Source organism: Streptomyces sp. NBC_00775 (assembly GCF_036347135.1).
Lineage (GTDB): Bacteria > Actinomycetota > Actinomycetes > Streptomycetales > Streptomycetaceae > Streptomyces > Streptomyces lutosisoli.
This window is the reverse complement of record NZ_CP108938.1, coordinates 1716191-1770920: the sequence shown is the minus strand read 5'-3', so window position 1 is coordinate 1770920 and position 54730 is coordinate 1716191. Positions and strand designations below refer to the sequence as shown.

Genomic DNA, 54730 nt, shown 5'->3' with positions numbered 1-54730 from the left:
CCCCTGGAGCGGTACGGCCTTCAGTGGCTGCACGCCGAGCTGCCCATGGCGCACCCGTTCCCCGACGGCACGGCGGCGGTGCTCTCGCGGTCGGTGGCGGAGACGGCGGCCTCGTTCGGCCCACGCGACGCCGGTGCGTACCGTCGACTGGTCGCGCCCTTCCTGCCCAAGTGGGACACGCTGGCCCACGATTTCATGTCGCTGCCGCTGACGGCGCTGCCCCGCGACCCGGTCACCCTCGCCCGCTTCGGCCTCGTCGGACTGCCGCCGTCGACGTGGCTGACGCGCCGCTTCCGCGACGAGCGCGCCAAGGCCCTGTTCGCCGGGCTCGTGGCGCACGTCATCGCCCCGCTCGACGGCATCGCCACCGGCGCCGTCGGCCTGGTCTTCGCCCTGGCCGCGCACGCCGGCGGTTGGCCGGTCGCGCGCGGCGGCTCCCAGTCCATCTCCGACGCGCTCACCGCGTACCTCAAGGATCTCGGCGGCACCGTCCACACCGACTACGAGGTCAAGCGCCTGGACGACCTGCCGCCCGCGCGCGCGTACGTCTTCGACACCTCACCCACCGCACTGGCCCGGATCGCGGGCTTCGGCCGGTACTACGAGCGCTACCGCTACGGGGCGAGCGTCTTCAAGATCGACTACGCGCTGGACGGCCCCGTGCCCTGGACCGCCAAGGAGGCCCGCACCGCCGGGACCGTGCAGGTCGGTGCCAGCAGCGCGGAGATCAGCACCGCGCTGCGGGCGGCCTCCCGCGAGGGCCGGGCGCCCGACGCGCCCTTCCTGATCACCGTGCAGCCCAGCGTCGTGGACCCCTCCCGGGCACCCGACGGCAAGCAGGTCTTCTGGGTGTACGGGCATGTTCCGAACGGCTGGACCGGGGATCTCACGGACGCCATCGAGCGGCAGCTGGAGCGCTTCGCGCCGGGCTTCCGCGACCGCGTACTGGCCCGCGCGACCGCCGGGCCGCCCCAGCTCGCCGCCCGCAACGCCAACTATGTGGGCGGTGACATCGCCTGCGGCGCCGCCTCCGGGCTTCAGCTCCTGCTGCGCCCCAAGCTGTCCCTGTCCCCGTACAGCACCCCGCACCCGGCCGTCTTCCTCTGCTCCTCGGCCACCCCGCCGGGGCCCGGCGTGCACGGCATGTCGGGGCACAACGCGGCGAAGGCCGTCTGGAGGAGGCTGAGGCAGCCATGACCGCGATCACGCTGGTCCAGGGCGACATCACCCGGCAGAGCGTCGACGCCATCGTCAACGCGGCGAACTCCTCGCTGCTCGGCGGCGGCGGAGTCGACGGAGCCATCCACCGCCGCGGCGGTCCCGCCATCCTCGCCGAGTGCCGGAAACTGCGCGCCTCCCAGTACGGCAAGGGCCTGCGCACCGGTCAGGCGGTCGCCACCACCGCGGGCGAGCTGGACGCGCGCTGGGTGATCCACACCGTCGGCCCGCGTTACTCCCACGAGGAGGACCGCTCGGAGCTGCTGGCCTCCTGCTACCGGGAGTCACTGCGGATCGCCGACGAGCTCGGCGCCCGTACCGTGGCGTTCCCCGCTGTCTCCGCAGGTATCTACGGGTGGCCGATGGAAGACGCGGCCCGTATCGCTGTGGAGACGGTGCGGGCGACAGAAACGTCGGTCGAGGAGGCCAGGTTCGTCCTCTTCGACGAGCGGGCGTACGAGGCGTTCGCCGCGCAGGTCGGCTGACCTCGACTGGCCGGTCTTGGCCGCTCTCTTGTGCCGTGATGCCTTGCCGAGCACTCTCTTCGCCTGCCACGAGGGCCGGTGCGTGCCAACGCCTTGTCCAGCAAGGGTGCGCCACTCCAGGCCTTGCGCGGGTCAGGGTGTCGCCCCTATAACCATCCTGCATGCTTCGGTGGGGATGGCCGGAAATGGCAGTTTGCCACCGACCAGGGGGGTCCCCAGCTCCGCCGGGATCAGCAGCAACACACACAGACCGACGGAGACATGAGGACATGACCGACGACGCCTTTCGCGATGCCATGACCCGCCTTGCTGTCGACCCGGCATTCAGGGCCCAACTCGACGGCGACACCGACGACATCTCACGAAGACTTGGCCTGACGCCCGAGCAGGTCGCCGAGCTCCGTCGGCTTCGTGTCGAATCCGGCACCGCCGAGGGGCCTGGCACGCTCGACGCGAGGCTGTCCAAGTCCTCCCTCTTCTTCGGCAGCGCGGCACACGCGCTGGCGCACCACGACGTGTCCGTCGACCACGCGCCCGTGGACCACGCGCCGGTCGAGCACGGGGCGCACGATGCCGGGGCCGGCGACGCCACGGCGCCGCACCTGGGTGAGGCCGACCCGGGCGACTATCGGGACGGAGCCGGCGCGCTTGACCGCGGTGCGTCCGACTCCGTCAGTCTGATCGGTGGTCAGCTCGACAACGCGGCCCTGGGCAGCGGAGATGCCCTGCTGGGTGACCCCGCCGGTGCGGGCGGTTCCGGCGACTTCGGCGACTTCGGGGGCTTCGGCGACGAAGGCGCGGGCGGCTTCAGCGGTGGTGAAGACGGCTTCGGCGCCGGGGGTGCGGACGGATTCGGCGGAAGTGAAGGCGGCCTGGGCGGCTTCGGTGGGGGCGAAGGCGGCTTCGGGAGTTTCGGGGGTTCCGGCGGCGGCTCCGAAGGTGGCTTCGGCGGCTTCGGCGACGGTGGGGGCGGCGGGTCGGAGGGGAACTTCGGCGGCGGCTTCGGGGGGCACGACGGGAGCGGGAGCGAGGGCGGCTTCGGCGGCGGTCACGGCGGAGGCGACGTCGGTGAGTTCGGCCACGGCGGCATCTATGAGCGCGGCGAAGGCGGAGACGGCGGTGGTGAGGGCGGCGGCGAAGGTGGTGGCGGCGAAGGAGGCGGCGGCGAGGGCGGCAGCGGTGGCGGCGGCGACCAGGAGAACACCGGCCGGCGACCCGGCGGTGGCGAAGGCGGCGGCGGAGGCGAGGGCGGAGGCGGCGGCGGAGGCGAGGGCGGAGGCGGTGGCGGCGGTGACGAGGGCTCCGGCCACGGACACGACGGCGGCTCCTCCGGCGGTGGTGGTGAAGGCGGCGGCGGTGGCGGCGACGGCGGTGGCGGCGAGGAGGGCTCCGGCCACGGACACGGCGACGGTCCTTCCGGCGGTGGTGGCGGTGGCGGTGGCGAAGGAGACGGCGGAGGCGGCGGCAGCCAGGAGAACACCGGCCGTCGGCCGGGCGGCGGTGGTGAGCCCGGCGGCGGTGGTGGTGAAGGAGACGGCGGCGGCAGCCAGGAGAACACCGGCCGGCGCCCCGGTGGAGGTGGCGAGCCCGGTGGTGGTGAAGGCGGCGGCCGCGGGGGCGTCCTCGGCGGTTCCGAGAGCATCCGCGGCGGCGTGACCGCCCCTGGTGCGGGCGGCATCAGTACGCATCTGTCGCCTTCCGGCCCCGGCACCGCCGCACCCGGCGGTGGCTTCTCCGACGGCACGTTCACCAGTGGTTCCGGAGCGGGCTGAGCCGGATGCTGTGCCATGTGTGTCGCGTTCACGTACGGCGCGACTTCCCTTACTGCCTGCACTGCGGCACGCTCCGCCGCGGTGCGGCGCCGACGTCGTTCGCCGCGCCCCAGCTGCGCGGCGTCGACGATCCCGCACTGCTCGTACCGCTGACCGGTCCGGTGACGACGCTGGGCCGGGACGCCGACAACGACGTCGTCCTCTCCGACGGCAGCGTGTCGCGCCGGCATGCCCGGATCGTCCGCACCGAGACAGGCTTCCGGATCGAGGACCTGGACTCGTTCAACGGCACGGCGGTCGGCGGAGTGGACCTGCACGGAGGGTCGGCGCACCTCGCCGACGGCGCCGACCTGTCCGTCGGTGATGTCCGCTTGGTGTTCGAGCAGCCCCGCGATGCCCGGGTCGGCTCACGCACCATGGTCGTCGGCACCCAGCTGACCCAACTGCCCACCGCCCTCCAGGAGGAGGTGCCGGAGGCGACCGGGCCCCTCACCGCGCGACCCCGCCGCCGCTCGGGGTGGGCGCTCAAGCAAGTACCCACCGACCGCGGTGAACCCGGCTGGGTGCTGAACAACACGCGGACAGGCGTGTATCTGCGGCTGGACGAGCGCGAGGTGTTCCTCTGGAACGCCGTCGACGGCGAGAACACCGTACGGGATCTGCTGTTCGCCTACGCGGACCGCTTCGGTGAGCTCGCGCTGCCGCGGATCGAGGCCGCGCTGGCGGCGTTCGCGGACGCGGGACTGCTGCGCGGCCTGCCCGGCCGCCCCGGGGAGGAACAGACCATGGGCTGGCGGCGGGCCGGGCGTGCGCTCTACCGGGCCCTGCTGAAACTGGAGGTGTCCGTACCGGGCCTCGACGGCGCCGTGACCCGCCTGTACAGCGCGTTCGGCTGGCGGTTCTTCACCAGGACCGGGGTGACGCTCGTCTGGCTGTCGGTCGTCGGCGGTCTCGTCGCGTTCTTCACGGCGCAGCGACGGCAGCACCTGCTGGACTTCGGCGGAGCCGGCGTCTGGGGCCCGGTGACGCTGGCCGCGGGGTATGTCTCGGCCCTGATGGTGCATGAGCTGACGCACGCGCTGGCCGTGAAGTCGTACGGCCGCAAGGTCCGGCGCGGCGGGTTCCTGCTCATGATGGGGATGCCCTTCGCGTTCGTGGACACGAGCGACATGTGGTTCGGCTCCCGCTGGTCGCGTGTCGTGGTGGCGCTGTCGGGACCGGTCTCGACAGCGGCGCTGGCCGGCTGGTGCGCGGTGGGCGCCGCCTACCTCCCGGCAGGTCCGGCCTCGGCCGTGCTGTTCCACCTGGCTTTCGGGCTGTACCTGAACACGCTCTACAACTTCAATCCCCTGATGCCGCTGGACGGTTATCAGGCGCTCACCGACGCGCTGCGGGTGCCACGGTTGCGCGAGGAGGCGAGTGCCTACTTCCGCAAGGGGCTCTGGCAGGACCTGCGGGCGGGCCGCCGGCCCGGACCGCGCCAGACGGGAATGGCCGCCTACGGTCTCGCGGTCGTCGCCGGGACGTACGGCTTCCTGGTCCTCGCCCTGCTCGCCTGGCGTTCCCGGATGGGGGACCTGTTGCACGGACGGGTGTCCGCGCCGTGGGATGCCGTGATCGTGGCGGTCGTGGTCGGCCTGGTGGCCTTCCCGGTGTGGGCCGCACCGGCGCGCTGGCTGATACGCCAGGTGAAGCGGCGGCGCGAGGCCGGCGGCGGTCCGGAGTCCGTGCCGGCCGGCGCGGCCGTGGAGGGGGCGGCATGACGGGAGGTGCGGACGGCGCCGCCGAGTGGGCCGTGCCCGGCTACCTTGCCGTACGGACGCTCGGCGAGGGCGCCGGCGGCCGCGTCGTACTGGCCCGGCACGCGGCGACGGGCGTACCCGTCGCCGTCAAGTACCTGAGTGACCGGCTCCGTGACGACCAGGAGTTCCTGGCCCGCTTCCGGGCCGAGGCGCGGCTGCTGGGCGATCTGCGGCACCCATGTGTCGTACGGCTGTACGAGTATGTCGAGGCGCGCCGGGGTGCCGCGATCGTGATGGAGGCGGTGAACGGAGTCAGCCTCCGTGAACTGCTGCGCGCGCGGGGGGCGACCGGTCCGGAGGCCGCCCTGGTCCTGCTCAAGGGTTCGCTGCTGGGGCTCGGTGCGGCCCATTCGGCGGGAGTGGTCCACCGCGACTACAAGCCGGAGAACGTCCTGGTGCGTGCCGACGGTTCGAGTGCGCTCGCCGACTTCGGGATTGCCGTACGGGCCGGCCGTGAGACGGAGGCCGCGGGCACACCCGCCTATATGGCGCCCGAGCAGTGGCGCGGTGAGCCCGCGGCACCGGCGGGCGACGTGTACGCCGCGGCGGCGGTGTTCTTCGAATGCCTGACCGGTCGGCGGCCGTTCGCCGGTGACGATGTGACGGCGCTGCGCCTGCAGCACCTGAGGGCACCCGTGGCGCTGGACGACGTACCCGATCCGGTCCGTGGCCTGCTGCGCAGGGGCATGGCCAAGGACCCGGCGGACCGGCCCGGAATCGAGGCGTTCCTCGCCGATCTCGAACGGGCCGCCACCGAGGGGTACGGCGTCGGCTGGGAGGAGCGCGGACGCCGTCGCCTCGCTGAACTCGCCGCCCTGGCAGCCCTGTTGTTCCCGTTCGCCATCACACCGGCCGTCTACGAGGCCTCGCGCGCGCTGACCGTACTGGGCCGGCTGAAGCGCGGCGGCTGGAAGGCGGCTGCCGGGGCCGCCGCACTGGCGGTGGTCGCCGGCGCGGTGACCTCCGCGACGGCCGGCCCGCACGACACGACGACGACCGCGGCCAGTTCCACCCCGACGGGATCCTCCGGTACGACCCCGTCCTCCCTCTCATCCCCCTCCGTCGCACCGTCCGCCTCGCCCGGGACGACCCCGTCCGCGGCCGGCGGATCACCGTCCGCTACCCCCTCGGTGGGCCCGTCGCCGGGGGAGACGTCGGACACCCCGTCGACGAGCGTCACACCGCCCGTCGTATCAACGTCCCCGACGACCGGAACCTCGGCCGTGCCGACCCCGGGAACGGTCACGGTCACCATCGGCTCCTGGAGCCGCGGGCAGAACCCCGGCACGCTGATCGCCGCCGTCACCGTCGAAACGACCGGCACCGGACCCCTGACGCTGACGGCGGACTTCTATGTCAACACGCCCGCCGATCCCTACGGTTCCCAGACCCGGACGCTGTCGGGCAGCACGCAGTACGCGGTGAGCTTCGAGGCCGACTTCTCGAACCACCCGTGCAGGGGCACGTGGATCGTCGCCCTCACGAGCAGTCCCCAGGCCGCGGACGGGACACAGACGGCTTCCGTGGACGCGCCGCCGTGCTGAACGGCGACGACGTCGAGGCGCCGGTGCCGTACATCGACGAGAGCACATCGACACATCGACACATCGAGGAGAGCGGATCGACATGACGACAGCCGCCGTGGTCGCCGGGCGTCCTCTTTCCGGCTGGTCACGTGACACCCGCTGGGGCACCTGGTACGCCCTGTGCCCGGAGTCCGCCGACGCACCGCCGCTCGGCGCGTTGCGGATCGAACGCGCGCTGCTGACGCCGCAGGGAGCACGCGAGCGGCTCGCGAGCGCGGTGCTCGCCGTGGGCAGGCTCCGGCTGCCCGGTGTGCCGGCCACGGTCGACCTCGTGGCGGAGGCCGGGGAGGTGTGGCTGATCACCGCGCGGCCGCCGGCTCCCACGCTCGCGGACCTTCTGGCCGCCGACGGCCCCCGACCGGACGCGGGCAGCGTGGCGAGCGTCCTCAACGAGACCGCCCAGACGCTGCTCGCCCTGCACGCGACCCGACTTGCCCACGGATCGCTCACCGTGGACAACGTCGTGCTCGCCCCGGACGGCACCGCCCTGCTCGCCGAGTCGGCGCTGGGCATCGCGCTGGGCGACGACATGCCCACGGCATCCGCCCAGCGCGCCGACATCGCCGCCTGGGCCGCCGTCGCCCGGACACTGGGCGACGCCTGGGCGGCGGCCGGCACTCCGGAGGCGGACCTGTTCGCCCGCTGCGCCGCCACCGCCGAGTCCGACGGCCTCGTCGCCGCCCGCGCGGTCCTCGTCGCCGGGCGCGAGGTCCTCCCCGCGGACTTCCTGCGGCGCACCGCGCTCCGCGCGGCGGCAGCCGCCGCGTCCGCGGACCTCACTCCGCCGGTGACGCGGGACGCGCCGCCCGCCGTGGGGGAGACGGCCGGCGAAGCACCCACCGCCCCGGACCCCGAGACCGCGGTCCCGGGGCGGGACGACCATGCCGGATTCCCCGCCGTGCCGGACACACAGCTCACGGTCCCGGGGCGGGCCGACCGTGTCTCACGCCCCGCCGCCCCGGACGAGCAGGCCACCGTCCTGGGCAGGCGAAACCGCACCCCCGACGCGATGCGCACACCGGCCACGGAAGGAGACGGGGACGGCGACATCCTGCTGCGCTTCGGCCCCGGCGTCCCTGCCGACGAGCAGGAGACCCTCCGTGCCCTGTGGCGGGCCGCCGCCCCGGCACCGGCCGGTGAGCGACGAAGACGACGCGCCTGGTTCGGGGCGACCGTGGTCCTGACAGCCCTCGCCGTCGTGGTCTGGCTGTTGCTGCTGCGCCCGACCGCCGGACCGACTGTCACGGCCGCCGAAGTCCAAGCGCCCACCCGGCAGTTGCACTGCGGCCAGACCGCCGACGTCACCGGCGTCATGACCACCGACGGCCGCGGAGGTCCGGTGACCTACCGCTGGCTGCGCAGCGACGGTCACGACTCCGGTGAGCTGATCCACACGGCCCGTCGTGGCGACCGGAGCCTCACCGTTCACCTGCGCTGGACCGTCCGCGGCTCCGGCCGCTTCCAGGGGACCGCCCGCCTCCAGGTCCTGCACCGGAGCGGCTCGGACAGCGGAAGCGCTCCGATCGAGGCGGAAGGCAGCTTCAGGTACTCCTGCCGGTGAGCCGTGGGTGACCTCTTCCATGACGGTGGGGACCGCGTGTCCCGCTAGCCGAGCTTCGAGACCTGGTAGTGGCTGATGTACCAGCCGTCCTCCAGGCGTGTCACCAGTACGCCGAGGCTGACGCCGAGGGTGGGCCGGTCGGTGAAGGCGAAGTCGACGTCCAGGTAGCCCAGTACGAGGTTGTCGGCGGGGCGCCTGGTCTCGAGAATCCGATACGTGGCCGTCATCCCGAGGGGCTGGGAGTCGTAGTAGGCGGCGATGCCCGGCCTTCCGACGCTGTAGGGGTGCAGTCCCTGGAAGATCGCGTCTTCGGTGAACTGGGCGGCGACCCGCTGCGGTTCGTGCCCGTCGACGGCGGCCTTCCACCGGTCGAGGACGTCGCGCAGGATCGCCTCACTGTCTGTCGCTCTGTTCATCGGGGTTCTCCTCTCGGCGTGTGTCTTCAGTGGCCGGCGCTCATGCCACCGTCGACGTGGAGGATCTCGCCGGTGACGAACGGGGCGTTCTCCAGGTAGATCACCGCGTCGATGATGTCGCTCGGCTCGCCCATCCGGCCGACCGGTTGCAGGGCGGCGAGGGCCTCATGGGTCTCCTCGGGGTGCATGGGCGTCTTGATGGTGCCGGGTGAGACGGCGTTGCTGCGGATGCCGCGCTTGGCGTACTCGATGGCGAGGGACTTGGTGGCGGACTGCAGTCCGCCCTTGGTCAACGAGGCAAGCACGGAGGGGACGTTGGAGTTGGCGTTGTCGACCAGGCTGGTGGTGACGTTGACGATATGGCCGTCACCATGGGCGAGCATGTGCTCGATGGCCAGCTGGGTGATGCGGAAGAAGCCGGCGAGGTTCACACCGGTCACGGCGGCGTAGTCGTCCTGGGTGTAGTCGGTGAAGGGCTTGGCGACGAAGACGCCCGCGTTGTTGACCAGGGTGTCGATACGGCCGAATCGCTCGATGCCGGCGGCGACGGCGCGTTCGGCGGTGGCGGGGTCGGCGATGTCACCCTGGACGGTCAGGATGCCCGCGTCGTCGGAGGGTTCGATCGTGCGCGAGATGGCGACGACGGCGTGGCCGAGCTTGCGGTAGGCGTCGACGAGACCGGCGCCGATGCCCTGCGAGGCGCCGGTGATGACGGCGACCTTCTGGTCCTGAGAGCTCATGATGATCTTCTCCGGGATGAACGAGAGGGAGTGGGAGCCTCCCGACCGGCTCTTCGATTACTAGCCGACCGGTCGACTAAATGGAACGTAAGTCGCCCGGCGAAACGAAGTCAAAGGTCGGAAGGGCCCAGCCCAGGACCGCTCTTCTCCCTGCTGGGAGGCGTGGCCTTCCAGCGCAGGTCAGCGGGACCGGTGCGGATCGCCCTCGGGCAGCCAGGCGTCCGGGGCGTGGATCCCGAGGTCGCCCACGCCGTCGCAGAGGGCGTCGATCACGGCGAGCACCGCGGGGCGGTCCTCGCCCTCGCGCCAGACCAGGGACCAGGTCCAGTAGATCTCCGGTGCGACGACCGGGCGTTGGACCAGGTCGTGCGGCAGGGGAGTGGTCTGGCCCTTGGGGGAGTTGACGACCGGACGGCCGCTGCGGCGGACGTGGTCGAAGAACGCGGGTCCGGTGATGCCACCGTCCGAGACGCGTACCGCGCGGGCCCCGGTGTCCTGGGCCAGCAGCTCCCCGTAGACGTTCCAGGACGACCAGGAGGTGGTGTCGTCGTCGAGGAGGACGACGGTGTCCCGGGCGGGCACGTCGCTCGTGTCGTCGCCGGTGGCAACGGCGTAGAGCCGGTCGGCGCCGATGAGCCGGGCGTGCAGGCCGCTTCGCTCCAGGTCCTCGGTCCGCACCCAGCACACCGCGAGGTCCAGGCCACCGGCGGCGACCCGGGCGGCCTGCGTGTGCGAGGGGGCGATCCAGGCGTCGACGTGGAGTTGGGCCACCGCGGCGGTGCGCGCGGTCAGATCCGGCGGGAGCCAGTTGACGTAGCCGAGCCGTACCGGTTCCGATCCGGACAGCCGACCGGCACGCCGCTGGAGGTCGTCCGCCCGTTCGAGCAGGGCGCGGGTGTGCGGGAGCAGGGCCGCACCGGCCGGGGTGAGGGAGACCGAACGGCGGTCGCGGTCGAACAGCCGTACACCGAAGTCGCGTTCCAGTGCCTTGATCTGCTGGGACAGGGAGGGGCCCGCGATGAGCAGGCGCTCCGCGGCCCGGCCGAAGTTCAGTTCCTCGGCGACCGCGACGAAGTACCGCAGTTGGCGCAGCTCCACGCCCGTCATGCTACGTCGGTGCGAGGCCACGCCTTCCAGCAGGGAGGAAGCCGGTCGTGGCGGCACACCAGGTGCGGGCCGACGATGAGTACAGGGAAGCCCGGCGGCCTGAGACGGTCGACGATCACCACCAGCGGCGCTCCGGTCCCCGCCGGACGCCCCATCGAGCGGAGCGGGACCATGCGAGAGTTCCTGGTCGAGATCACCACCACCGTCCCCGAGGGCACCAGCCAGGACGAGGTCGACCGGCGACGCGCCGCCGAAGCCGTCCGCGCCGGGGAACTGGCGGGCACCGGCAACCTGGCGCGGCTCTGGCGCCCGGTCGGTGAGCTGCGCAGCATCGGCATCTGGCGAGCCGCCGACGAGGACGAGCTCCACGAGAAGGTGCTCGGCACGCTCCCGCTGCGCCCGTGGATGACTCTCACCGTCACCGCACTGGAGTCCCACCCCAACGACCCGGGCCGAAGCGACGCCGCGCGGTGACGGAACGCCTTTCCGTTCCCCGTCCTCGCCGCGGGGGCCCACCTGCGGTTCCGCCGTTCTGCCGGGCTCCTGACCGCCGGATACCCCTCGCCCTGGTCCTCGGCTCCTGGCCGTCACGCCCCTGCCTCGGCACGGCTACCACCAGGCCCTGATCCTGGCCCCTGGCCGCCGTCGTGGTCCTCGCGGCCGCCACGGCCGCCGCCGTGCTGCGTATCGGGTTCCCGCGCGACATGGTGGTAGTACGCGACGTTGCCGAGCCGCGGTCGGCCGGCCGTTCGCGGTTCCGGTCCCCGGAGTGACGTGCCGCCGATGACCCCGGCTCGCCACCGACGCCTCAGACGTGGAGCCCGTCATGACCACAGCGCAGGACCTGCTGATCGTCACCATGGACGTCGAGTCCAGCCGTCCCGTCGATCAGGGCGACCTGTCGCTGGCCCTCGCGGGAGCCGAACTGGTCGACCTCCTCGACGCCCAGGCCCTCACCCTGGACGGCGACCTCATCGTGCCCGGCCCGCACTGGACCATGGGTGACCCCCTGTTGGGCGAGGCCGTGTCGTCGCTCACCCGGCAGGCGCCGTACGAGTCCGTCGAGGACTGGCTGTGGCGGCGGGGCCGCGGCCTTTCCGCGGCCTACGGCGCCGTCCTGCGGGCGGAAGGACACGTCACCCGGCGACGCCGCCGCTGGATTCCCGTCCGGACCGGCCCCACGGCTCTGGTCGACTCGCCGGCCCGTCGCCACGCCGCCGACCGCTGGACGTCAGGCGAGCCTGTCCTCGCAGGCTTCGCGGCCGCCGTGGGCATCCACCATGAGCCGACCGATCCGACCGATCCGACCGAAGAGCCCGCGAACCTTGCCGACGACGCGGTCGTGACCGTACTGGCCGCCGTCCACCACGCCGTGACGGAACTGGAAGGCGTACGGCAACGGCGAAGCGTCGAAGAGGCGGCCTTCGACAACATCTGGCGAGGCCAGTGAGGCGCATCGCGCCGCATCAGCCATGTCGACGCGATGCCTTCGCCCGCAGCGCCGGGCCACCGGGTGATCGTCCCGTGCCCGCGCGGTCATGGCACGACCCGGAGGAGTCAGGTGCCGGCCACGGCCTCCCGCGGCGCGCGAGCGCCGAGCAGGGCCAGGCAGTTCGCCCACAGGGGGCCGAGCCGATGGGTGCTGTTGTAGAGCTTGGCGAACAACACCTGGCCCTCCAGCTGGGCGACCACCGCCCGTGCGGCCTCCCGGGTGTCGGTCGCGGTGATCTCCTCGCGCTCAAGGGCCTCGGCGATGACCGAGTCGACCAGCTCGACCTGCGCGTCGAAGATCTCCTGAAGCCGTGCGCGGATGGCCTCGGTGTGGTTGCTCAACTCCAGGGTGAGGTTCCCGAACAGGCAGCCCGAGACGGTGCCGCAGCCCTGCTGTCCGGCGCGCTGGCCTGCCTCTGTCTCCTCGAACAGCAGGCGCAGCCGTTGCAGTGGTTCCTCGCCGCTGTTCAGGATGCGTGTCCAGGTGCGCTGCTGGCCGGCCCAGTGCTCGTCGATCACGGCCAGGGCGAGAGCTTCTTTGGAGGCGAAGAAGTAGTAGAAGCTGCCCTTGGGTACGCCCGCCGCCTTGCAGATCTCGGCCACGCCCAAGGCCGAGTAGCCGCGCAGCTCGATGAGCGATTGCGCGGCGCTGAGGATCTTCTCCCTGGCGTCGCTGGTCCGTCCCATGGGGCAAGTGTACGACCGGTCGTCTATCACCCATATGGGCTGATTGGCCCGCGTGTTCAGGATGCGTTCAGGGTGTGGCTGCCACGTTGATCATCATGCCGTCAAGGCATGTGCACCGTTGAGCCACCCCCCCCCACAGGAGAATTGAACATTGGACAAGCCGGAACTCGTGACCGATCCGAGTGCCACCGATCCGAGTGTCACCCCTCTGAGCGTCGCCGATCCCGGCACGTACGTGATGAAGAAGCTGCCGGAGGTGACCCTGGCCTTCTGGGTCATGAAGATCGCCGCGACGACACTCGGCGAGACGGCGGGCGACCTCTTCGCCCAGACCCTCAAGCTGGGCTACTTCCTCACCACCATCCTGCTGTTCCTGATCTTCGTGATCACGCTGGTCGTGCAGCTCAGGTCACGCCGGTACAACCCGTTCTTCTACTGGACCGTGATCCTGTCGACCAGCATGGCCGGCACCACGATGTCCGACTTCATGAACCGTGACGCCAGCGCCAAGTACCTCTCGGGCGGCGCCACTTCGCTCGGCTGGGGGCCGCAGGGCCTCGGGCTCGGATACCCCGCGGGTGCCGCGATCCTGATCTCGCTGCTGATCGTCATCTTCGCCGTCTGGAGGATGACCGGACAGACGTTCGTCATCCGCGACATCGTGACCTTCCGGGGCGAGGCCCTCTTCTGGGCGGCGATCCTCGTGTCGAACACACTCGGCACCTCCATGGGTGACTTCCTGTCCGACAGTTCCGGACTCGGCTACGCGGGCGGCGCGCTGCTGGTGGGCGGCGTACTCGCGGTGCTCCTCGCGCTGACACGTGTGCCGGTCGTGCCGAATGTCCTGCTGTTCTGGTTCGCCTTCGTGCTCACCCGCCCCCTCGGCGCCACGGCGGGTGACTTCCTGACCAAGCCCGTCGCCAAGGGCGGTCTCGACCTCGGCACGGCGGGCTCCTCGGCCGTGCTCTTCGCGATCCTCATCGGCCTCATGGGCTACGCCCACGTCAAGGAGCGGCGGTCGTAACGGGTGACTACCAGTCGGGCAGTGTCTCGGCCAGCAGTCGCAGCAGGTCGCCGGTGGCGTCGACCGCGCCGAGCGCGGGCAGCGCGCCCAGGGCGAGGACGGCCGCCCCGATGGGCCACAGGTCGGGCGGCGGGGCCGTCTGCAGCGCCGCGATCCGGCGGGTGACGGCATGTTCGGAGAAGTGCAGGGCGCAGCCCGTACGGGCGCGCTGGGAGATGAGGGCGGCGCGGGCGAGGGCGCGCGCGGTGGTGCGGCGGTCGCCGACGCTGCCCGCGGCCACCTCGTCGGCCCAGCGCTCCAGCAGGAACGTGACGGTGGTGCGCACCGGCACGAGCAGCGGGTTGGCCGCGGCCGCCAGGATCACGGCGGTGGACAGCGCCGAGTGCCGGTGGGTGAGATGAGCGCGCTCGTGGGCCAGCAGGACGCGCCGCTCCGCGGGCTCCAGCGCGCCGAGCATCGCGGCCGTGACCAGGATCCGGCCCGGCGTCCCGGGGATCGCGAAGGCGTGCGGCGTCGAGGAGGCGGCGACGATGAGTTCGCTGTCCGGCGGGTGCCCTTCGCACAGCCGGAGCAGGACCCGGCGGGTCGCGTAGTGCGCTCGTACCGCGTGGAAGAGCCGGAAGGCGATCACGCCGAGGGCGGCGACCGCCACGACGGCGATGGTCTCCGGGACGGGCTCGGGCAGTGCGCGGCCTTGCTCGCTGGCCTCCGCGGCCACCGAGGGGGCCCGGTTGATCAGTGTGGCGGAGAGCAGGAACAGCGCCCAGGTGGAGGCGGCCGCGGTCAGCACGCCCGCGACGGTGAGGACGCGGGCCGCCAGGGCGGGCGACACCCGCCTGCCCACCTGCGGTGCGACCGCCGGGAGCAACAGCGACAGGACGATCGGAACGTAGACGTCGATCCTCATGGCCCGTTCCCCCCGAGGAGGTCGCGCAGGGCCTCTTCCTCCTGGGGGCTCAGCCCGGTGACGAACTGCTGGAGGGCCGCGATCGGGTCGGGTCCTCGGTCGAGTGCTTCGTGCATGGCCTCGGCGGTCAGTTCGGCCGCGTTCTTGGCGGGCCGGTACGCGCCGCGCCGTCCGTCCACGTCACGCAGGACCAGACCCTTGTCGTACAGGCGCTTGAGGATGGTGTGCACGGTGTTGTAGGCGAGACCGCCGCCGATCTCGGCCTGGATCTCGGCGGGCGTCAGCGCGTCGTCGGTGGCCCACAGGGCGGCGAGGACTTCGCTCTCCAACTCGCCCGCGCTGCGCCGTTCCGCTCTGCCGTGGGGGCCTGTGCCAGCCATGTCCGTCACCTTACAGCGCGTAGGGGCACGCGGACCGGTGCGGACATCCGGATGGCCTTCCCGGCCTGCACCGGTGGGCGGTACGCGCTAATTTGGCGGTGTTTTCCCGGCTCCCGCCCTCACCCTACGTCTTGTAGGGTGAGGGAAACCCTACATCTTGTAGGGCTGAAGGGTGGACGATGCTCAAGACCTTGAACGTCCCGCCCGTCGGCGCCAAGCGCCACGGTCCGCAGGCCATGCCCAACTACTGGGTCGTGATCGGCGCCCTGGCCGGCGTCGGCTGCTTCCTGCGCGCCCAGGCGGACCGCTTCGACCGGGCGGCACCGGGGGGAGCGGGCCTGAGCACCGCCCTGATGGCGCGGATGCGGCCCACCGACGTGATCTGGGCGACCCTGCCCCTCTTCGTCCTCGTCGTGGCCGTCCGCCGATGGCGCCGGCCACGACTGCTTCTCGCACTCGTCGCGGGCCTGGTGGCCGGAGCGGGCGAGTGGATCGCCGACGCCCTCGTCCACCTGGTCACCGCCCCGGGCCGGGCCGCCACCGTGCAGCGCACCACCCCCTCCCACCGTGGCTGGGCGAGCACCGCGGCCGAGCTGCACCGGCTCGGCGTACGGCCGCCCTGTCCGCTGACCGGCTGTCAGGCCGTCCCGATCGCCTTCTACGCCGGCTGCTCCTCCGTCGTGACCAGCGGCCACAACGCCAACACCACGCAGTCGGATATCGTGCGGGCCGGACAGCGCGAACCGGTCGCCGTGGTCACCACCCCGGCGGGACGCCCGCCCGCGTACGCCCGCGACTGGGCCCCGCACCGCGCCGGTGACCTGCGTGTCCACGTCGTCCGAGGGGCCGGAGGCGGAACGGTATGAGCCTCCCGCCCAGCGCCCCTTCGACAGCCGCCACCGGTCCGGCGTCCACCAGAGGCCCGGTGTCCGTCGGCCGACGGCTCTCCTGGCACGCCGGAGTCACGCTCGTCGTGGTGCTGTGCGCCGTGTACGCCGCCCGCCGTCACTGGCCGGTGATCGAGACCGGCGCGGCACGGCTCGCCGTCGCCGACCGCGGCTGGCTGCTGGTGGCGACCGCCGCCACCGTGGCGACCTGGGCATGTTCGGCGCTCGCCCAGCAGGGCGCGGTGGCCCGGCCGTTGCCCACCGGGCGTCTGGTGGCGGTGCAGTTCGCGGCCTCCGCCGCCAACCATGTGTTGCCCGCCGGTATCGGGGCGGGCGCCGTCAACCTGCGCTTTCTGACCCGGTGCGGGCTGCCCGTCACCCGGTCGGCGACCGCGCTCGCGGTCAAGGCCACCGCCGGGACCGTGGTGCGAGGCTGTCTGATCGCCGCGCTCGCGCTGGCCTGTCCCGGCGCGCTCCGCTTCCCGCACGTCTCCGCGACGGCATGGGCGGTGACGGTCGCGGTGGCCGTCACCGCCGTGGTCCTCGTGTCCGGGCCGCTGCGGCGCGCGCTGCGAGCCGTGCTGGCGGACGTCCGGGCCGTGCACGAAGTTCCCGCGCGGGCGGTCGCGTTGTGGGGCGGCTCGCTCGCCTTCGCCTCGCTGCACGCCGCCGTGGTCATCGCCGTCACCCAGGCCATCGACCTGCCGCTGCCCCCGGCCCAGGTGGCACTGGCCTACCTCGCCGCGAGCAGTGCCGCCGTGCTGCTGCCGACCCCCGGCGGCTTCGGCTCCCTGGACGCCGCGCTCGCCCTGGCCCTCACCCTCGCCGGAGCACCGGGCGGGGCGGCGGCGACGGCGGTCCTCGGCTACCGGCTGCTGACCGTGTGGCTGCCGCTGCTCCCGGGGCTGCTGGCGCTGGGAGTGCTGGTGCGCCGCCGGGTGCTGTGAAGGACCGTACGGATCAGGTGAGTTCGAGACGGCGAAACGCCTTGTCGCTCACGTGGTGTTCGTCGGCCCCGCCCGGCACCCGTACGCCAGAAGTGATCCCGCACGCAGTCAGGATGTGTTCAGACTCCGGCTGCCAGGGTCGGGCCTCATGACTGAGACTTCTGAGACTTCTGAGACGTCCGGGGCGTACCTCCGCACCGAGGCCGCCCCAGGCCACCGCCTGCGCTGGAACAAGGTTCCCGAGGTCACCGCGTTCTTCTGGATCATCAAGGTGCTGTGCACGACGGTCGGCGAGACCGCTGCGGACCTTCTGAACGAGAAGCTGAACATGGGCCTGACCGGCGTGTCGCTGCTGATGAGCGCGCTGCTGGTGGTGGTCCTCGTGGTCCAGTTCCGTACGAAGGCCTACAAGGCCGGCGTCTACTGGCTCGCCGTGGCCCTGATCAGCGTTGTCGGCACGCTGATCAGCGACAACCTCACCGACAACCTGGGCGTGCCGCTGGAGACCAGCACCGCCGTGTTCGCCGTCGCCCTCGCCGTGGTCTTCTTCGTCTGGTACCGCCGCGAGCGGACCCTGTCGATCCACAGCATCGACTCGACCTCACGCGAGGCCTACTACTGGCTGGCGGTGCTGTTCACCTTCGCGCTGGGCACCGCGGCCGGTGACCTCGTCGCCGAGAAGATGGCTCTCGGGTACTGGGTGTCCGCCGTCCTGTTCGGCCTCGCCATCGCCGCGGTCGCCGTCGCGCACTTCGCGCTCGGCCTGAACGCCGTACTCAGCTTCTGGATCGCGTACATCCTCACCCGGCCGCTGGGCGCCTCCGTCGGCGACTACCTGTCGCAGCCGACCGGCGACGGCGGCCTGGGCTTCGGCACCGTGGTCACCAGCGTGCTGTTCCTCGCGGTGATCCTCGGCCTGGTCGTGTACCTCTCGGTGACCCGCCGGGATGTCACCGGCGCCGACCGGCTCACCCCGCGGGAAGGCTGACCACGAACGCCGCGCCCGAGGTGTGCCGCCCGTCGTGGTGCACCTCGCCGCCGGCGGAGCGGGCCAGGCGTCGCGCGAGCGGCAGCCCGAGGCCCGCTCCGCCGTGTCCGTCCCCGGGATCGGCGCGGCGCCCCGGCTGGAAGAGCTGCGGCACGAACGACGCGGGTACGCCGGAACCGTCGTCCCTGACCTCGACGCGTACGCCGCCCGGGCGGGCGCCGGCCCGGATCTCCACCCGGGTGCGCGCGTGCCGCAGCGCGTTGTCGAGCAGGGGGCTGACGATGCGCTCCAGGAGGGCGTCCGGCACCCCGGCCGACAGTGCGGTGTCCCGCCCGGTGACGACGACCTCGACCTTCTCCGCCTTCTTCGCCTTCTCGGTCTTCGCCGCGCGGTCCGCGAGCCGTCTCAGCACAGGCAGCACGTCGGTCGTGCCCGGGGCGGAGGCCGCGCTGTCGCGGGCGTCGTCCAGCAGCGTGTCGCAGATCGTGCGCATGGACTGGGCGGCGTCGGCGATGGCCTCGTGCGTGGTCCGGGTGTCGGCGGCCGAACGGGGCCGGGCCTGCCACCAGTCGAGCTCGGCGATGATCCGGGCGAGCGGATTGCGCAGCTCGTGCGACAGCTCCCGGGTGAGCTGCTGCTCGTGCCGCAGCAGCGCGCGGATACGGTCCAGGAGCGCGTCCAGTGACCCGCCCAGCTGGGCGAGTTCGGTGGGCCGGGCCACGCTCCCGAAGCGTTCCTCGGAGGCTATGGCGCTCCACTGGGTGGCGTGCTCGGTCATGGTGCGCACGGGACGCAGCGCGCGCCCCACCGCCAGGCGCGTCAGCGCGTATGTACAGGCCAGCATGACGGCGTCGAGCGCGAGCGACGCGAGGAGCAGGGCGTCGGCCGAGCTGCGGTACGGGGACAGGTCCAGCGCGGTGACGACGGTCGCGGCGCCCTGGTCGCCGGGCACCGGCCGTGAGCACAGCCGGACCGCGCCGTGGGCGTGGGCGGTGACGCAGTGCCGGCCCGCGCGCGCGGCCAGCCGGTCGGCGGCGCGGGTCAGCGGGCCGGTGGCGGTGGCGGACGGGGGTTTTTCGAGGAGCCGGTCGCCCGCATAGATCCATACGTTCGTGTCGAGGAGTTCCTCGCCCGGCGTCTCCAGCACGCGCACCTTGGGACCGCTGGCATCGATGGTCGCGGCGACGGCGGCGCCCCGCGTACGCAGTTCGTCGTCCGCCTGGTGCTGAAGGTGGCGCTGGACGACGGTGTTGAACGCGACGGTGAGGATCACCATCAGCAGCGTGGCGGTGGTCAGCGCGACCAGCGAGAGCCGGCCCCGCAGGGTACGCGGCCACGACCGGGAGACGAACGCCCTCATGACAGGCGGTGCCCGATACCGCGCGCGGTGGTGACGGTCAGCTCGCTGCCGCCGTCCCGGAGCTTGCGGCGCAGCCGGGTCAGATACTGGTCGAGCGTGTTGTCACTGACCTGGGCGCCCTCGGGCCAGCCCGCCCTGATCAGCTCCCGTCTGCGCACGATGTCCCCGGACGCCGCCATGAGCGCCGCCAGCAGCCGGAACTCGGTGGGAGTCAGGCCGACTCTGGTGCCCTGGACGGTCAGGCTGTGCCCGACCGGATCCAGGATCAGATCACCGGTCGTCGGGGTCGGGACAGAGCCGGTGCGCTTGAGGGCCGCTCGCAGCCGGGCGGCCAGCTCCGTGAGATGGAACGGCTTGGGCAGATAGTCGTCGCCTCCGGCCGAGAAGCCCGCCAGCCGGTCCGTGAGGTGGTGATGGGCCGTCAGGAAGATGACGGGGGAGAGGAAGCCGCCCGCCCGGAGCGCCTGGCACACATCGCGCCCGTCCGCGTCGGGCAGCCCGACGTCGAGCACGGCCGCGTCGATATCGTCCCCGGCCAGCCGCAGCGCGGTCGCGCCGTCCTGCGCGGGCACGGTGTCGAAATCCTCGTCCCGCAGTCCGCGCAACAGGACGTCACGCAGGGCGTGATCGTCCTCGACGACCAGGATCCGGTGCCGCATGCCTCTCCCTCACCTTTGCTCGTACGGCATAGCCTCGGCGAGTTGTGGCGCGACCAGCAGGGGCCTCAGCCGCGATCCCGTGAGGCGGTGCGCCAGCGTCTCGGGGACCCGCCGCAGCGCCGCCGTCAGCAGCATCGCGATCAGCGTGCCGACCAGGACCCCGGCCACCACATCGTGCGGGTAGTGCACGCCCACCCAGACGCGCGACACGGCCATCGCGCAGGCGGCGACCACCGCGACGGTGCCGAGGCGGCGGGAGACGAAGAGCAGGGCGACGGCGGCCGCGGCGGCGATGACCGCGTGATTGCTCGGGAACGACCAGTCACCCGGCGCCGGACACGCCTCCAGCGTCTTCACCCGCAGGCTCTGACAGGGCCGGTCCTCGCGCACCAGCATCTTGAACACGGAGTTCACCGCGTACGCCACGACCACGACCACCGGCACGGCGAGCGCGATCAGGGCGGCCCGGGCGCTCACCCGCCGCGCCTGCCACCAGCCCAGGAGCATGAACACGGCGAACAGCCCGAGCCCGTACGTCGACCAGGCGGACACCAGGCTGTCCAGCCACGAGGGGGAGTCCTGGGCGAGATCCAGCACGTAGGTGTAGGCGGAGCCGTCGATCGAGGAGCCGTCGAACGCGAGGATCATCCCTGGACCCCCTTCTCCGCGGCGGTGGCCCGGCGGGAGCGGTACAGCTCGGCGGCGAGCGGGAGCAGGGACACGATGACGATCACGGCGATCATCGGGAGCAGATACCGGTCGACGTTCGGGATCGACGAACCCAGTGCGTATCCGCCGAGTGTGAGGCCCAGGCTCCAGACCAGTCCGCCGATCACCTGCCACAGGGTGAAGGTCCGCACGGGCACGTGCAGCGCGCCCGCCATGGGGTTCAGCACCGTGCGCACCACGGGGACGAAGCGGGCCAGCACGATCGCCTTCGCATGGCCGTAGCGCTCCAGCAGCTCTTCTGCGCGCTGGGCCCCCACGTGCAGCCGGGGCGAGCCGCTGCGGGCGAGCAGGGCGCCGCCGGCCTTCCGTCCGAGCAGGTAACCGCACTGCGAGCCGGCCAGTGCGCCCACCGCGGCGGCGACCAGGAGCGGGCCCAGCGACAGCTTCAGGCCACCGTGACCGGACCCGGTGCACAGCAGGCCCGCCGTGAACAGCAGGGAGTCACCGGGCAGGAAGAAGCCGATCAGCAGGCCGGTCTCCGCGAACATCACGACACCCACGCCCAGCACACCGAAGGCGGCGAGCAGGGACTGCGCGCTGAGAACATTCACGGCGAGCTGTGACGCTGCGAACATGGGTGCGGCCATTGTCGCGGGCCCTCTCATACTGGACGGGCGGGTACGGTCGACACGTACCCGAGTGACTACAATCCTGTAGACGGTCTACTGAACTGTAGACGATGGCGGGGTGAGGATCGTTCCCATGACCAGCGCGAAGGACGAACGCCGACCGGCGGGCGAGCTCGAGGCCAGTGTGATGGCCGCTCTCTGGGCCGCCGGGGCACCGCTCACGCCCGGGCGTGTACAGCTGGAGCTGGACTCGGGTCTGGCGCGTACGACGGTGACGACGATCCTGTCCCGGCTGCACGAGAAGGGCATCGTCGGCCGCGAGCGGCAGGGCCGGGGCTACGCGTACTTCCCCATCCAGGACCCGCACGGTCTCACCGCCCGGCGCATGCACAGCGAACTCGACCGGGACGACGACCGCGAGACGGCCCTGGCCCGGTTCGTCGCCCAGCTCAGCCCCGACGACGAGCGGCTGCTGCGCGATCTGCTGGAACCGGGTGAGGCATGACGGCTCTGCTGCTGATCCCCCTGCTGGTGCCCTTCGCGGTGCCGGCGCTGGCCCGCCGCTGCCTCGGCCGTCTCGCACCCGTGACCGCGCTGTGGACGCTGACGCTCGCCGTCGTGGTGCTCGCCGGAGCCTCGGTGGCCGCGCTGGGCGCGCTGCTTCTGACCGGCCTGTTCAAGCTGCCGGTCTTCGCGGGCCTCGGCGATCTCGTCCACCCCCTGCGCACCGCCTCGGACCTGGTCGTCCTGCCCGCGGCGGCGGCCGCCACCGGCGCGCTCACCGTCGGCGCCTGGACCCTGGGGCGTTCGGCCCTGCGTCAGCTCCGCGCCTTCCGCACCGCCCGCACCGAGGCCGACCGCCGCCCCGCCGCGGGTGACCTGTGCGTCATCGAGTCACCGCACCCGGACGCGTACGCCCTGCCGGGCCGCCCGCACCGGATCGTCGTCACGACCGCCATGCTCCGCAGCCTCGGCGCCGACGAACGCGAGGCGCTCTTCGCCCACGAGCGGGCCCACAACGCGGGCGGCCACCACCGCTTCCTCCTCGCGGCCGAACTCGCCGCCCACTGCCACCCCGGCCTGCGCCCGGTCCGCCCGGTCATCGCGCTCGCCGCCGAGCGCGCCGCCGACGAAGCCGCCGCCGCCGTGGTGGGGGACCGGCGCCTGACCGCCCGCGCCATCGCCCGCGCCGCCCTGGCCGCCACGGCGTCCCCTTCCACCCGCCCCGACTTCGCCCCCGCGGCCACCTCGGGCCCCGTACCCCAACGCGTCGCGGCCCTCCTCGCTTCCCCGCCCCGCCGCCACCGCGCCGCCCCCTGGATCGCCCTCCTCCTCGCCGCCTCCGCAACCGCCTCCGCAGGCGCCTCGGCGGCAGGCGTCCTCGCCTTCCACCACGAGGTGGAGATCGCCCAGGGTGAAGAGACCCCCTGACGGCTCCAGCGGACGGCTCCGCGCGAATCGCGGGGCGCAGCCCAGCTCCTAAGGGGCGCGGGGAACTGCGCGAGCAACCCCCACAGCCCCGCACCCAGACAAGCAACCCCCACCCACCCCCACCCAAGGGGCGCGAGGAACTGCGCGCCCAGCCCCCACGGCCCCGCACCCAGACAAGCAACCTCCACCCACCCCCACCCAAGGGGCGCGAGGAACTGCGCGCCCAGCCCCCACCCACCCGCAGCCGACACACAACTCCCACCCACCCCACGGGGTCTGGGGCGGAGCCCCAGGAACGGGATGGGACGGGTAGGGGCGGCGGGGGCGAAAAACCCTACGGGGCTAGACGCGGCCCCGTCGCCCCCCTCCCATGCGGCTCCCCAGCACGACCCCCACAACAGGCCCGACCGCCAGCAGCACAGCAAGTACCCCGAACCCGTACGCCAACGTCGCCACCGTGGCGACCGATGCGACGAGCAACGGCCCACCCGCATCCCCCAGTTCACGCCCCAGCTCAGCCGCACCCATCGTCTGCCCGAGCCGCTCCCGAGGAGTACCGCCCGCCAGCGCGGCAAAGCCCAGCGGAGTGATCAGCCCCGTGCCGGCGCCGATCAGCGCGGCCGCGAGCAGAACGCCCGTCAGCCCGGGCAGCGTCGCGCAGACGAGCCCCGCGGCGGCGGTCAGCAGCCCGGCGCCGATGCCCGCGCGGGCGGTCAGCCGGCCCGCGTCCAACGCCCGCCCTGCGCGCGGCTGGACCACCGCCGCACAGGCCGCGAGGACCGACACCGCGGCACCGGTCGCCACCGTGCCGAGCCCCGCCGCCGCCCCGGAGACGGGCAGGAACCCCACCCCCACGGACAGCGCGGCCGTCGCACCCGCGAGCGCCGCCGTCGGGGTGAGAAACGCGGGATCGGCCAGCCGGCGGGCCAGGTCGAGCACGGTCTGCCGGGTACGCGGCAGCGGCGGCACGCGCGGCACGGAGAACAGCGCCCATACGGCGACGGCCGCGCCCAGCACGGTGAGCACGCCGAACAGCAGCCGCAGCCCGCCCGCCCACACGAGCACACCGCCCAGCAGCGGCCCCAGCGTGTAGCCGATGGACTTGTAGAAGCCGTAACTCCCGTACGCCCGCCCGTGCCCCGCCGCCGGATTGAGGCGGGCGACCAGCGCGGAGGCCGCCGGCGAGAACGCGGAGGCCGCCGCGCCCTGACCGAGCCGGGCCGCCCACAGCAGGCCGGGCCTGTCCACCACGACGTACAGCGCGGACGCGGCGGCGAAGGCGACGAGCCCGCCGAGCAGCACGGGCCGGGCGCCGATCCGGTCGGCGAGCGTGCCGAACACCGGCTTCAGCAGCACCTCGGCGCCGTCGTAGAGGGCGAGCAGTCCGCCCAGGACGAGGAGCGAGGTGACCCGGTCCTCGGAGCGCCCGCCCAGGTTCGCGGCGATGCCGTGCGCCCCGAACGCGGTGGTGAACCCGGCGGCGTACAACGGCCACATCTGCCGCGCGTGCGCCGCCTCCGTCACCTCACTCGGGCGTGTCACTGAGGCCGAGCCGCAGATGCTCCACGTGGAAGACCGCCTGGTCGAGGAGTTCGGCGACATGGTGGTCGTGGAGCGCGTACACCACCGAGCGGCCGCTCCGCTCGCCGACGACCAGGCCCAGGTTGCGCAGCAGGCGCAGCTGATGGGAGCAGGCGGACTGCTCCATGCCCACCGCCGCGGCCAACTCCGTGGCCGGAAGCTGGCCTTCGCGCAGCCGGGCGAGGATCAGCAGGCGGGAAGGGGTCGACAGGGCCTGGAGCGTGGTGGCCACCTTCGCGACGTTGGCCGCGTCCAGACGTACACGCGGGGTGGCGTCCTGCGCGGCGGTGACGGCTCCATGACCCATGGGCGGTATCTTACCCACCGTACATGAAGATATGAATGAGTCTTCATGTGTTCCTGTGTGGTCTCCGCGTGACTCCCGCTCTCGCCCCGCCACCCGTCACCGCCCCCCCCGCCCCGGCGACCCCGCGCCTACTAGCGCTGCCCGACGCCCGCTGGGCGCTCCTCGCGACCGTCGCCTTCCTGCTCGCACTCCCGTCGCACCTCGGCGGCGCGCCCGGGTGGACGTACGGCCCGCTCTACGCGATCGCGTACGCCGCCGGAGGCTGGGAACCCGCCCTCGAAGGTCTGCGGGACCCAGAACCTGGTCGTCGCCGGTACGTTCATCACGGCCCTGGTCCTGTGGGACCTCCTCGGCCACCTTCCGCTCCCGCTCGGCGTCGCGGGCCACGAGGGTTCCACCGTCCTGGTCGGCCTGAACGGGCTGCGGCTGCTGCGGGAATCCGCGTGGCGGAGGACGGACGTCGGCTAGCCGCAGGCAGCCCCACGTACATGTCGTATTCTCGCCAGCCCCGCCCTCGCGCGTGTCCGATGCTTGAGACATGCAGAACGCGATGCACACGGATACCGAGCGCTGCGTGCGCGCCGTCCAGTCGAAGGACGCGCGCTTCGACGGATGGTTCTTCACCGCGGTGCTGACCACCAGGATCTACTGCCGGCCCAGCTGCCCGGTCGTGCCGCCGAAGCCGGAGAACATGACGTTCCTCCCGAGCGCGGCCGCCTGCCAGCAGGCCGGATTCCGGGCCTGCAAGCGGTGCCGCCCGGACACCAGCCCCGGCTCACCCGAGTGGAACCAGCGCGCCGACCTGGTGGCCCGCGCGATGCGCCTGATCGGCGACGGCGTGGTGGACCGCGAGGGCGTGCCGGGCCTGGCCACCCGGCTCGGCTACAGCACCCGCCAGATCGAACGGCAGCTGCTCGCCGAGCTGGGCGCGGGACCGCTGGCGCTCGCCCGGGCCCAGCGCGCCCAGACCGCGCGGCTGCTCATCGAGACCACCCCGCTCCCGATGGCGGAGATCGCCTTCGCGGCCGGGTTCTCCTCCATCCGCACCTTCAACGACACCGTGCGCGAGGTCTTCGCACTGTCGCCGAGCGAGTTGCGCACCCGCGTGCCCAGGAAGCGGGCGGCGGGCACCGCGGGAGCGGGTGCGCCGGGGGTCCTGAGCCTTCGGCTCCCCTTCCGCGCCCCCCTCAACCCCGACAACCTGTTCGGCCACCTCGCGGCGACCGCCGTACCCGGCGTCGAGGAGTGGCGCGACGGGGCGTACCGGCGCACCCTGCGCCTGCCCTACGGCCACGGGATCGCCGCGCTCACCCCGAACACCGACCACGTCGCCTGCCGCCTCAGCCTCAGCGACCTGCGCGACCTGCCCGTCGCGATCAGCCGCTGCCGCCGCATGCTCGACCTGGACGCCGACCCGGTCGCGGTCGACGACCAGTTGCGGACCGACCCGCTGCTCGCCCCGCTCGTCGACAAGGCGCCGGGCCGCCGGGTGCCGCGCACGGTCGACGAGGCCGAGTTCGCCGTACGAGCCGTGCTCGGCCAGCAGGTCTCCACGGCCGCGGCTCGCACCCACGCGGCCCGCCTGGTCACCGCGCACGGCGAACCCGTCGACGACCCGGAGGGCGGCCTCACGCACCTCTTCCCCTCCTCCGAGGCGCTCGCCGCACTCGACCCCGAGTCGCTCGCGATGCCGCACACCCGCCGCACCACGTTCACCACGCTCGTACGCCAACTCGCGGACCGCACCCTCCACTTGGGTGTCGAGAGTGACTGGGCCGAGGTCCGCGCCCGACTGCTGGCGCTGCCCGGCTTCGGCCCCTGGACGGTCGACGTCATCGCGATGCGCGCTCTCGGCGACCCCGACGCCTTCCTCCCCACCGACCTCGGAATCCGGCGCGCCGCCCAGGAGTTGGGCCTGCCCTCGACCCCGGCGGCGCTCACCGCACGCGCGGCAGCGTGGCGGCCGTGGCGGGCGTACGCGGTCCAGTACCTGTGGGCGACGGACAGTCACCCGATCAACTTCCTTCCGGTATGAGCCCGTTGGGCCGACATTCATTCAAGGACACTCAGTGAAACAGCACACGGTCATCGACAGCCCCTACGGACCCCTCACCCTCGTCGCCGACGACGGCGTCCTGTGCGGCCTCTACATGGTCGGCCAGCGCCACCGCCCGCCGGAGGAGAACTTCGGCGAGCGCGACGACACCCTCTTCGACGAGGCGGAAGCCCAGCTGAAGGCCTACTTCGCGGGTGAGTCGAAGGAGTTCACCCTCGAACTGCGGATGGCCGGCACGCCCTTCCAGCGCAGTGTCTGGGACCAACTGCGCCGGATCCCCTACGGCGAGACCCGCTCGTACGGCGAACTGGCCGAAGCCCTGGGCAACGCGGGCGCCTCCCGCGCGGTCGGCCTCGCCAACGGCAAGAACCCCATCGGCATCATCGTCCCCTGCCACCGCGTGGTCGGCGCCAACGGCAGCCTCACGGGATACGGCGGCGGCCTGGACCGCAAGAAGCGGCTGCTGGACTTCGAGAGCGGAGCGGCTCTCTTCTAGCTGTTGCCCAGCCCGAGCAGAAGCTTGGGCAACGCCGTGCCGATCGGCTCCCGTACGACCTCGTCGGCCCGCTCGTCGTACGGCGTCGGCTCGGCGTTGACGATGATCAGGCGGGCCCCGTGGTCGGCGGCGACACCGGCGAGCCCGGCGGCGGGCTGCACCTGCAGACTGCTCCCGACGGCGATGAACACCTGGCAGGCCTTGGTAATGGCAACGGCCTCGCCGAGGACGACGGGGTCGAGCCGCTCCCCGAACATGACGGTCGCCGACTTGAGGATGCCGCCGCACTCCAGGCACGGCGGGTCCACCTCACCGGCCTCGACCCGCGCGAGCGCGTCCTCCATGGGCGCCCTGGCATGGCACTTGGTGCACACCACGCTCCGCGCGCTCCCGTGCAGTTCGAGCACCTTCCGCGCCGGCATCCCGGCGAGCTGATGCAACCCGTCCACATTCTGCGTGATCACCCGCACCGGCACCCCGGACCGTTCCAGCTCGGCCACGGCCCGGTGCGCGGCGTTCGGCTCCGCCTGAAGCGCGCGGTTCTTCCGCCGCATCTGCCACGAGCGGCGCCGGATCTCCGGATCCCCCATGTAGTACTCGTACGTGACGAGCTTCTCGGCCTCCGGGTCGCGCCGCCACAGCCCGTTGGGGCCGCGGTAGTCCGGGATTCCGGAGTCGGTGGAGATACCGGCGCCGCTGAGAAGGGCGACGAGGGGCTTGGTCATGTCACCGAGGGTAGGTCGGGGGATGAGGAGGCGGCGAATGGATATCGCTGGTCGCGTTCGCGGTGGGCCGGGAATCCCGGCGTTCAACTACGGAGCCGGAGCGCGTCGAGCGCCTCGTCCAGCGTCGTCGCGGCCATGATCAGGGAGAGATGGGTGAACGCCTGCGGGAAGTTGCCGAGTTGCTCGCCGCTGGGGCCGATCTCCTCGGCGAACAGGCCGACGTGGTTGGCGTATGTCTGCATCTTCTCGAAGGCGTAGCGGGCCTGGGAGAGGCGTCCCGCGCGGGCGAGGGCGTCGACGTACAGGAACGTGCACAGGCTGAACGTTCCTTCGGAACCGCGCAGTCCGTCGGGGGAGGCCTGGGGGTCGTAGCGGTAGACGAGGCTGTCGGAGACCAGGACGCGGTCCATGGCGTCGAGGGTGCTGAGCCAGGCCGGGCTCCGGGGGGCCAGGAATCCGACGCGGGGGGCGAGCAGCAGGGAGGCGTCCAGGACATCGCCGCCGTAGTACTGGACGAGGGCCTGCTCCTTCTCGTTCCAGCCGCTCTCCATGACCTGTTCGAGGATCGCGTCCCGCGCCTTCGTCCAGAGCACGGTGTCGGCGGGCCTGCTGAACTCGGCCGCCATTTTCAGCCCGCGGTCGAAGGCGGCCCAGCACATCACCCGGCTGTAGGTGAAGTCCTTGCGTCCGCCCCGGGTCTCCCAGATGCCCTCGTCGGGCCGGTCCCAGGAGTCGGCGAGCCAGTTCAGAGTCGAGGCCAGGGCCTTCCACGCGTGATAGCCCGCCTGTTCACCGACCGTGCGGCCCTCGGCCAGGGCGTAGAGGGCCTCGCCATAGATGTCGAGTTGCAGCTGGTCGGTCGCGGCGTTGCCGACCCGGACCGGGTACGAGCCGCGGTAGCCCTCGAAGTGCTCCAGGATCTCCTCCGTCAGATGAGGGTCACCGTCGACCCGGTACATGATCTGGAGGGGTTCGTCGTCCGGTCCCTCGCGGGCACCCAGGCGGTCGCGGAGCCAGTGGGTGAAGCGGGTCGCCTCCTCCACGAAACCGAGATCGAGCAGGGCCCGTACCGACAGGGAGCCGTCGCGCACCCAGGTGTACCGGTAGTCCCAGTTGCGTTCACCGCCGACCTGCTCGGGCAGTCCCATCGTGGCGGCGGCGACCGGCGCGCCCGAGGGGGCGTAGGTGAGGAGCTTGAGGGTGATCGCGGAGCGGTGCACCATCTCCGTCCAGCGGCCCTGGTAGCGCGAGGTGCGCACCCACTTCTGCCAGAAGTCGACGTTCTCCCAGAGCTCTTCCGTGATCCGCTCGGTGGTGGGTGGCGGCGGCATCTCCCCGCCCGGCGCGCACACGGTGAACACCACGCCCGCCGTCTCTCCGGCGTTGAGGGTGATGCTGCCCCGGATGTCCTGCCCGTCCTGTTCGAGCGGGATACTGCCCTGAAGGTAGGCGGTCGTCCCCGGAGCCCGGAACGTCGCGGTGTTCGTGTCGGGCGTGAGGTCGAGTGTGTGGGTGGCCCGCGCGTAGTCGAACCGTGGCCGGCATTCGAGGCCGAAGCGCACGGTGCCGCGCACCGAGCGGACGACCCGTACCAGGCTGTGCCGGTCGGTTGCCGTCAGGCCCGTTTGGACCGGCATGTGGTCGATGACCTCGCCGACTCCGTCGGGTGACATGAAGCGGGTCACCACGAGGGCCGTGTCCGGGTAGTAGAGCTGCTTCCAGGTTCCCTCGGGGTGCTCGGGCGAGAGGAGGAAGTACCCGCCCCCGTCGTGGTCGAGCAGGGCGGCGAAAACACTCGGCGAGTCGAAGCGCGGTGCCGCGAACCAGTCGATCACACCCTGGGACGACACCAGCGCCGCGGTCTGCAGGTCCCCGATGAGCCCGTGGTCGGCGATGGGCGGATAGCGATCCATGCTGATCTCCTTGTCAGGCTGCCGCTGCTTTGACCCGCCCCGAACGGACCGCGTCGACGAGTGCCTGGTGGTCCTTCTCGTTCTGGTCGGCATAGCGCTCGGCGAACGTCACCAGCGCCCGGTCGAAGACGTCGCCCCCGCCCAGATACGAGGCGATCGCGATCCGGTCGCCCGACCTCGCGTGCGCGCGGGCCAGCGTGGCACCGCACAGCGAACCGAAGGCCCGCAATCCCCTCGGCACCATCGTCTCGGGCTCGGCGATGCCCTTCCAGTCCCGCAACTGCCGTACGTAGAAGTCCCGTCGGCGGCCGTCGATGCCCTCGGACCGTTCCCAGCCCAGGAAGATGTCGCTGGTGGCCTGCATGAGCCGCTGGCCGGCGACCACGCGCTCGCCCTGCGTCCGGTAGGCACTGGCCCCGGCGAACGGCGCCAGCACCGACTCGTCGGCCTCCTTGGCCTGGAGAAGCAGCGGATCCGTGTTGTCCCGGCCGAGCAGGAGAACGATCCAGCAGCGGGTGCCGACGCTCCCCACCCCGACCACCTTGCGGGCCATGTCGACCAGCCGGTACTGCTCCAGCAGGAACCGCCGGTCCGACGGGAGGCTCTGACCGTACCGCTCGATCAACCGGCGGATCTGCTTCTCCAGCCCGGCGCGTTCGACGTCCGGCAGCAGGTCCTGGAGCGGCGTGATCAGCGGCGGATCCGGGGCGATACGGACCTTCCCGTCGACGAGGTGGGTGAGCTTGCTGAAGGCCTGGAGACTGTCCCGGGTACGTGCCTTCGCCACCGACTGGGTCCAGCGCTGGCGGGCCCGCGTACTCACGTCCTGGACGAAGTGTTCCCACACCCATTCCTCGTCGAACTGGGAGTACCACACGGGGAGATTGCCCATGGTGGCGAAGCGCCGCATCCACTTGCGGTACGACCGCACGGCCGACAGCACGATGTCGGCCCGCTCCCTGGTGCTGAAGCCGTTCGCCCGGCCCGCGATGACGAGACTGGCGGACAGCCGCTTGACGTCCCACTCCCACGGGCCGGGCAGTGTCTCGTCGAAGTCGTTGATGTCGAACATCATGCGGCGCTCGGGCGAGCCCAGCAGCCGGAAGTTCAGCAGGTGCGCGTCGCCGCACAACTGCGCTCTGATCCCGCTCCGTGGGGTGTCGGCGAGGTCACCGGCCATGATGGCGGCGGCCCCCCGGTAGAAGCGGAAGGGTGACTCGGTCATCCTGCCGTAGCGGATCGGTACGAGCTCCGGCAGCCGCGCCGCCGACTGCGCCTCGATGATGTCCACCGGGTCGGGACGCTTGTCCGTGGGCGCGAATTCGGAGTGACTGGAGCGGGGTACGGCAGAGCGGGCGTCCTTGCCGAGTGCGGCGCGCTCCTGCGGCGTGCGGTGCCGGGTGCCGCCGTCGGCCGGGTGGTTGGTGCTCATTGCAGGCGCCCCGCGATGTGGTCACCGACGCGCAGGGCGTTGGCGATGGCGGTCAGCGAGGGGTTGACCGCTCCGATGCTCGGGAAGAAGCTCGTGTCGACGACGTACAGGTTGTCGAGGTCGTGGGCCTTGCAGTTGACGTCGAGGGCGGAGTCGGCGGGGTCATTCCCGAAGCGGACCGTGCCCGCCTGATGCGCGGTGGCACCGATGGGCATGCCCTTGTGCAGGTAGATGCTGTGCGACAGGAGATGGTGTTCGTGCATGCCCAAGTGGCTGAGCATGCCCTGCAGTTTGTGCCGCAGGCGTTGCAGCCCGGCGATGTTGTTCTTCTCGTCGAGGGCCAGGTGGATGCCGCCGTCCCCGTCCAGGGTGACGCGGTTGTCGGCGAGGGGCAGATCCTCTCCGCACAGCCAGAAGTCGACCGCGTGGTGGGCGAGTACCTCGAACGGCATGTCGGGAGTGACGGCCCCGGCCCAGCGGGGCGCTTCGCCGTGGATCTGCGCGGAGTCGGACTTGCCGAGCATCTGGATGCCGCCGAGGGGATAGTCCCAGTCGTCGGATCCCAGGTACCAGTCGTGCAGCGCCAGGGTCTTCTGGAACCTGGTGTCGTTCGGCTCCTTGGAGACGGCCATCAGGGCCAGGTTGTTGTGCCGCATGTAGTGCCGGCCCACCACGTCCGAGCTGTTGGCCAGGCCCTGCGGATGGCGGTCACTGGCCGAACGCAGCAGCAGGACGGCGGAGTTGACGGCTCCGCAGGCGACGACCACGATGTCGGCGCTGAATTCCACGGTCGAGGGGTCCCCGTCGCCCACCGTCGCGACGACAGTGGTGACACTGCGGCCGGTCGCATCCGTTTCGAGGCGCCGCACGTCCGCGTGGGTGACCATCTCGACGTTGGCGTGTTCGAGGGCGGGGTCGACGCAGATGACCTGCGCGTCGGACTTCGCGCCGACCAGACAGGGGAAGCCGTCGACGCGGTCGCAGCGGATACAGGCGCTGGTGTGTACGGCCTGGCCCCGGTCGTCCTGGGTGAGGTTCACACCGATCGGCAGGTGGAAGGGGTGCAGTCCCTGCTTCTCCAGGTCGTGGCTGAGTTGCTGGATACGCGGCTCGTGCTGGACCGGCGGGTAGGCGTACTGGCCGCTGGTGGGACCCTCGGTCGGGTCCTCGCCGTGCCGGCCGTGGACGAGATAGAGGTGTTCGGCCTGTGTGTAGTACGGCTCCAGGTCTTCGTAGCGAAGCGGCCAGGCGGGGGAGACGCCGTCGTGGTGGCGGAGTTCGCCGAAGTCCTCGGGGCGCATACGGAAGAGGGCGGCGCCGTAGAACTTGGTGTTGCCGCCCACGTAGTAATTGACCTCGGGCGGGAACTGGTTTCCGTGTTTGTCGAACCAGAATTCCGGGGCGCGGTATTTCCCTTTGACGAAGACCGCGGTGGAATCCCAGTTGTCGCGTTCGCGGGGCAGATAACCACCGCGTTCCAGAAGGAGAATCCGTTTCCCGGTGGGCGCCAGTCGGTGGGCGATCGTGCCACCGCCCGCACCGCTGCCGATAACGATGACGTCGTAGTGCTGCGCGTCGGTCATGCCGGCCACCGTCCTTGGAACATGGTTCGGTATTGCCGGGTGAAGAGGCCATCAACCCACCCACCAACGTATCTCCGGGCCATGTTTCCGGCGAGTTGGGCTAGTCGGGTGAGCCGAGCCGCCGGGCCACGGCGGGTTCCCGTGCGATGACTGCACCAGTGGTGATGCCGACGGCGACGACGACGCAGAGTCCGATCAGCCACGACAGCACGGTGAAGACCGCGCCCAACGACCCGTACCGGTCCAGGCTGTGGTTGAGCGCGGTGGGTACGTACAGCTTGGCCACCACCGCCAGTACGGTCAGGGCCGTCCCGGTGAGGAGCGCACCGGGCAGCAGCGGCAGCCAGGGGACGCGCGCGGCCAGCAGCAGGTGCTGGGTCCACCACCAGACGCCCACCTGGGTGACCAGCACCAGCGGCAGGCCGAGCCATAGCCCGGCGCCGAATCCGTTCCGCAGCGGTCCCTGCAGGGCGATCACGGCCAGAAAAGCCACGAGCCACACGAGCCATCTCCATGCGACGATCCGCGCGCTCGTCTTCGGCAGCCGCCAAGCCCGCTGGCAGAGCCGCTGCATCGCACGGCTGCACGCGGTGGCGGAGAGCAGCACCATCAGTGCGCTGACCAGCCCGGTGCTCTGCCGCAGGCTTCCGGAATCGGCGTCGTAGACCATCTTCAGCTGCTGGTCGGCGGCGCCGTTGATACCGAGGACGTCGTGCACGGAGTCGACGATCTGGTTGCGCAGTCCCTCCGGTGCGAAGGAGGCGACCACGAACAGCAGGGGAACGGCGGTCAGGAAGGCCTGGGCCGCCAGCCGCGTCGCGGAGTCCAGCAGGTTCACCGCGATCAGGTGGGAGGTGAGGCGGGTGATCACCGGGAACCGCTCCTCGGCGGTGCTCCGCAGCCGCAGCAGCCGGGCCCGCAGACGCGCCGCCCGCGCGCGCCAACGGCCCGCCCTGCCGTTCGTGGGCGAGCCGGATCCTCTGCCTGCGTGCATCCTGCTCCCCGGGTCGGGCCTGGGTTCCACGCTCCGAGGCGTGCCCGCGCCACCAGGGTGCCGCCCGGCGCGCCCGCCGGGCCTGCGGCGCGAGCGGCGTTGCGCCGTACGGGGGAAGGGGCCGCCGGTGGCGTTCCGGGCGGGACAGCGGATTTGTGGGTGCGGACGGGGGCGGTGACGATGGGTTCATGCGCGCTTCCGGCGCCGCCGCGGGGCTCGCGAGGCCATGTGGAGGCAGGGATGGTCCTTGACCTGATGCTCATCGGCCTGGCGATCGCCTTGAACCCGTTCCCGGTCACCGGATTCGTCCTGGTGCTGTCCGCACCCAACGGGCTCTGGATGGGGCTGGCCTTCATCCTCGCGTGGCTGGCCTGCTTCGTCGGGATCCTCGCCCTGGTGCTGCTCATGACCGGCGGGGAGCCGCCGCCGCCGAAGTCTCCGCCCTCCACAGCCGCGCTGGCCGCCAAACTGGCCATCGGCGTCGGGCTCGTCTGGTACGCGCAGCACACCCGCCGCACGGCGGGCCAACGGCAGAAGTCCTCAGGGCTGCTGTCGAGGCTTGACACGATCTCCCCGTGGACGGCGGCCGGGCTGGCGTTCCTCCTTCAGCCGTGGGGCTGCGTGGCCGCCGGTGCCGCCACGGTGGTGGAGGCCGACCTCTCCCGTCCCGCCTCGTACGCCGCGTTGCTGGGTTACTGCCTGCTGGCCAGCTCCAGCCTGCTGACGATGGAGATCTACGCGACCTTCGCCCCCGACTCGGCCCGCGAACGGCTCGGGAGGCTGCGCACGTGGCTGGAAGGCCATCAGGACCAGGCGATCGTGAGTCTGTCGCTGCTGCTGGGGATCTGGCTGGTGAGCAGGAGCATCTACGAGCTGACCTCCTGAGCCGGCTCGGCCGTCACAGGATCGCGAGGGGATTGACCGGGGAGCCGGTGGCCGCGGACAGCCGGAGAGGGGCGATCACGCAGAGGAAGGACCAGCGGCCTTCCCGGGCGCAGATCGGCGCGAGGTCCTCGAACCGCAGATAGTCGAGCAGATGCAGTCCCATCGCGTGGATGGCGAGCACATGCACCGGGAACGCGATCCCCTCCGCGGCGCTGGGGGCCGTGTCGTTGTTCCCGTCACTGCCGAGGACGGCCACCTCCCGCTCGGCCAGGAACTCCATGGCGGTCGGATGGAGTCCGGCACGGGCGCCGGCCGTGTCCCAGGGGCCGAGCTCCTCACGGCGCCGGCGGTGCCCGACCCGTACGAGCAGGATGTCGCCCCGGCCCACCCGGAGTCCCTGCCGTGCCTCGGCGCCGACGAGGTCCTCGGCGGTCACGTGAGATCCGGGTTCGAGCCAGGACACGCCGTGCACCCGGGGGATGTCCAGGAGGACCCCGCGTCCGACGATGCCGTCGCGGGCCAGGTCGACGGACAGGTCGCTCGCTCCGCTCGGCGACAGGACGTCCGCCGCCGGTATGCCGCCGTGCAGCGTGCCGTCGTAGATGACGTGGCACAGCGCGTCGAGGTGGCTGTCCACATCGCCGTGAACGTTCATGGCGAAGCGGTCCCGCGCGAACTCCAGGCCGATCGAGTCCGGTTCACCGCCGACCGGAGCGGTGAGCCGGTGCTCGGCCGGATCGGCGTTGTCGGGTCCGGTACGGGTGTTCACGGGGGCGGCGAGCGACACCGTACGTCCCGACCGCACCTCGCGGACGGCCGCCAGCACCTGTTCTTCGGTGATCGTGTCCAGAGCGCCCCGGTGCGTGTCACCGCCGGGGGCCGTGTCGCGCAGGCGTCGGTAGAGCGACCGGAAGTCGGATTTGCTCAGCTCGTCGGACGTCCCCATGCCTCCACCCTCCGCCAGTCGGCGGATTCCGGCACGCCGAGTTGCCCGGTCCGGCAGTCGCCGCGTTAATGGATGAGCGACCGGTCCGGACCACATGCCGGCGCGCACCGCACCGATACGCGGAGGTCCGGATGGACATGATCCACGTCCGGGCGGTGTGCCCGCCGGACCTCACGGAACGCACCATGGCCCTGCTGAGCGCCGAGCCGTGCGTCCTGAACCTGCTGCTGCACGGCGGCAGCGTACGCAACCCCGACGGCGACGCCGTCGAGTGCGACGTCCTCACCGGAGCCGCGAACGAAGTGCTGCGCGGACTGCGGGACCTCGGACTGGAACGCCGTGGCTCCATCATCCTCGCGCCGGTCGACGTCGCGTTCTCGCAGCGCGCGGCCAAGGCCGGCGCCGAGGAGCTCGGGGCCCAGACGCGCGCTCCGGTGTGGGAGCAGGTGGAGGCCCGGATCCGGGCCGAGGGCAGATACCCGCCGAGCTTCTATCTCTTCCTCGTCATCGCCGGAATCATCGGCGCGGTGGGCATCATCACCAACTCCCAGATCCTCATCGTCGCGGCCATGGTGGTCGGACCCGAGTACGGGGCCATCACCAGCGTCGCCCTCGGGATCGACCGCCGCTCCCGGCCGAGGATCCGGCAGGGCCTCATGGCCCTGCTCGTGGGCTTCCTCCTGGCCATTGCCGCGACCTACCTCTTCTCCCTCCTTGTCCGGGGCTTCGGGCTGCAACCGAGGGCCTTCGAGCTGGGACTGCGGCCCGTCTCGAATCTGATCAACACCCCCAACTTCTTCTCGGCCGTGGTGGCGGTGCTGGCCGGGATCGTCGGCATCGTCTCCCTGACCGAGGCCCGCACGAGCGCACTGCTCGGCGTCTTCATCTCGGTGACCACCATTCCGGCGGGAGCCGACATCGGGGTCTCGTGCGCGTACGCCAGCTGGGACGAGGCCTGGGGTTCCCTGCTCCAGCTGCTGCTCAACATCGTCGTACTGATCGTGGTCGGGACCGGCACGCTCAAGTGCCAGCGGGCGCTCTGGCGGCGGGTGAGCGAGCGCCGGCACGAGCACGCGGTCAGACGGCCGGCGTAGGAGTGGGCGGCGTAGGAGTGGACGGCGTGGCAGGGGCGCCGGTGTCCAGGAACTCGCGGATCGCGAAGGCGATCAGCACGATCACTCCCGTCCACACCACGACCCCGATCGTCGGGTAGTTCCAGGCGAACAGGACGATCGCGGCGACCGCGAGGATCACGCCGCCGATCCACCGCTTGAAGCGGTGCACGAACCGTCCGACCGCACCCAGCGGGAGCCCCGCCGACACGGCGACGTCGCGCAGGGCGCCGATGCCCTTGCGGCAGCCCGTACGGGTGAGGACCGCGACCCGGGACGGGCCGATGAGGAAGGCGCCGAGGGCCGTCGCGAGAGCGAGCGCACCGACCGCCCGGACGCCGGAGCGCAGGAACTTGACCAGTGCGTCGAACACCGCGCCGGCGGCGGCCTCGGACGCCCCGACGGGCAGATGGTCGAGATAGACCGACCGCATGAGGGTGAGTGCGACGCCGAGCACCAGCATGGCGACGAACACCCCGAGCCCGACCCCGATCAGCGCCCGGCGGCGGTGGACGGCCAGGTACACACCCAAGGCGGCGATCAGTACGGCGATGATGGGGAGCCAGGTGCCGATGATCTCCAGCAGTCTCAGATACGTCTTGATCTTGCCGACGTCCTTGGACGCGAACACCACGAAGTCCGTGTGGACGGCCGGGATCCGAGCGGCCGGCTTGAACCCGGCGCTGACCAGTTGGTCCTTGACGTTGGCCACGATGGGTCCCACGTCGATGGCGACCTGACCGTTTTTCACGGACACCGGACCGCCGGACTCGCCCGTGAGGGCCTTGTCCAGGGCGCTGTGGACCTTGCGGTTCGCGTTCACCCAGACGGTGTCGAAGGCGTTGCTGGAGACCACCCGTTCCACGGTGCCGCTGACCAGACTCTTCAGGCCGCTGGTGATCGGGCCCTTCAGGTCGCCGAGCAGCTGGGCCGCCCTCGGCGGGGCACCCTTCTCGGACGCCGCCTGCTCCAACTGCTTGACCAGCGCTTCCACGTCGATCTGCGCCAGGACCTCGGTGGTGACCCGGTTGGTGATCGCCTTCTGCACATCCGGATTGCTCGCCAGCGGCCCCACGGTGGCGACGTAGCGGTCCGTGTCCCGCACGATGCTGTTCGCCCAGACCGCGACGACGGCCAGCAGCGACAGCAGCGAGGCGAGGAGAATCAGCAGGACCGAACCCGTCGACCGGAGCCAGTGGTGCCGCGCGGCCCCCGGCGGCCCGGCGCTCTCCAGGGCGCTCACCCGGTGCCGCAGTTCGTCCAGCTCGTTGCGCTCCCGCGCCGAAAGCTGCTGGTCGCCGGACGGTTCTACGGGGTGTTTGTCCGGGTCGGGTGGGGGCGGGCTGCTCGTCATGGTTACAGGAGATCCGTGCGGATCTGATCCCGCGACCTGAAACCCGCCCTGTGGGTGAATGCCGCATCGAAGTGCGGCGGGTTCCGTCCGATGATGCAATGGCATTCGGGGACGAGGGATCCATGGCAAGGGGGGACAGGGGGAATTCCGTTACCAGCCAGGGGTGAAGCCGTGAGCGAAGAATTCGTTGAAATGGGACCGATCGATTACGTGGTCGTCGAGTTTCCCGGCAACCGCATGACCGGCGAGGGCTTTCCTCTGCTGGTCGATCTGGTGGACCGCGGCCTCATCCGCATCCTCGATCTGATGTTTGTCAGGAAGGATGAGGACGGATCCGTGGTCGGCCTGGAAATCGCCGACCTCACCGGCGACGGAGCCCTGGACCTGGCCGTCTTCGAGGGCGCTTCCTCCGGCCTGCTCGGCCAGGACGACATCGAGGAGGCGGCCAAGGCCCTGGAGCCGGGCAACTCCGCCGGAATCCTGATCTACGAGAACCTGTGGGCGGCGCCCTTCGCCACCGCCCTGCGACGCGGCGGTGCGCAACTGGTCGCCTCCGGGCGGATCCCGGTGCCGGCCGTGCTGGCCGCGCTGGACGCCACGGACTAGGCCCTGCTCGAAGCGACGGTGCCGCGATGCGCGCCTTGGCGTCATCCGCCTCGGCGTCATCCGGAGAACGACAGGTCGGCGCGGGCGGCTGCCGTCCCGCAGCGCGGAAGGCATCGCGGTGACGGAAGACCAAGTGCTCGTCGGCCTCGGCCTGATCGTCGTACTCGCCGCCGCTTCCCAGCTGGTCGCGCACCTTCTGCACATCCCCGCGCTGATCGTTCTGCTGCCCGTCGGATTCACCGCCGGCGCGCTGACGGACGACGTCAACCCCGAACGGCTCCTGGGCAGTACCTTCTCGCCACTGGTCTCGCTGGCCGTCGCGGTGATCCTCTACGATGCCGGGCTCGGCCTGGACCTGAAGAGGTTCAGGGCCCACACACGCCGGGTCGTGGTGCGGCTGATCTGGTGGGGCACCCTGGTCACCTGCTTTTCGGCGGCGCTCCTGGCCATGCCGCTGCTCGGGATGTCACAGGGCGCGGCCGTGATGCTCGGAGCGATCCTGATCGTGTCCGGGCCGACCGTTGTCGGCCCGCTGCTCAACTTCGTCCGTCCCACGGAACGGTTGCAGCGGATCCTCATCTGGGAGGGGTCGCTGATCGATCCGGTGGGCGGCATCCTGGGCGCGCTGGTCTTTCACGGTGTCACGTCCGGAGGGCGCAGCGGCTTCGCGAGCGAGATCGGCCACTTCGCCGTCAGTATCGCGGTGGGAGTGGTGGGGGGTGTCGCCGGAGCGGCCGTACTGACGGTGGCGCTGCGCAGGCTCCGGCTCGGCGAGGTGCTCGGCACCACGGTGCAGCTCGCCGCGGTGGTCGGGGTGGCGGCCGCCTGCGACGTGGTCCGGGACGACACGGGACTCATCGCCGCCGTTCTGATGGGGCTGGCGGTGGCGAACCTGCCCGGCTTGGACGTCTCTGCCCGAAGGCCGTTCTTCGAGACCCTCGTGAATCTGGTCATCGGACTGTTGTTCATCTCCATCTCGGCCACCGTCAGCCCGCACTCCCTGCGGCATGTCCTGCTGCCGACGCTGGGTCTCGTGGCGGTCCTCGTACTCGTCGTCCGTCCCCTTGTGGCACTTGTGTCAGCGCTGAGGACCGATCTGACGGCCGGGGAACGGGGCTTCCTCGGGTGGATGGCACCCCGCGGAATCGTGGCCGCGTCCACCGCCTCGACGTTCTCGTCCTCACTGGTCGACAAGGGCATCGGTGGCGCCGCCAAGATCCTCCCGGCCACGTTCGTGGTGATCGTGGCCACCGTCACGCTGTACGGGCTGAGCGCGGGGCCCGTGGCCCGACGGCTGGGCGTGGTGCGCTCGGCGCGTTCCAGGCCCCTGCTCGTGGGCGGCGATCCATGGGTGGTCGATCTGGGGCTGGCCCTGCGCTCGGCGGGGCTGGACGTGGTCATGTGGGCAGGGCACGAGACGGAGCGCGACAGCATCAGGGCCGCCGGGATCGAACTCGCCCCCGGAGAGCTGTTCGCCGCGGCCACGGGCGCGGGCGCGGAGCTCGAAGGCCTTACCGGGGTGCTGCTCCTCACCGGCGAGGACGACTTCAACGCGCTGGCGTCGATGAACCTCGAGGGCAGCGTGGAGGGGACGGTCTACCGTCTCGGGCCGCCCGTGGAGAGTCAGGGCGTCATCGCCCCCTACACAGGTGGCCAGGTGCTCTTCGGCCCGGAACTGACCGGACCCGAACTGACGCGCCGCTACGCCCTGGGCGCCCGTGTCGTGACACATCGCGTCGACGGTCCCGTCCCGGCGGGGCACACCGTGCTGTTCCTGGTGCGCGGGGACGGCCGGCTGCTTCCCGTCACGCGTGGCGGCGGTCCGACGCCGCAGGGCGGAGACGTCGCCGTACTCCTGAGCGCCTGACCGGTCAGCGGGCCCGGCCGAGGCGCTCGACGGCGGCCCATACCGGGGCGAGATTCGCCGGAAGGGCGGCTGTGGCATCCAGGGTCATGCCCGGCTCGTCCGGTTCCAGTGGCTCCAGCGTCTCGAACTGCGAGTCGACCAGCCGGGCGGGCATGAAGTGACCGGTGCGCCGGGACACGCGGTCCCACGCGGTGTCCCGGTCCAGGGCGAGGTACAGGCACCAGAGCCTTGAGCCCGCGGCCGCCCGGAACTCGTCGCGGTACCGGCGCCTGAGGGCCGAACAGGCGACGACCAGCCCCTCGCCGGCCTCGGTGGAGCGCCGGATACGGTCGGCGAGGCCGCGCAGCCAGGGCTCGCGGTCGGCGTCGTCCAGGGCGTGGCCGGCGGCCATCTTGGCGACATTCGCGGCGGGATGGAAGTCGTCGCCCTCCACGAACGGCAGGCCGAGCCGCTCGGAGACCGCCTTGCCGACGGTGGTTTTCCCGGAACCCGCTACGCCCAGGACCACGACGACCGGCGGCCCGTCCCAGGCCCCGGTCATGGGTTCTCGGGCTCCCGTCCGGCCGCCGTCTGCCGCAAGTCCGCCTCGGTGAGCGGCTGGAGGACCCCGCGGGTGTCCAGCCGGTAGAGCAGGACGAGGGGCGGTCCGACGAGCACCACCGCGATGACCGTGACCAGCATCAGCCAGCGCAGCGTCGTCGACGCTCCGGCCGCCTGGGACACGGTCAGCGAGGTGGGAATGAGGTAGGGCCGCTGAGCCAGCCCCCACGCCAGGACGACGAGGGCCACGCTGCCGACCGCGGTGACTCGCGCCCAGCCTGTCGCGGTGCGGTAGAGCAGTCCGGCGGTGGCCAACGCGCTGACGACGGCGACCAGGACGAAGGCGAGACCGATTCCGCTGGTCAGCCCGTCGTGCACGTAGGGCGCGTCGTTGTGGGTCACGGCGAGGCCGACGACCGCCAGCACGGCGAGGACGCCGAGGCTGCACCAGGCCCGCAGCCGGAAGTAACCGACGAGGTCGGGGGCATTGAAGCGGCGGGCGTCGGCGGTCAGGAACACCGCCCCGAGGAAGGCGGTCGCGGCGACAGTGAGCAGCCCGGCGATCACGGAGGTCCCGTTGGCCCATGCGTGGGCGGTTGCGTTCGTGCCGGGAGCCACCTGGCCCGTGGCGATCCCCCCGATCGCCGCCCCGAGGAAGAAGGGCGTCAGGAGCGAGGAAACGGCGAAGACGGCGCCGTAGACCCGGCGCCGGGCGAGCCGCCGCGTCGGTTTGCGCAGCGCGAAGCCGGCTCCGCGCAGGACGAGTCCCACGGCCGCGAGCGCCAGGGGGAGCCACATGGCCGAGAAGACCGTCTCGAACAGGACCGGGAAACCGGTCCATGTGATGACCAGAACGAAGATGAGCCAGACGTTGTTGGTCTCCCACACCGGTTCCATGGCGTGGTCGATGAGCCACCGGGGGCGTTTGCCGCGTTCGGCGCCGCCGGCGACGAGGTCCCAGAATCCGGCGCCGTAGTCCGTGCCGCCGGCGCACGCGTAGGCGGCCACGGCGGCCAGCAGCACCCAGGCGACGACATCCTCGATCATTCGTCCCCACCCCTGTTCGTGCCCGCGGTCGTGGACAACGGGCGGGGCCCGTAGGGGGTGTCGCCCTCCAGGTCCTCGGCCAAGGCTCCGGCGAGGACGCCCTCGTCGGCCAGCCGCCACCGTCTGCTCATCTTCAGCAGGATGGCCAGGAAGGAGCCGAGGACGAGGACGTAGACCACCACGACGATGCCGAACATCGTCCACAGAGACGCGGCGTGGGTGCCCGTCACCGCCTCCGAGACCCGCATGTTCTGGTAGACGATCCAGGGCTGCCGGCCCACTTCGGTCGTGATCCAGCCGCACTCGACGGTCAGCAGGCAGGCGGCGCCCGCGACAGCGGCGCTCCGGAAGAACCAGCGCGACTTGGGCAGGTCACGACGGCGCAGCCAGCACCAGCCGTACCAGAGCGCGAGCAGGATGAGCAGGCTCCCGATGGTCACCATGATGTCGAACGCCCAGTGGGCGATGGTGGCCTGGGTCGCCGTCGGGCGGTCGCTCGCGGGAACCGATGTCAGTCCGGTCACCTTGGTGTCCGGGCTGAACCCGGCGAGGATCGAGTCCAGTTGGGGGATCTTGATCCCGCCGGAGATCGACCCGTCGGGATGCAGCCGCCCGAACATGTACTCCGGCACGTGGGTGTCGGTGTTCCAGACGATTTCGGTGGCCGCGAACTTCACCGGCTGCTTGTGGAAGACGGAGCGGGCGATGGCGTCCCCGAGCATGAACTGCACGGGGGTGAGGATCGCGGCGACGGTGAACGGCACGGTGAAGCCGAGCCGGTGGTAGCGGTCCCGGCGGCCCCGCAGCAGACCGACCGCGTACACCCCGGCGACGACATATCCGGCGGTCAGGACCACGCCGACCACGAAGTGCCAGTACTCGGGGCCGAACATCGGGGTGAAGACCGCCTGCCGCACATTGACGTTCACGGGCTTGCCGGACGCGTCGAGCGTGAAGCCGCGGGGTGTGTTCATCCAGGCGTTCGCGGCCACGATGCCGAACGCCCCCATCAGGGCGGTCAGCGGCAGGGGCAGGGCGAGCCAGAAGTGCGTCCACGGCTTGAGCCGGCGCCAGCCGTAGAGATAGATGGCGATGAGGATCGCTTCGAGGAAGAACGCCCATGCCTCGATCCCGAAGCCGAGGCCGAAGACATCGCCCCACCGGCCCATCATCCCCGGCCACAGCAGACCGAATTCGAAGGAGAGCACGGTGCCCGTCACGATGCCGATGGCGAACTGGACGGCCATGACCGCCGACCAGCGCCGCGCGAGCAGCAGGGCGACGGCATCGCCCTTGCGCAGCCCGCGGTAGTGCATCAGGAGGGTGATGGCGGGCAGGGCCACGCCGAAGGGCACGAGCAGGATGTGGGAGGCCAGGGTGAAGGCCATCAGCTCCCGGGCGGGCAGCAGTTGTGGTGGGCCTTCTGCCAGAAAGTGGTCGATCACGCTGTTCACATGGGCCTCGGCGGCTCGTACCGGACGGCTTCGAAGGAGCGGGCTTCAGCCACCGGTGGCGAAACCGGGGAACAGCGTCATTCCGCCGTCCACGTAGATCGTGGTCCCCACGACATAGTCGAAGAGGTCGGATGCCAGCGCGGCCACCACGTTCGCGATGTCGTCCGGGTCGCCGACGCGGCGGTAGGGGACGAGCCGGAGCAGCTCGGCCTCGGCCTCGGGGGTGTCCCAGGCGCTGCGGTTGATGGGTGTGCGGATCGCTCCCGGAGCAACGGCGTTGACCCGGATCCGGTAAGGCGCGAGCTCCTGCGCGAGGGTCGCCATGAGCATCTGCACCCCGCCCTTGGACGCCGCGTAGTTCACGTGGCCCGACCAGGGGATGATCTGGTGGACCGAACTCATGCAGATGATTTTCCCGGCGGAACGGGAGACCTCCGGGACTACACCCCGCCGCAGGAATTCCTTGGACGCTTCGCGGGCGCACAGGAATTGGCCGGTCAGATTGACGTCCAGTACTTTGTGCCACTGTTCCATGGTCATGTCGGTGAGGGGGGCATCGCGCTGGAGCCCCGCATTCGCCACCATGACGTCGATGGTGCCGAATTCCTTGACCATTCGGGAGACCATGCCGACGACCTGGTCCTCCTGCGACACGTCCGCCTCGTGTGCGTAGGCGCGGACGCCGAAGCCCTCGATCTCGCGCACGACCTCTTCTGCGGCGTCCCGCCCTGCCACGTAGTTCACCACCACATCGGCGCCCACTCGCCCCAGGCCGATCGCGGTGGCCTTGCCGATGCCGGAATTCGCCCCTGTCACGAGAGCCTTCTGCCCCTTGAGGACCTGGGGGGCGGGGGGCAGGTGGCTTTCGGTGCCGCTGGTTTCCACGCGTGTCTCCCTGTGGGTGCTGCCGCGGATATTCGGAGGAATCCGCCCCACAACGAAAGCACTGATGGGTCCCTACGGCCTGGTGGCGCGTCGCCTGTCAGCCGGTCGTGGTGCTGTCCCGGGCTGAACGGACCAACACGCACCTGCCGGGTTGCCGCGGACGGCGCGTTCGGCTAGCCGGTGGCGCTGGAGTCCCGGGTGGTTCCGACGCACAGCGCCCAGATGACGAAGGCATCCACGGCGATCAGCACGCTGGCCCACACGGGGGAGTACGGCAGCCACATGAAGTTGGCGATCATCGACAGACCCGCCAGGGCGATACCGACCACGCGTGCCCACATGAGTCCACTGAAGACCGCGATGCCCGCCAGGACGACCAGGACGCCGAGGAGCATGTGGATCCAGCCCCAGCTCGTCAGGTCGAAGCTGTAGGTGTAGTTGCGGGTGGTGACGAAGACGTCGTCCTCGGCGATGGCGGCGATTCCTTCGAATATCGCCATCGCTCCGCCGAAGATCATCATGACTCCGGCGAAGGCGGTCCAGCCGGTCGCCCACACTCGTTCGCCGTGACCGGTTTCGTGTTGGTGCATGCCACTTGTCGTCATTTCGAGCTCCTACCGCGTAGGCCTCGCCACTGACCTGGGACCGGTCGGTGGCCCACGCTTCAGCTTGCCACGAGAGTGGCCGACCGGCAGAACTCGGGGATTTCCGCAGGGCAGTACCAAGGCCGGTGTGCGGGGGAATTCATACGGTGCTCCAATAGAGGTATCCGGTGCGCCGAGAATTGCGCGTCGGTCAGGTGAGTTTGTCTATTTCCCAGCCTTTCGCGAGAAAAGGAACCGTCGTGCCAGGTCTCCTCCGCGGGGTCGCCCGCACAGCCGTAGTGGCCGGTACGGCGACAGCCGTATCGGGCCGTGTGTCACGCCGCCAGCAAGGGCGATGGGCTCAGCAGGAAGCTCAAGAGGCCGCGCCGCCGCCCCCCGCCCCGGCGGCCCCCGCCCCGCCGCCCCCCGCCCAGCAGGCCGACGACATGAGCAGCAAGATCGAGCAGCTGAAGCAACTCGGGGAGCTCAAGGAGCAGGGTGTCCTCACCGAGGCCGAATTCGAGGAGCAGAAGCGCAAGATCCTCGGCTGAGCGATCAGCCCTCATCCTGCGGACCGTCTCCCGTCAGCCCACCCGGTGGCCGTTCTCCAGCTCCGCCGTCCCCGAGCTCTCCGCGAGGACGTCGAGCCCGGCAAGGACGCGCCGGCCCAGGGCGCCCGGCAGATATTCGGCGAGTTCCTCGCGCGGCACCAGCCTCCAGGACAGCAGCTCCTCCTCCTGGAGGCGGATCGACTTGAGGTCGTCCTCGGGGAGGATCCCGCCGTCGTAGAGGTAGGCGACCACCGGCGGCCGCGCCGCGCCGTGCACCCAGTCGACCGCGAGGAGCCGTCCGAGTTCGACGTCGAGGCCGATCTCCTCGGCCGTCTCGCGGCGGGCGCCCTGGCGCGGGGTCTCCCCGTCGTCCGACTCGACGGTGCCGCCCGGAAGGGCCCAGCCCTCACGGTAGTTCGGCTCGACGAGCAGCACACGCCCTTCGGCGTCGCGGAAGAGGGCGGCGGCCCCGGCGAGGACGCGGGGCAGGCCGGCGATGTACGTGGCGAAGTCCGGAGTGGTCATCCACGAAGCGTAACGAGGGCGGTCATCCACCGTGGGTGACGAGGCCGCGCAGCCGTTCCTCGGACTCGCTGCCCGGCTCGGCGAAGTGGCAGATCAGGCTGAGGCGGGGTGCCTCCTCCAACGCCAGCCGTACGTAGGACACTTCGAGGTCGCCGGCCTCCGGGTGCCGGTAGCGGCGTACCGAGGAACGGAACTCCACGACGTCGTGGGTCTCCCAGACCTCCGCGAAGCAGGGGCTGGTTTCGAGGAGTTCGGCGACCAGTTCGGAGAAACGCGGGTTGTCGAGTTCGTACGCCGCCTGCTGGCGCAGCAGCCCGGCCATCCAGCGGGCTTCCCGCTCCCACTCCGGCATCAGAGCGCGGATCTCCGGTACGCGGAACAGCATCCAGGCGCTGTTGAGTTCGTGGCGCGGGCGGTCCAGCAGGGCCGTGCCGAGGATGCTCTCCTGCGCGGGGTTCCACGCGAGGATGTCGAAGCAGCGGTCGATGACGAACGCGGGGTTGGGCATGAGCTTGGCCAGGAAGGTGCGGACGGCGTCCGGGACCTCCAGTGAGCGCTCGGCGGGCTCGGGTGCCGGAAGGCCCGCCAGCCGGAAGAGATGGGACCGCTCCACCGCGTCGAGCTGGAGGACGCGGGCCAGGGCCAGCAGGATCTGCGGGGAGACATTGATGTCACGGCCCTGTTCGAGCCAGGTGTACCAGGTCAGGCTCACACCGGAGAGCAGGGACACCTCCTCGCGGCGCAGCCCGGGGGTACGGCGACGGCCACCCTGCGGCAGCCCGGTTCCCGTGGGGTCGGCGCGCTCCCGGCGGGAGCGCAGGAACGCCGCGAGGGCCTTGCGGCCGTGATCGTGCGGTGCGCCCGCGAGTGCCTTGCGGTGGTGGTCGCCGGTGCCTGGTCCTGATCCTGGTGTCGCTGCCACCAGTAAATTCTGCACTCTTCAACGGGGCCGCGGCCTGGCGGAGGGTGGGCGGGAAAGTGAACCCCCTGGTGAAAGGCGGCCCTTGTGGCTGAGCTGACCCCTCCCCGAATCGTTCTGATCACCGGCGCCACCGGTGGTGTGGGCGGTGCTCTCGCGCGCAGGCTGAGCGCCGACGGCTGGATCGTGTACGCGGCCCATCGCAAGCCCGCGGATGCCGGACCCCTGCGCGACGCCGGGCTGACCCCCGTCCTCCTCGACGTGACCGACGAGGAGTCCGTCGCCGCCGCCGCGGACGTCGTCGGCCCCCGTCTCGACGGTCTGGTGAACAGCGCGGGCATCATGGGGCAGGGCCCTGTCGAGCTGGTGCCGGCCGAGGCCTGGCGCCGCCAGTTCGAGATCAACGTGATCGGTCAGGCGGCGGTGATCCGCGCCTTCCTGCCCGCCCTGCGCGCGGCCGGCGGCCGGATTGTGAACCTCGGTGCCGTGTCCGCCCGTGTCGCACCGCCCTTCTTCGGGCCGATCGCCGCCTCCAAGGCCGCCCTCGCGGCGCTCACCCAGGCCCTGCGGATGGAACTGCGCCACCAGGGCGTCAAGGTCTCCCTGGTCGAGCCCGGCGCCATGGACACCGCCATCTTCGGCACGGCGGACAAGGCGAGCGCCGACATGGGCTGGGCGGGCTCACCCCAGACCCAGCACCGCTACGCGGGCGCCCTGGACGCCGTACAGGCCGCTGCGGCCCGCCAGCCCCTGGGACCGGTCGCCCCGGCCGTCAACGCCGTCGTACGCGCCCTGACCGCGCGCCGCCCCGGCACCCTCTACACCACAGGACGCGACGGACGGGCCCTCGCCCTGCTCCGCTTCCTCCCGGACGGCCTGCGCGACCGCCTGATGCTGCGAGCGATGGGGGTGACGGCCGAGGTGTTCAGGACGAGCAGGGCCGCGACAGTCGGCTAGACCTCGGCCCCCACCAGCGCGACCGTACGCGATGCCAGCTCGCTGATCCGCACCCCGTCGAAGCCGAACACCGCACTGCGGACGGTGTCCTCCAGCGGGTCCTTCCACTGGGAGGGGACCGCCTCGGCCCCGCACAGGACGCCCGCGACGGAGCCCGCGGTCGCCCCGTTCGAGTCGGTGTCCAGGCCGCCGCGGACGGTCAGCGTGATGGTGCGGGTGAAGTCGCCGTCGCCGTACAGAAGCCCGGCGGTGAGGACGGCGGCGTTCGGGATGGTGTGGATCCAGCCGAGCCCGGCCGTCTCCTCGGCCACGGTGCTGAGTGTGTCCTCCCAGGTCATCCGGGTCTCGTGAAGTGTGAGCACCCGGCGCACGGTGCGGGCGAGGCGGCAGCTCGCCGGGATCACCGTGAGTGCGGTGTCCAGCGCGTGCCGCACGGTCGGCGCGGTGAACGCCGCCGAGATCAGCGCCGCCGCCCACATCGCGCCGTACACGCCGTTGCCGGTGTGCGAGAGGACGGCGTCCCGGCGCGCGAGGGAGGCCGCGCGGCGCGGCAGCCTCGGGCAGGTCCAGCCGTAGACGTCGGCGCGGATGAGCGCGCCGATCCACTCCTGGTAGGGGTTCTCGTACGTCGCTGTCAGTGGCGGTTTCAGCCCGTTGGCGAGGTTGCGGTACGCGGCCCGCTCCGCCGTGAACGTCTGGAGATACGGCAGCCGCAGCAGCCACAGGTCACCGACCTGCTCCGTGCTGAAGGAGAAGCCGTGGGTCTCCAGGAGGTCGAGCCCGAGAATGGCGTAGTCGACGTCGTCGTCCCGGCAGCTGCCGTGGATGCGGCCGCGCACGCAACTCCGCCACTCGGGCCGCAGCTGGAACTCTTCGCCGCTGCCGCCACTCGCGGGCTCGGGGAGGTAGTCGGTGAGCGGCAGGGCCGCGGCCTGCCGCAGATAACGGTCGATCCGATCCCGCGTCCAGTGGTCGCCCTGCTCGACCGGTTTGCCGAGCATGTTGCCCGCGATCCGGCCCAGCCAGCCCCCGAGGATGCGGTCGGCGAGCTCAGTGCCCACAGGGGTCATAGCTCCGGTTTACCCAATTCCGGGCGGGCACGCGCGGTAATCCGGTAGCCGGGCGATTCCGGGAGCCACGTGATTCCGCGGGCTGGGCGGTGCATGACGGCGGGGGCTTCCTCCGGTTAAGGTCGCAGCGGCGCGACTGCCTTGACTTGAGCAAGGCCCGGAAAGCAAGGGGAATGCAAGGTGGCGGACGCTGCTGTGAATCGGACTCCGCGTGTGCTCATCGCCGCGGACAAGTTCAAGGGATCGCTGACGGCCGTGCAGGTCGCCGAGCGCGTGACGGCCGGACTGCGCCGGGTCGCGCCGCGCGTCGAGGTCGAGGCTCTGCCCGTGGCCGACGGCGGCGACGGCACCGTCGACGCGGCGGTCGCGGCCGGTTTCGAGCGGCGTGAGGTGCGGGTCGCCGGGCCGCTGGGCGACGAGGTCACGGCCGCGTACGCGCTGCGTGGTGACGCCGCGGTCGTGGAGATGGCCGAGGCGAGCGGGCTGCAGCGGCTGCCCGCCGGGGTCTTCGCACCGCTCACGTCGTCGACGTACGGCTCCGGGGAGCTGTTGCGGGCCGCGCTGGACGCCGGTGCGCGCACGATCGTGTTCGGCGTCGGTGGCAGTGCCACGACGGACGGCGGTGCGGGCATGCTGGCCGCGCTCGGCGCGCGCTTCCTGGACGCGGACGGTGAGCCGGTGGCTCCCGGCGGTGCCGCGCTGCGTGACGTCGTGACCGCGGACCTGTCCGGTCTGGACGCCCGGCTCTCCTCGATCGACTTCGTCCTCGCCAGCGACGTGGACAACCCTCTGACGGGCCCCAAGGGCGCCCCCGCCGTCTACGGCCCCCAGAAGGGCGCGAGCCCCGACGACGTGGCCACCCTGGACGCGGCGCTCGCCCACTTCGCCACCGTTCTGGAGAAGGCCATCGGGCCCAAGGCCGCCGAGTACGCGGCGGCGCCCGGGGCCGGGGCCGCGGGCGGTATCGGATACGGGGCCCTTGTGCTGGGCGCCCGCTTCCGGCCCGGTATCGAGGTCATGCTCGACGTCCTCGGCTTCGCGCCCGCGCTGGAACGCGCCGCGTTGGTGATCACCGGCGAGGGTTCCCTCGACGAGCAGACCCTTCATGGCAAGGCTCCCGCCGGTGTCGCCGCCGCCGCCCGCGCGGCCGACAAGGAGGTCGTCGCCGTCTGCGGCCGCCTCGCCCTCCGCCCTGAGGCTCTCGGCAAGGCCGGCATCCGTCGCGCCTACCCCCTGACCGACGTCGAGCCCGACGTCGCGAAGTGCATCGCCGACGCCGGCCCGATCCTGGAACGCGTTGCGGAAAACATCGCCCGGGACTTCTTGACCACGTAGCCGGGCTGACCGGGGCCTTTTTCGCCCCCGCCGCCCCTACCCGTCCCATCCCTGGGGGCTGCACCCCCAGACCCCCGCTAAAAGATTGCGCAGTTCCCCGCGCCCCTAAAAGGGGCGCGGGGAACTGCGCAATCTTTTGCACCAGTCCCCACCCACCCGCAGCCGACACACAACCCAACGGGGTCGAAAAACCCGAAGGGCCCCGAACCTCGTAGGTTCAGGGCCCTTCAGTCACATACAACGGCTCGGCTCCCGCTACGGCAGCTGCGCCGCCCGAGCCTCCCGCCGATTGTCCCGGAAGTTGTTCACCCTCCGAGCCGTGGCGAAGAGGGGAATGACCGCCCCCATGACGAGCTGCAGCGCGCAACCGGTCTGAAGGAGCAGCTGGCCGCTCGGCGCGTCGAAGGCCCAGGCCGCCAGCAGCCCCATGCTGAGCACGATCCAGGACAGCATCGCCACCGCGAGGCGCCCCCGCGGCTTCGGGTACTCGACCCGGCTCACCATCAGCCACGCGGTACCGATGATCGCCATGAGCGTGGCGACGAACGGCAGCTCCAGCAGCACGATGGAGACGACGGTCAGCGCACCGAACGGCGAGGGCATGCCCTGGAACGTGCCGTCCTTGACCGTGACGCAGGAGAACCGCGCCAGGCGGAGTACGACCGCCAGCAGGACCACGATGGCCCCCATCGCCGCCACCCGCTGGTGCGCGTCGTCGGCGACCATGCCGTAGACCAGGACGAAGTACGCCGGGGCGAGACCGAAGCTGATCAGGTCCGACAGGTTGTCCAGCTCGGCGCCCATGGGGGAGGAGCGCAGCTTGCGGGCGACCAGACCGTCGAAGAGGTCGAAGACCGCCGCGCAGAGCATGAGGATGACGGCCGTGGCCGCGCTGTGGCGGGCCATGCCCGTCGACTCGTCGTTGCCCGTCAGGTGCGGGATCAGGATGCCGGTGGTGGTGAAGTACACCGCCATGAAGCCGCACGTGGCGTTACCGAGCGTGAGGGTGTCCGCTATTGAGAGGCGGAGCGAGAGGGGCATCTCCTCCTCGTCGTCCACCTCGTCGGCCTCCGGCACCCAGCCGGCCTGAGTCTCGGGATCAATCACGGTCAATTCGAGTCACCCCAGCCACGGTCTTCTGACCGACCTCCACATCGACCTCGACACCCTCGGGGAGGTAGATGTCGACGCGCGAGCCGAAGCGGATCAGACCGATCCGGTCGCCCTGCTCGACCTTCGTACCCTGAGGGATATAAGGAACGATACGACGGGCGACGGCGCCGGCGATCTGGATCATCTCGATGTCACCGAGCTCGGTGTCGAAGTGCCAGACGACGCGTTCGTTGTTCTCGCTCTCCTTGTTGAACGCCGGAACGAACCCACCGGGGATGTGCTCGACCGACGTCACCGTGCCGGAGAGCGGCGCGCGGTTGACGTGGACGTTGAGCGGGCTCATGAAGACCGCGACGCGGGTGCGTCCGTCCTTCCACGGCATGATGCTCTGCACCACACCGTCGGCGGGCGAGATGACCCGGCCCTGGGCGATCTCGCGCTCGGGGTCGCGGAAGAACCACAGCATGCCCGCCGCCAGCGCGGTGGCGGGTACGGCCACGGCCTTGGCGGCGCCGGAGTGGCGCGCCTTGGCCAGGCTGAGTGCTGCGGTGGCAACGGTCGGGAGAAGCCACGGCGATGCTCCGCGCGCGAGGCGGACCCGGCCGCGTGGTGCAGAGGTTTGGCTGTGGGGCATGGATGACCTTCGTAGCGGATGATGCCGCGCTGTAACGGGGGACGGCGGCTTTCCCGGGATCGTACCGGTCGCGGGCCGCAACTGGGCAAGCCAGGAAGCCGAGTCGGCGGCCGAAGAGTGTTGACGGGGTGTGATCTTCTTCTCGAAGAAAACACCCCGAACCCGGACATCTAGCCCTGGAGTCGATACTCTTCGAGCAACCTGCGCCCGATGATCATTTTCTGGATTTCAGCGGTACCTTCACCGATCAGCAGCATCGGGGCCTCTCGGTAGAGGCGCTCGATCTCGTACTCCTTGGAGAAGCCGTAGCCGCCGTGGATCCGGAAAGCATCCTCCACGACTTCCTTGCAGTACTCGGAGGCGAGGTACTTCGCCATCCCTGCTTCGAGGTCGTTTCGTTCCCCAGAGTCCTTTTTGCGTGCCGCGTTCACCATCATGGCATGGGCGGCCTCGACCTTGGTAGCCATTTCGGCCAGCTTGAACTGGATGGCCTGGTGCTGGGCGATCGGCTTGCCGAAAGTGTGACGTTGCTGGGCATAGGAGACGCCGAGCTCAAATGCGCGCTGTGCGACGCCGCAGCCACGTGCCGCCACATTCACGCGGCCGACCTCGACTCCGTCCATCATTTGGTAAAACCCTCGGCCCGTGGTCCCGCCGAGCACACGATTGGCCGGAATGCGCAGTCCGTCCATGATGAGTTCGGTCGTGTCGACGCCCTTGTAACCCATCTTGTCGATCTTCCCGGGGATGGTGAGGCCGGGGCGGACCTCTCCGAAGCCGGGCTCCTTCTCGACCAGGAAGGTCGTCATCGACTTGTGGGGCGCCGTACCCTCGGGGTGTCCTTCGTCACTCCGGACGAGAACGGCCACCAGGGTCGACGTGCCGCCGTTCGTCAGCCACATCTTCTGACCGTTCAGGACGTACTCGTCGCCGTCCTTGACCGCCTTCGACGTGATCGCCGACACATCCGAGCCAAGACCCGGCTCCGACATCGAGAAAGCGCCGCGCACCTCGCCGAGCGCCATACGCGGCAGGAAGTAGTCCTTCTGCTCCTGCGTGCCGTGCTGCTTGAGCATGTACGCCACGATGAAGTGCGTGTTGATGATGCCGGAGACCGACATCCAGCCGCGGGCGATCTCCTCCACGCACAGCGCGTAGGTGAGGAGCGACTCGCCCAGACCCCCGTACTCCTCGGGGATCATCAGGCCGAAGAGGCCCAATTCCTTCAGCCCGTCGACGATCTGCTGCGGGTACTCGTCACGGTGCTCCAGCTCGGTGGCGACCGGGATGATCTCCTTGTCCACGAAGTCGCGGACGGTGGAGAGGATCTCCTGCTGGATGTCGGTCAGACCTGCGGTCTGGGCGAGTCGCGCCATGGCTACTTCTCCGTCTTCTTTTCCGCAGGTGCGGTCAGCTCAGGGCGGCCGGGCTGCTCGCCGCCGCGCTCCTTGATGTACGTCTCGGTGGGGACCATCACCTTGCGGCGGAACACGCAGACCAGCGTGCCGTCCTGCTTGTAGCCCTTGGTCTCGACGTAGACGATGCCGCGGTCGTTCTTCGACTTCGACGGCGTCTTGTCGAGAACCGTGGTCTCGCCGTAGATCGTGTCGCCGTGGAAGGTCGGCGCCACATGCCGCAGCGACTCGATCTCCAGGTTGGCGATCGCCTTGCCCGACACGTCCGGCACGGACATGCCCAGCAGCAGCGAGTAGATGTAGTTCCCGACTACGACGTTCTTGCCGAAGTCCGTCGTGTTCTCCGCATAGTTGGTGTCCATGTGGAGCGGGTGGTGGTTCATGGTCAGGAGACAGAAGAGGTGGTCGTCGTACTCCGTGACCGTCTTCCCGGGCCAGTGCTTGTAGACCGCCCCGACCTCGAACTCCTCGTAGGTGCGTCCGAACTGCATGGTGCTCAGGCCTCCGGGGCTTCGAACTTGCTGGTGCGCTGCATGCCGGCGGCCCGGCCCTTGCCCGAGATGACGAGCGCCATCTTGCGGCTGGCCTCGTCGATCATCTCGTCGCCGAGCATCGCGGAGCCCTTCTTGCCGCCCGCCTCGGACGTGCAGTAGTCGTACGCGTCCAGGATCAGCTCGGCGTGGTCGAAGTCCTCCTGGGAGGGCGAGAAGATCTCGTTGGCCGCGGCGACCTGGTCCGGGTGCAGCACCCACTTGCCGTCGAAACCGAGGGCGGCGGCGCGCTGCGCGACCGCGCGGTAGCCCTCCTGGTTGCGGATCTGGAGGTAGGGGCCGTCGATCGCCTGGAGGTTGTTGGCGCGGGCGGCCATCAGGATCTTCATCAGGATGTAGTGGTAGGCGTCCGCCGGGTAACCGGGCGGCTGCTCGCCCACGACCAGCGACTTCATGTTGATCGACGCCATGAAGTCGGCCGGGCCGAAGATGATCGTCTCGACACGCTGGGAAGCCGTGGCGATCTCGTTGACGTTGTTCAGGCCCTGCGCGTTCTCGATCTGCGCCTCGATGCCGATCTTGCCGACCTCGAAGCCCATCGTCTTCT

56 protein-coding genes (2 of these 56 cut by a window edge) are annotated in these 54730 nt (G+C 71.0%); 22 read left to right on the top strand and 34 right to left on the bottom strand.

Going from position 1 to position 54730, the window contains the following annotated elements:
* A protein-coding gene (locus OIC96_RS08055; protein WP_330308544.1) for a phytoene desaturase family protein crosses the window boundary here: on the top strand, positions 1-1197 show its 3' portion. Its footprint begins 213 nt before the window's first position; only the last 1197 of its 1410 coding nucleotides appear in the window; its start codon lies off the left edge, out of view; its stop codon occupies positions 1195-1197.
* Positions 1194-1703, top strand: coding sequence for an O-acetyl-ADP-ribose deacetylase (locus tag OIC96_RS08050; RefSeq protein WP_330308545.1), 510 nt, complete (start codon positions 1194-1196; stop codon positions 1701-1703). Before OIC96_RS08055 ends, OIC96_RS08050 begins: the two co-directional genes overlap by 4 nt.
* A 359-nt stretch (positions 1704-2062) precedes the next feature.
* Here the strand turns inward: OIC96_RS08050 and OIC96_RS08045 are convergent, their stop codons facing one another.
* Positions 2063-3391 carry a hypothetical protein gene (locus tag OIC96_RS08045; protein WP_330308546.1) on the bottom strand — a complete coding sequence of 443 codons (1329 nt, stop codon included), beginning with the start codon at positions 3389-3391 and terminating at the stop codon, positions 2063-2065.
* Between the two features lie 101 nt (positions 3392-3492).
* Between OIC96_RS08045 and OIC96_RS08040 the strand changes: the two genes are divergently transcribed.
* The 3 genes from OIC96_RS08040 to OIC96_RS08030 all read left to right on the top strand — a co-directional run bounded on the left by OIC96_RS08040 (position 3493) and on the right by OIC96_RS08030 (position 8424).
* Entirely contained in the window at positions 3493-5238 is a 1746-nt protein-coding gene (locus OIC96_RS08040; RefSeq protein WP_330308547.1) for an FHA domain-containing protein, read from the top strand.
* On the top strand, positions 5235-6821 hold the full coding sequence (locus OIC96_RS08035) for a serine/threonine-protein kinase (protein ID WP_330308548.1): 1587 nt from the start codon (positions 5235-5237) through the stop codon (positions 6819-6821). Before OIC96_RS08040 ends, OIC96_RS08035 begins: the two co-directional genes overlap by 4 nt.
* A gap of 82 nt (positions 6822-6903) precedes the next feature.
* A complete protein-coding gene (locus OIC96_RS08030; protein WP_330308549.1) occupies positions 6904-8424 on the top strand; it encodes a hypothetical protein in 1521 nt (506 codons plus the stop codon).
* 44 nt (positions 8425-8468) lie between these two features.
* Here the strand turns inward: OIC96_RS08030 and OIC96_RS08025 are convergent, their stop codons facing one another.
* From OIC96_RS08025 to OIC96_RS08015, 3 genes are all read right to left on the bottom strand, one after another.
* Positions 8469-8840 (bottom strand): YybH family protein, encoded by a 372-nt coding sequence (locus tag OIC96_RS08025; RefSeq protein ID WP_330308550.1) that lies wholly within the window; start codon positions 8838-8840, stop codon positions 8469-8471.
* 26 nt (positions 8841-8866) lie between these two features.
* Positions 8867-9580 (bottom strand): SDR family NAD(P)-dependent oxidoreductase, encoded by a 714-nt coding sequence (locus tag OIC96_RS08020; protein ID WP_330308551.1) that lies wholly within the window; start codon positions 9578-9580, stop codon positions 8867-8869.
* 180 nt (positions 9581-9760) lie between these two features.
* Entirely contained in the window at positions 9761-10687 is a 927-nt protein-coding gene (locus OIC96_RS08015) for a LysR family transcriptional regulator (RefSeq protein WP_330308552.1), read from the bottom strand.
* Between the two features lie 171 nt (positions 10688-10858).
* Here OIC96_RS08015 and OIC96_RS08010 point away from each other — a divergent pair, with 171 nt between their 5' ends.
* A complete protein-coding gene (locus tag OIC96_RS08010) occupies positions 10859-11161 on the top strand; it encodes a muconolactone Delta-isomerase family protein (protein WP_330310350.1) in 303 nt (100 codons plus the stop codon).
* Between the two features lie 352 nt (positions 11162-11513).
* Entirely contained in the window at positions 11514-12137 is a 624-nt protein-coding gene (locus OIC96_RS08005) for a GOLPH3/VPS74 family protein (protein ID WP_330308553.1), read from the top strand.
* 107 nt (positions 12138-12244) lie between these two features.
* On the opposite strand, the gene OIC96_RS08000 is transcribed toward OIC96_RS08005, so the two are convergent.
* Complete coding sequence (locus OIC96_RS08000; RefSeq protein ID WP_330308554.1) at positions 12245-12865, bottom strand: TetR/AcrR family transcriptional regulator; 621 nt, start codon at positions 12863-12865, stop codon at positions 12245-12247.
* Positions 12866-13034: 169 nt separating this feature from the next.
* On the opposite strand from OIC96_RS08000, the gene OIC96_RS07995 reads away from it, so the two are divergent.
* Complete coding sequence (locus OIC96_RS07995) at positions 13035-13889, top strand: COG4705 family protein (RefSeq protein ID WP_330308555.1); 855 nt, start codon at positions 13035-13037, stop codon at positions 13887-13889.
* Between the two features lie 7 nt (positions 13890-13896).
* Here the strand turns inward: OIC96_RS07995 and OIC96_RS07990 are convergent, their stop codons facing one another.
* Positions 13897-14796, bottom strand: a complete 900-nt coding sequence (locus OIC96_RS07990) for a M48 family metalloprotease (RefSeq protein ID WP_330308556.1) — start codon at positions 14794-14796, stop codon at positions 13897-13899.
* The gene (locus tag OIC96_RS07985) at positions 14793-15176 is read right to left on the bottom strand and encodes a BlaI/MecI/CopY family transcriptional regulator (protein WP_327433217.1); all 384 of its coding nucleotides are present in this window, start codon (positions 15174-15176) and stop codon (positions 14793-14795) included. The genes OIC96_RS07990 and OIC96_RS07985 overlap by 4 nt, the downstream gene beginning before the upstream one ends.
* Before the next feature lie 179 nt (positions 15177-15355).
* Between OIC96_RS07985 and OIC96_RS07980 the strand changes: the two genes are divergently transcribed.
* The 3 genes from OIC96_RS07980 (at position 15356) to OIC96_RS07970 (ending at position 17998) form a co-directional block, all read left to right on the top strand.
* Positions 15356-16042: a hypothetical protein gene (locus OIC96_RS07980; protein WP_330308557.1), complete on the top strand. Its 687-nt coding sequence runs from the start codon at positions 15356-15358 to the stop codon at positions 16040-16042.
* Positions 16039-17010: a lysylphosphatidylglycerol synthase domain-containing protein gene (locus tag OIC96_RS07975; RefSeq protein WP_406502168.1), complete on the top strand. Its 972-nt coding sequence runs from the start codon at positions 16039-16041 to the stop codon at positions 17008-17010. Before OIC96_RS07980 ends, OIC96_RS07975 begins: the two co-directional genes overlap by 4 nt.
* Positions 17011-17158: 148 nt before the next feature.
* On the top strand, positions 17159-17998 hold the full coding sequence (locus OIC96_RS07970; protein ID WP_330308559.1) for a COG4705 family protein: 840 nt from the start codon (positions 17159-17161) through the stop codon (positions 17996-17998).
* Here the strand turns inward: OIC96_RS07970 and OIC96_RS07965 are convergent.
* Genes OIC96_RS07965 through OIC96_RS07950 form a run of 4 tightly spaced genes read right to left on the bottom strand, consistent with a single transcriptional unit; the run spans position 17979 to position 21321 of the window.
* Positions 17979-19358: a sensor histidine kinase gene (locus tag OIC96_RS07965; protein WP_330308560.1), complete on the bottom strand. Its 1380-nt coding sequence runs from the start codon at positions 19356-19358 to the stop codon at positions 17979-17981. The two genes, OIC96_RS07970 and OIC96_RS07965, sit on opposite strands and share 20 nt — an antisense overlap.
* Positions 19355-20017, bottom strand: coding sequence for a response regulator transcription factor (locus OIC96_RS07960; RefSeq protein WP_330308561.1), 663 nt, complete (start codon positions 20015-20017; stop codon positions 19355-19357). Before OIC96_RS07960 ends, OIC96_RS07965 begins: the two co-directional genes overlap by 4 nt.
* A 9-nt stretch (positions 20018-20026) precedes the next feature.
* A complete protein-coding gene (locus OIC96_RS07955) occupies positions 20027-20665 on the bottom strand; it encodes a phosphatase PAP2 family protein (protein WP_330308562.1) in 639 nt (212 codons plus the stop codon).
* Complete coding sequence (locus OIC96_RS07950) at positions 20662-21321, bottom strand: DedA family protein (protein ID WP_330308563.1); 660 nt, start codon at positions 21319-21321, stop codon at positions 20662-20664. Before OIC96_RS07950 ends, OIC96_RS07955 begins: the two co-directional genes overlap by 4 nt.
* Positions 21322-21448: 127 nt before the next feature.
* Here OIC96_RS07950 and OIC96_RS07945 point away from each other — a divergent pair, with 127 nt between their 5' ends.
* Together OIC96_RS07945 and OIC96_RS07940 are read left to right on the top strand one after the other, a co-directional pair.
* Positions 21449-21820 (top strand): BlaI/MecI/CopY family transcriptional regulator, encoded by a 372-nt coding sequence (locus tag OIC96_RS07945; protein WP_327433224.1) that lies wholly within the window; start codon positions 21449-21451, stop codon positions 21818-21820.
* Complete coding sequence (locus OIC96_RS07940) at positions 21817-22746, top strand: M48 family metalloprotease (protein WP_330308564.1); 930 nt, start codon at positions 21817-21819, stop codon at positions 22744-22746. The genes OIC96_RS07945 and OIC96_RS07940 overlap by 4 nt, the downstream gene beginning before the upstream one ends.
* Positions 22747-23088: 342 nt before the next feature.
* Here the strand turns inward: OIC96_RS07940 and OIC96_RS07935 are convergent, their stop codons facing one another.
* The 3 genes from OIC96_RS07935 to OIC96_RS49835 all read right to left on the bottom strand — a co-directional run bounded on the left by OIC96_RS07935 (position 23089) and on the right by OIC96_RS49835 (position 24960).
* Positions 23089-24243, bottom strand: a complete 1155-nt coding sequence (locus OIC96_RS07935; protein ID WP_330310351.1) for an MFS transporter — start codon at positions 24241-24243, stop codon at positions 23089-23091.
* A gap of 28 nt (positions 24244-24271) precedes the next feature.
* Complete coding sequence (locus OIC96_RS07930; protein WP_330308565.1) at positions 24272-24634, bottom strand: ArsR/SmtB family transcription factor; 363 nt, start codon at positions 24632-24634, stop codon at positions 24272-24274.
* A 131-nt stretch (positions 24635-24765) separates the two neighbouring features.
* Positions 24766-24960, bottom strand: a complete 195-nt coding sequence (locus OIC96_RS49835) for a hypothetical protein (RefSeq protein ID WP_406502169.1) — start codon at positions 24958-24960, stop codon at positions 24766-24768.
* 212 nt (positions 24961-25172) lie between these two features.
* Here OIC96_RS49835 and OIC96_RS07920 point away from each other — a divergent pair, with 212 nt between their 5' ends.
* Together OIC96_RS07920 and OIC96_RS07915 are read left to right on the top strand one after the other, a co-directional pair.
* Entirely contained in the window at positions 25173-26669 is a 1497-nt protein-coding gene (locus tag OIC96_RS07920) for an AlkA N-terminal domain-containing protein (RefSeq protein ID WP_330308566.1), read from the top strand.
* A 34-nt stretch (positions 26670-26703) separates the two neighbouring features.
* Positions 26704-27186 (top strand): methylated-DNA--[protein]-cysteine S-methyltransferase, encoded by a 483-nt coding sequence (locus tag OIC96_RS07915; RefSeq protein ID WP_330308567.1) that lies wholly within the window; start codon positions 26704-26706, stop codon positions 27184-27186.
* Here OIC96_RS07915 and OIC96_RS07910 read toward each other — a convergent pair.
* From OIC96_RS07910 to OIC96_RS07890, 5 genes are all read right to left on the bottom strand, one after another.
* Positions 27183-27911, bottom strand: a complete 729-nt coding sequence (locus OIC96_RS07910) for an SIR2 family NAD-dependent protein deacylase (protein ID WP_330308568.1) — start codon at positions 27909-27911, stop codon at positions 27183-27185. The genes OIC96_RS07915 and OIC96_RS07910 overlap by 4 nt on opposite strands.
* Before the next feature lie 83 nt (positions 27912-27994).
* A complete protein-coding gene (locus OIC96_RS07905) occupies positions 27995-29824 on the bottom strand; it encodes a glycoside hydrolase family 15 protein (RefSeq protein ID WP_330308569.1) in 1830 nt (609 codons plus the stop codon).
* Positions 29825-29837: 13 nt separating this feature from the next.
* Positions 29838-31256 carry a DUF2252 domain-containing protein gene (locus OIC96_RS07900; protein ID WP_330308570.1) on the bottom strand — a complete coding sequence of 473 codons (1419 nt, stop codon included), beginning with the start codon at positions 31254-31256 and terminating at the stop codon, positions 29838-29840.
* Positions 31253-32839 (bottom strand): GMC family oxidoreductase, encoded by a 1587-nt coding sequence (locus tag OIC96_RS07895; protein ID WP_330308571.1) that lies wholly within the window; start codon positions 32837-32839, stop codon positions 31253-31255. Before OIC96_RS07895 ends, OIC96_RS07900 begins: the two co-directional genes overlap by 4 nt.
* A gap of 100 nt (positions 32840-32939) precedes the next feature.
* Entirely contained in the window at positions 32940-33833 is an 894-nt protein-coding gene (locus OIC96_RS07890; protein WP_330308572.1) for a YhjD/YihY/BrkB family envelope integrity protein, read from the bottom strand.
* Positions 33834-34073: 240 nt separating this feature from the next.
* Here OIC96_RS07890 and OIC96_RS07885 point away from each other — a divergent pair, with 240 nt between their 5' ends.
* Complete coding sequence (locus tag OIC96_RS07885) at positions 34074-34718, top strand: GAP family protein (RefSeq protein ID WP_330308573.1); 645 nt, start codon at positions 34074-34076, stop codon at positions 34716-34718.
* 13 nt (positions 34719-34731) lie between these two features.
* Here the strand turns inward: OIC96_RS07885 and OIC96_RS07880 are convergent, their stop codons facing one another.
* Positions 34732-35664, bottom strand: a complete 933-nt coding sequence (locus OIC96_RS07880) for a cyclase family protein (protein WP_330308574.1) — start codon at positions 35662-35664, stop codon at positions 34732-34734.
* A gap of 131 nt (positions 35665-35795) precedes the next feature.
* Between OIC96_RS07880 and OIC96_RS07875 the strand changes: the two genes are divergently transcribed.
* A complete protein-coding gene (locus OIC96_RS07875) occupies positions 35796-36758 on the top strand; it encodes a DUF389 domain-containing protein (protein WP_330308575.1) in 963 nt (320 codons plus the stop codon).
* Here OIC96_RS07875 and OIC96_RS07870 read toward each other — a convergent pair.
* A complete protein-coding gene (locus OIC96_RS07870) occupies positions 36742-38130 on the bottom strand; it encodes a hypothetical protein (RefSeq protein ID WP_330308576.1) in 1389 nt (462 codons plus the stop codon). The two genes, OIC96_RS07875 and OIC96_RS07870, sit on opposite strands and share 17 nt — an antisense overlap.
* Before the next feature lie 192 nt (positions 38131-38322).
* Between OIC96_RS07870 and OIC96_RS07865 the strand changes: the two genes are divergently transcribed.
* A complete protein-coding gene (locus OIC96_RS07865; RefSeq protein ID WP_330308577.1) occupies positions 38323-38736 on the top strand; it encodes a DUF6325 family protein in 414 nt (137 codons plus the stop codon).
* A 118-nt stretch (positions 38737-38854) separates the two neighbouring features.
* The gene (locus OIC96_RS07860) at positions 38855-40603 is read left to right on the top strand and encodes a cation:proton antiporter (RefSeq protein ID WP_330308578.1); all 1749 of its coding nucleotides are present in this window, start codon (positions 38855-38857) and stop codon (positions 40601-40603) included.
* A 4-nt stretch (positions 40604-40607) separates the two neighbouring features.
* Here the strand turns inward: OIC96_RS07860 and OIC96_RS07855 are convergent, their stop codons facing one another.
* From OIC96_RS07855 to OIC96_RS07835, 5 genes are all read right to left on the bottom strand, one after another.
* Entirely contained in the window at positions 40608-41144 is a 537-nt protein-coding gene (locus OIC96_RS07855) for a gluconokinase (RefSeq protein WP_330308579.1), read from the bottom strand.
* On the bottom strand, positions 41141-42190 hold the full coding sequence (locus OIC96_RS07850) for a cytochrome d ubiquinol oxidase subunit II (RefSeq protein ID WP_330308580.1): 1050 nt from the start codon (positions 42188-42190) through the stop codon (positions 41141-41143). The genes OIC96_RS07855 and OIC96_RS07850 overlap by 4 nt, the downstream gene beginning before the upstream one ends.
* Entirely contained in the window at positions 42187-43578 is a 1392-nt protein-coding gene (locus OIC96_RS07845; protein ID WP_330310352.1) for a cytochrome ubiquinol oxidase subunit I, read from the bottom strand. The genes OIC96_RS07850 and OIC96_RS07845 overlap by 4 nt, the downstream gene beginning before the upstream one ends.
* A 111-nt stretch (positions 43579-43689) precedes the next feature.
* Positions 43690-44529, bottom strand: coding sequence for an SDR family oxidoreductase (locus tag OIC96_RS07840; RefSeq protein WP_330308581.1), 840 nt, complete (start codon positions 44527-44529; stop codon positions 43690-43692).
* 173 nt (positions 44530-44702) lie between these two features.
* On the bottom strand, positions 44703-45119 hold the full coding sequence (locus OIC96_RS07835; protein WP_330308582.1) for a DUF7144 family membrane protein: 417 nt from the start codon (positions 45117-45119) through the stop codon (positions 44703-44705).
* A 254-nt stretch (positions 45120-45373) separates the two neighbouring features.
* Between OIC96_RS07835 and OIC96_RS07830 the strand changes: the two genes are divergently transcribed.
* The gene (locus OIC96_RS07830) at positions 45374-45664 is read left to right on the top strand and encodes an SHOCT domain-containing protein (protein ID WP_330308583.1); all 291 of its coding nucleotides are present in this window, start codon (positions 45374-45376) and stop codon (positions 45662-45664) included.
* A 33-nt stretch (positions 45665-45697) separates the two neighbouring features.
* Here OIC96_RS07830 and OIC96_RS07825 read toward each other — a convergent pair whose 3' ends face one another.
* Both OIC96_RS07825 and OIC96_RS07820 read right to left on the bottom strand, forming a co-directional pair.
* The gene (locus OIC96_RS07825) at positions 45698-46189 is read right to left on the bottom strand and encodes an NUDIX hydrolase (RefSeq protein WP_330308584.1); all 492 of its coding nucleotides are present in this window, start codon (positions 46187-46189) and stop codon (positions 45698-45700) included.
* Between the two features lie 22 nt (positions 46190-46211).
* Positions 46212-47111, bottom strand: coding sequence for a helix-turn-helix transcriptional regulator (locus tag OIC96_RS07820; protein ID WP_330308585.1), 900 nt, complete (start codon positions 47109-47111; stop codon positions 46212-46214).
* 84 nt (positions 47112-47195) lie between these two features.
* On the opposite strand from OIC96_RS07820, the gene OIC96_RS07815 reads away from it, so the two are divergent.
* Positions 47196-48065, top strand: a complete 870-nt coding sequence (locus tag OIC96_RS07815) for an SDR family NAD(P)-dependent oxidoreductase (RefSeq protein WP_330308586.1) — start codon at positions 47196-47198, stop codon at positions 48063-48065.
* Here OIC96_RS07815 and OIC96_RS07810 read toward each other — a convergent pair.
* Positions 48062-49135, bottom strand: coding sequence for an ADP-ribosylglycohydrolase family protein (locus OIC96_RS07810; protein ID WP_330308587.1), 1074 nt, complete (start codon positions 49133-49135; stop codon positions 48062-48064). The two genes, OIC96_RS07815 and OIC96_RS07810, sit on opposite strands and share 4 nt — an antisense overlap.
* Positions 49136-49315: 180 nt before the next feature.
* Here OIC96_RS07810 and OIC96_RS07805 point away from each other — a divergent pair, with 180 nt between their 5' ends.
* A complete protein-coding gene (locus OIC96_RS07805) occupies positions 49316-50470 on the top strand; it encodes a glycerate kinase (protein ID WP_330308588.1) in 1155 nt (384 codons plus the stop codon).
* 255 nt (positions 50471-50725) lie between these two features.
* Here the strand turns inward: OIC96_RS07805 and pssA are convergent, their stop codons facing one another.
* The 5 genes from pssA to OIC96_RS07780 all read right to left on the bottom strand — a co-directional run.
* Positions 50726-51547: a CDP-diacylglycerol--serine O-phosphatidyltransferase gene (gene pssA / locus OIC96_RS07800; protein ID WP_330310353.1), complete on the bottom strand. Its 822-nt coding sequence runs from the start codon at positions 51545-51547 to the stop codon at positions 50726-50728.
* 22 nt (positions 51548-51569) lie between these two features.
* Entirely contained in the window at positions 51570-52217 is a 648-nt protein-coding gene (locus OIC96_RS07795) for a phosphatidylserine decarboxylase (RefSeq protein WP_330308589.1), read from the bottom strand.
* A 170-nt stretch (positions 52218-52387) separates the two neighbouring features.
* Complete coding sequence (locus OIC96_RS07790) at positions 52388-53593, bottom strand: acyl-CoA dehydrogenase family protein (RefSeq protein ID WP_330308590.1); 1206 nt, start codon at positions 53591-53593, stop codon at positions 52388-52390.
* 2 nt (positions 53594-53595) lie between these two features.
* Positions 53596-54123 (bottom strand): MaoC family dehydratase, encoded by a 528-nt coding sequence (locus tag OIC96_RS07785; RefSeq protein WP_330308591.1) that lies wholly within the window; start codon positions 54121-54123, stop codon positions 53596-53598.
* A gap of 5 nt (positions 54124-54128) precedes the next feature.
* A protein-coding gene (locus OIC96_RS07780; protein WP_330308592.1) for an HpcH/HpaI aldolase/citrate lyase family protein crosses the window boundary here: on the bottom strand, positions 54129-54730 show its 3' portion. 370 nt of this gene lie beyond the right edge of the window; only the last 602 of its 972 coding nucleotides appear in the window; its start codon lies beyond the right edge, outside the window; its stop codon occupies positions 54129-54131.

Bases quoted from the DNA above. Each gene is read 5' to 3' on its own strand.
- OIC96_RS08050 (WP_330308545.1), top strand. From the start codon at position 1,194: ATGACCGCGATCACGCTGGTCCAGGGCGACATCACCCGGCAGAGCGTC.
- OIC96_RS08045 (WP_330308546.1), bottom strand. From the start codon at position 3,391: ATGCGTACTGATGCCGCCCGCACCAGGGGCGGTCACGCCGCCGCGGAT.
- OIC96_RS08035 (WP_330308548.1), top strand. From the start codon at position 5,235: ATGACGGGAGGTGCGGACGGCGCCGCCGAGTGGGCCGTGCCCGGCTAC.
- OIC96_RS08030 (WP_330308549.1), top strand. From the start codon at position 6,904: ATGACGACAGCCGCCGTGGTCGCCGGGCGTCCTCTTTCCGGCTGGTCA.
- OIC96_RS08025 (WP_330308550.1), bottom strand. From the start codon at position 8,840: ATGAACAGAGCGACAGACAGTGAGGCGATCCTGCGCGACGTCCTCGAC.
- OIC96_RS08020 (WP_330308551.1), bottom strand. From the start codon at position 9,580: ATGAGCTCTCAGGACCAGAAGGTCGCCGTCATCACCGGCGCCTCGCAG.
- OIC96_RS08015 (WP_330308552.1), bottom strand. From the start codon at position 10,687: ATGACGGGCGTGGAGCTGCGCCAACTGCGGTACTTCGTCGCGGTCGCC.
- OIC96_RS08010 (WP_330310350.1), top strand. From the start codon at position 10,859: ATGCGAGAGTTCCTGGTCGAGATCACCACCACCGTCCCCGAGGGCACC.
- OIC96_RS08005 (WP_330308553.1), top strand. From the start codon at position 11,514: ATGACCACAGCGCAGGACCTGCTGATCGTCACCATGGACGTCGAGTCC.
- OIC96_RS08000 (WP_330308554.1), bottom strand. From the start codon at position 12,865: ATGGGACGGACCAGCGACGCCAGGGAGAAGATCCTCAGCGCCGCGCAA.
- OIC96_RS07990 (WP_330308556.1), bottom strand. From the start codon at position 14,796: ATGAGGATCGACGTCTACGTTCCGATCGTCCTGTCGCTGTTGCTCCCG.
- OIC96_RS07985 (WP_327433217.1), bottom strand. From the start codon at position 15,176: ATGGCTGGCACAGGCCCCCACGGCAGAGCGGAACGGCGCAGCGCGGGC.
- OIC96_RS07980 (WP_330308557.1), top strand. From the start codon at position 15,356: ATGCTCAAGACCTTGAACGTCCCGCCCGTCGGCGCCAAGCGCCACGGT.
- OIC96_RS07975 (WP_406502168.1), top strand. From the start codon at position 16,039: ATGAGCCTCCCGCCCAGCGCCCCTTCGACAGCCGCCACCGGTCCGGCG.
- OIC96_RS07970 (WP_330308559.1), top strand. From the start codon at position 17,159: ATGACTGAGACTTCTGAGACTTCTGAGACGTCCGGGGCGTACCTCCGC.
- OIC96_RS07965 (WP_330308560.1), bottom strand. From the start codon at position 19,358: ATGAGGGCGTTCGTCTCCCGGTCGTGGCCGCGTACCCTGCGGGGCCGG.
- OIC96_RS07960 (WP_330308561.1), bottom strand. From the start codon at position 20,017: ATGCGGCACCGGATCCTGGTCGTCGAGGACGATCACGCCCTGCGTGAC.
- OIC96_RS07955 (WP_330308562.1), bottom strand. From the start codon at position 20,665: ATGATCCTCGCGTTCGACGGCTCCTCGATCGACGGCTCCGCCTACACC.
- OIC96_RS07950 (WP_330308563.1), bottom strand. From the start codon at position 21,321: ATGTTCGCAGCGTCACAGCTCGCCGTGAATGTTCTCAGCGCGCAGTCC.
- OIC96_RS07945 (WP_327433224.1), top strand. From the start codon at position 21,449: ATGACCAGCGCGAAGGACGAACGCCGACCGGCGGGCGAGCTCGAGGCC.
- OIC96_RS07940 (WP_330308564.1), top strand. From the start codon at position 21,817: ATGACGGCTCTGCTGCTGATCCCCCTGCTGGTGCCCTTCGCGGTGCCG.
- OIC96_RS07935 (WP_330310351.1), bottom strand. From the start codon at position 24,243: ATGTGGCCGTTGTACGCCGCCGGGTTCACCACCGCGTTCGGGGCGCAC.
- OIC96_RS07930 (WP_330308565.1), bottom strand. From the start codon at position 24,634: ATGGGTCATGGAGCCGTCACCGCCGCGCAGGACGCCACCCCGCGTGTA.
- OIC96_RS07920 (WP_330308566.1), top strand. From the start codon at position 25,173: ATGCAGAACGCGATGCACACGGATACCGAGCGCTGCGTGCGCGCCGTC.
- OIC96_RS07910 (WP_330308568.1), bottom strand. From the start codon at position 27,911: ATGACCAAGCCCCTCGTCGCCCTTCTCAGCGGCGCCGGTATCTCCACC.
- OIC96_RS07905 (WP_330308569.1), bottom strand. From the start codon at position 29,824: ATGGATCGCTATCCGCCCATCGCCGACCACGGGCTCATCGGGGACCTG.
- OIC96_RS07900 (WP_330308570.1), bottom strand. From the start codon at position 31,256: ATGAGCACCAACCACCCGGCCGACGGCGGCACCCGGCACCGCACGCCG.
- OIC96_RS07895 (WP_330308571.1), bottom strand. From the start codon at position 32,839: ATGACCGACGCGCAGCACTACGACGTCATCGTTATCGGCAGCGGTGCG.
- OIC96_RS07890 (WP_330308572.1), bottom strand. From the start codon at position 33,833: ATGCACGCAGGCAGAGGATCCGGCTCGCCCACGAACGGCAGGGCGGGC.
- OIC96_RS07885 (WP_330308573.1), top strand. From the start codon at position 34,074: ATGGTCCTTGACCTGATGCTCATCGGCCTGGCGATCGCCTTGAACCCG.
- OIC96_RS07880 (WP_330308574.1), bottom strand. From the start codon at position 35,664: ATGGGGACGTCCGACGAGCTGAGCAAATCCGACTTCCGGTCGCTCTAC.
- OIC96_RS07875 (WP_330308575.1), top strand. From the start codon at position 35,796: ATGGACATGATCCACGTCCGGGCGGTGTGCCCGCCGGACCTCACGGAA.
- OIC96_RS07870 (WP_330308576.1), bottom strand. From the start codon at position 38,130: ATGACGAGCAGCCCGCCCCCACCCGACCCGGACAAACACCCCGTAGAA.
- OIC96_RS07865 (WP_330308577.1), top strand. From the start codon at position 38,323: ATGGGACCGATCGATTACGTGGTCGTCGAGTTTCCCGGCAACCGCATG.
- OIC96_RS07855 (WP_330308579.1), bottom strand. From the start codon at position 41,144: ATGACCGGGGCCTGGGACGGGCCGCCGGTCGTCGTGGTCCTGGGCGTA.
- OIC96_RS07850 (WP_330308580.1), bottom strand. From the start codon at position 42,190: ATGATCGAGGATGTCGTCGCCTGGGTGCTGCTGGCCGCCGTGGCCGCC.
- OIC96_RS07845 (WP_330310352.1), bottom strand. From the start codon at position 43,578: ATGGCCTTCACCCTGGCCTCCCACATCCTGCTCGTGCCCTTCGGCGTG.
- OIC96_RS07835 (WP_330308582.1), bottom strand. From the start codon at position 45,119: ATGCACCAACACGAAACCGGTCACGGCGAACGAGTGTGGGCGACCGGC.
- OIC96_RS07825 (WP_330308584.1), bottom strand. From the start codon at position 46,189: ATGACCACTCCGGACTTCGCCACGTACATCGCCGGCCTGCCCCGCGTC.
- OIC96_RS07810 (WP_330308587.1), bottom strand. From the start codon at position 49,135: ATGACCCCTGTGGGCACTGAGCTCGCCGACCGCATCCTCGGGGGCTGG.
- OIC96_RS07795 (WP_330308589.1), bottom strand. From the start codon at position 52,217: ATGCCCCACAGCCAAACCTCTGCACCACGCGGCCGGGTCCGCCTCGCG.
- OIC96_RS07790 (WP_330308590.1), bottom strand. From the start codon at position 53,593: ATGGCGCGACTCGCCCAGACCGCAGGTCTGACCGACATCCAGCAGGAG.
- OIC96_RS07785 (WP_330308591.1), bottom strand. From the start codon at position 54,123: ATGCAGTTCGGACGCACCTACGAGGAGTTCGAGGTCGGGGCGGTCTAC.